General features: G+C 71.9%; 52 protein-coding genes, 2 tRNA genes, 2 pseudogenes and 1 riboswitch (1 of these 57 running past the window's edge). Of the genes and pseudogenes, 25 read left to right on the forward strand and 31 right to left on the reverse strand.

From position 1 onward, the window contains the following. Positions 1 to 146: 146 nt before the first annotated feature. Positions 147 to 1,442, reverse strand: a complete 1,296-nt coding sequence (locus tag ACH4MY_RS34060; protein WP_398008129.1) for an extracellular solute-binding protein — start codon at positions 1,440 to 1,442, stop codon at positions 147 to 149. 284 nt (positions 1,443 to 1,726) lie between these two features. Between ACH4MY_RS34060 and ACH4MY_RS34065 the strand changes: the two genes are divergently transcribed. The 6 genes from ACH4MY_RS34065 to ACH4MY_RS34090 all read left to right on the forward strand — a co-directional run bounded on the left by ACH4MY_RS34065 (position 1,727) and on the right by ACH4MY_RS34090 (position 8,951). Then, positions 1,727 to 2,491 carry a GntR family transcriptional regulator gene (locus ACH4MY_RS34065; protein WP_383800744.1) on the forward strand — a complete coding sequence of 255 codons (765 nt, stop codon included), beginning with the start codon at positions 1,727 to 1,729 and terminating at the stop codon, positions 2,489 to 2,491. A 191-nt stretch (positions 2,492 to 2,682) separates the two neighbouring features. Then, complete coding sequence (locus ACH4MY_RS34070; protein WP_398008329.1) at positions 2,683 to 2,946, forward strand: DUF3311 domain-containing protein; 264 nt, start codon at positions 2,683 to 2,685, stop codon at positions 2,944 to 2,946. After that, on the forward strand, positions 2,943 to 4,568 hold the full coding sequence (mctP, locus tag ACH4MY_RS34075) for a monocarboxylate uptake permease MctP (protein ID WP_398008131.1): 1,626 nt from the start codon (positions 2,943 to 2,945) through the stop codon (positions 4,566 to 4,568). Before ACH4MY_RS34070 ends, mctP begins: the two co-directional genes overlap by 4 nt. A gap of 168 nt (positions 4,569 to 4,736) precedes the next feature. After that, a complete protein-coding gene (locus ACH4MY_RS34080) occupies positions 4,737 to 5,237 on the forward strand; it encodes a GNAT family N-acetyltransferase (RefSeq protein WP_398008133.1) in 501 nt (166 codons plus the stop codon). A 37-nt stretch (positions 5,238 to 5,274) separates the two neighbouring features. Continuing rightward, positions 5,275 to 5,424, forward strand: a riboswitch (cobalamin riboswitch). 132 nt (positions 5,425 to 5,556) lie between these two features. After that, entirely contained in the window at positions 5,557 to 7,935 is a 2,379-nt protein-coding gene (locus tag ACH4MY_RS34085; protein ID WP_398008135.1) for a ribonucleoside-diphosphate reductase subunit alpha, read from the forward strand. Then, positions 7,935 to 8,951 carry a ribonucleotide-diphosphate reductase subunit beta gene (locus ACH4MY_RS34090; protein WP_398008136.1) on the forward strand — a complete coding sequence of 339 codons (1,017 nt, stop codon included), beginning with the start codon at positions 7,935 to 7,937 and terminating at the stop codon, positions 8,949 to 8,951. The genes ACH4MY_RS34085 and ACH4MY_RS34090 overlap by 1 nt, the downstream gene beginning before the upstream one ends. A 69-nt stretch (positions 8,952 to 9,020) precedes the next feature. Here the strand turns inward: ACH4MY_RS34090 and def are convergent, their stop codons facing one another. From def to ACH4MY_RS34130, 8 genes are all read right to left on the reverse strand, one after another. Beyond that, positions 9,021 to 9,653, reverse strand: a complete 633-nt coding sequence (gene def, locus ACH4MY_RS34095) for a peptide deformylase (RefSeq protein WP_398008137.1) — start codon at positions 9,651 to 9,653, stop codon at positions 9,021 to 9,023. A gap of 67 nt (positions 9,654 to 9,720) precedes the next feature. After that, positions 9,721 to 10,701 carry a tetratricopeptide repeat protein gene (locus ACH4MY_RS34100; protein WP_384896718.1) on the reverse strand — a complete coding sequence of 327 codons (981 nt, stop codon included), beginning with the start codon at positions 10,699 to 10,701 and terminating at the stop codon, positions 9,721 to 9,723. A gap of 79 nt (positions 10,702 to 10,780) precedes the next feature. Further along, entirely contained in the window at positions 10,781 to 12,040 is a 1,260-nt protein-coding gene (locus ACH4MY_RS34105; RefSeq protein ID WP_398008138.1) for an HD-GYP domain-containing protein, read from the reverse strand. Then, positions 12,037 to 13,464 (reverse strand): HD-GYP domain-containing protein, encoded by a 1,428-nt coding sequence (locus ACH4MY_RS34110; RefSeq protein ID WP_398008331.1) that lies wholly within the window; start codon positions 13,462 to 13,464, stop codon positions 12,037 to 12,039. The genes ACH4MY_RS34105 and ACH4MY_RS34110 overlap by 4 nt, the downstream gene beginning before the upstream one ends. Before the next feature lie 149 nt (positions 13,465 to 13,613). Further along, a complete protein-coding gene (gene rsrA, locus ACH4MY_RS34115) occupies positions 13,614 to 13,931 on the reverse strand; it encodes a mycothiol system anti-sigma-R factor (RefSeq protein ID WP_398008139.1) in 318 nt (105 codons plus the stop codon). Continuing rightward, positions 13,928 to 14,584: a sigma-70 family RNA polymerase sigma factor gene (locus ACH4MY_RS34120; RefSeq protein ID WP_030207302.1), complete on the reverse strand. Its 657-nt coding sequence runs from the start codon at positions 14,582 to 14,584 to the stop codon at positions 13,928 to 13,930. Before ACH4MY_RS34120 ends, rsrA begins: the two co-directional genes overlap by 4 nt. A 241-nt stretch (positions 14,585 to 14,825) precedes the next feature. Continuing rightward, a complete protein-coding gene (locus tag ACH4MY_RS34125) occupies positions 14,826 to 15,458 on the reverse strand; it encodes an alpha/beta family hydrolase (RefSeq protein WP_398008333.1) in 633 nt (210 codons plus the stop codon). Positions 15,459 to 15,504: 46 nt separating this feature from the next. Beyond that, positions 15,505 to 16,320: an SOS response-associated peptidase gene (locus ACH4MY_RS34130; protein ID WP_398008140.1), complete on the reverse strand. Its 816-nt coding sequence runs from the start codon at positions 16,318 to 16,320 to the stop codon at positions 15,505 to 15,507. A 50-nt stretch (positions 16,321 to 16,370) separates the two neighbouring features. Here ACH4MY_RS34130 and ACH4MY_RS34135 point away from each other — a divergent pair, with 50 nt between their 5' ends. From ACH4MY_RS34135 to ACH4MY_RS34150, 4 genes are all read left to right on the forward strand, one after another. Beyond that, positions 16,371 to 17,057 (forward strand): M50 family metallopeptidase, encoded by a 687-nt coding sequence (locus tag ACH4MY_RS34135; RefSeq protein ID WP_398008141.1) that lies wholly within the window; start codon positions 16,371 to 16,373, stop codon positions 17,055 to 17,057. A 21-nt stretch (positions 17,058 to 17,078) separates the two neighbouring features. Further along, positions 17,079 to 18,410, forward strand: coding sequence for a 3-phosphoshikimate 1-carboxyvinyltransferase (aroA, locus tag ACH4MY_RS34140; RefSeq protein ID WP_398008142.1), 1,332 nt, complete (start codon positions 17,079 to 17,081; stop codon positions 18,408 to 18,410). A 3-nt stretch (positions 18,411 to 18,413) separates the two neighbouring features. Beyond that, positions 18,414 to 19,427, forward strand: a complete 1,014-nt coding sequence (gene rsgA, locus ACH4MY_RS34145; protein WP_398008143.1) for a ribosome small subunit-dependent GTPase A — start codon at positions 18,414 to 18,416, stop codon at positions 19,425 to 19,427. A 92-nt stretch (positions 19,428 to 19,519) separates the two neighbouring features. Further along, positions 19,520 to 19,843: a DMT family transporter gene (locus ACH4MY_RS34150; RefSeq protein WP_398008144.1), complete on the forward strand. Its 324-nt coding sequence runs from the start codon at positions 19,520 to 19,522 to the stop codon at positions 19,841 to 19,843. On the opposite strand, the gene ACH4MY_RS34155 is transcribed toward ACH4MY_RS34150, so the two are convergent. After that, entirely contained in the window at positions 19,735 to 20,388 is a 654-nt protein-coding gene (locus tag ACH4MY_RS34155) for a TetR/AcrR family transcriptional regulator (protein WP_398008146.1), read from the reverse strand. The two genes, ACH4MY_RS34150 and ACH4MY_RS34155, sit on opposite strands and share 109 nt — an antisense overlap. A gap of 121 nt (positions 20,389 to 20,509) precedes the next feature. Between ACH4MY_RS34155 and hisN the strand changes: the two genes are divergently transcribed. Then, positions 20,510 to 21,319: a histidinol-phosphatase gene (gene hisN / locus ACH4MY_RS34160; RefSeq protein WP_398008147.1), complete on the forward strand. Its 810-nt coding sequence runs from the start codon at positions 20,510 to 20,512 to the stop codon at positions 21,317 to 21,319. 176 nt (positions 21,320 to 21,495) lie between these two features. After that, entirely contained in the window at positions 21,496 to 21,882 is a 387-nt protein-coding gene (locus tag ACH4MY_RS34165; RefSeq protein ID WP_398008148.1) for a cyclic nucleotide-binding/CBS domain-containing protein, read from the forward strand. A 60-nt stretch (positions 21,883 to 21,942) separates the two neighbouring features. On the opposite strand, the gene ACH4MY_RS34170 is transcribed toward ACH4MY_RS34165, so the two are convergent. After that, on the reverse strand, positions 21,943 to 23,394 hold the full coding sequence (locus tag ACH4MY_RS34170) for a catalase (RefSeq protein WP_398008335.1): 1,452 nt from the start codon (positions 23,392 to 23,394) through the stop codon (positions 21,943 to 21,945). A gap of 125 nt (positions 23,395 to 23,519) precedes the next feature. On the opposite strand from ACH4MY_RS34170, the gene ACH4MY_RS34175 reads away from it, so the two are divergent. Next, positions 23,520 to 23,939 carry a Fur family transcriptional regulator gene (locus tag ACH4MY_RS34175; RefSeq protein ID WP_398008150.1) on the forward strand — a complete coding sequence of 140 codons (420 nt, stop codon included), beginning with the start codon at positions 23,520 to 23,522 and terminating at the stop codon, positions 23,937 to 23,939. A gap of 142 nt (positions 23,940 to 24,081) precedes the next feature. Here the strand turns inward: ACH4MY_RS34175 and ACH4MY_RS34180 are convergent. The 4 genes from ACH4MY_RS34180 to ACH4MY_RS34195 form a co-directional block, all read right to left on the reverse strand. Next, positions 24,082 to 24,155: transfer RNA gene (locus tag ACH4MY_RS34180), tRNA-Met, on the reverse strand. Positions 24,156 to 24,214: 59 nt separating this feature from the next. Then, positions 24,215 to 26,197 carry a tetratricopeptide repeat protein gene (locus ACH4MY_RS34185; RefSeq protein WP_398008151.1) on the reverse strand — a complete coding sequence of 661 codons (1,983 nt, stop codon included), beginning with the start codon at positions 26,195 to 26,197 and terminating at the stop codon, positions 24,215 to 24,217. 204 nt (positions 26,198 to 26,401) lie between these two features. Continuing rightward, positions 26,402 to 26,475, reverse strand: a tRNA-Met gene (locus tag ACH4MY_RS34190). 45 nt (positions 26,476 to 26,520) lie between these two features. Further along, positions 26,521 to 29,424: a UPF0182 family protein gene (locus ACH4MY_RS34195; protein ID WP_398008337.1), complete on the reverse strand. Its 2,904-nt coding sequence runs from the start codon at positions 29,422 to 29,424 to the stop codon at positions 26,521 to 26,523. Between the two features lie 135 nt (positions 29,425 to 29,559). On the opposite strand from ACH4MY_RS34195, the gene ACH4MY_RS34200 reads away from it, so the two are divergent. Beyond that, positions 29,560 to 30,111 carry a PPA1309 family protein gene (locus tag ACH4MY_RS34200; RefSeq protein ID WP_209496718.1) on the forward strand — a complete coding sequence of 184 codons (552 nt, stop codon included), beginning with the start codon at positions 29,560 to 29,562 and terminating at the stop codon, positions 30,109 to 30,111. Positions 30,112 to 30,237: 126 nt separating this feature from the next. On the opposite strand, the gene ACH4MY_RS34205 is transcribed toward ACH4MY_RS34200, so the two are convergent. From ACH4MY_RS34205 to ACH4MY_RS34220, 4 genes are all read right to left on the reverse strand, one after another. Next, positions 30,238 to 31,326, reverse strand: coding sequence for a PDZ domain-containing protein (locus ACH4MY_RS34205; protein WP_398008153.1), 1,089 nt, complete (start codon positions 31,324 to 31,326; stop codon positions 30,238 to 30,240). A gap of 65 nt (positions 31,327 to 31,391) precedes the next feature. Next, positions 31,392 to 31,622: a hypothetical protein gene (locus ACH4MY_RS34210; protein WP_398008348.1), complete on the reverse strand. Its 231-nt coding sequence runs from the start codon at positions 31,620 to 31,622 to the stop codon at positions 31,392 to 31,394. A 150-nt stretch (positions 31,623 to 31,772) separates the two neighbouring features. Beyond that, a complete protein-coding gene (locus ACH4MY_RS34215; RefSeq protein ID WP_189836164.1) occupies positions 31,773 to 32,234 on the reverse strand; it encodes a molybdenum cofactor biosynthesis protein MoaE in 462 nt (153 codons plus the stop codon). A gap of 126 nt (positions 32,235 to 32,360) precedes the next feature. Then, complete coding sequence (locus ACH4MY_RS34220) at positions 32,361 to 33,470, reverse strand: SDR family oxidoreductase (RefSeq protein WP_398008154.1); 1,110 nt, start codon at positions 33,468 to 33,470, stop codon at positions 32,361 to 32,363. Positions 33,471 to 33,684: 214 nt separating this feature from the next. On the opposite strand from ACH4MY_RS34220, the gene ACH4MY_RS34225 reads away from it, so the two are divergent. The 3 genes from ACH4MY_RS34225 (at position 33,685) to ACH4MY_RS34235 (ending at position 36,652) form a co-directional block, all read left to right on the forward strand. Beyond that, entirely contained in the window at positions 33,685 to 35,118 is a 1,434-nt protein-coding gene (locus tag ACH4MY_RS34225) for a zinc-dependent metalloprotease (protein WP_398008155.1), read from the forward strand. Then, positions 35,115 to 35,636 (forward strand): NUDIX hydrolase, encoded by a 522-nt coding sequence (locus tag ACH4MY_RS34230; protein ID WP_398008157.1) that lies wholly within the window; start codon positions 35,115 to 35,117, stop codon positions 35,634 to 35,636. The genes ACH4MY_RS34225 and ACH4MY_RS34230 overlap by 4 nt, the downstream gene beginning before the upstream one ends. A 245-nt stretch (positions 35,637 to 35,881) precedes the next feature. Next, entirely contained in the window at positions 35,882 to 36,652 is a 771-nt protein-coding gene (locus tag ACH4MY_RS34235) for an SDR family NAD(P)-dependent oxidoreductase (RefSeq protein WP_398008159.1), read from the forward strand. Positions 36,653 to 36,743: 91 nt separating this feature from the next. Here ACH4MY_RS34235 and ACH4MY_RS34240 read toward each other — a convergent pair whose 3' ends face one another. Continuing rightward, on the reverse strand, positions 36,744 to 37,640 hold the full coding sequence (locus ACH4MY_RS34240) for a ScbA/BarX family gamma-butyrolactone biosynthesis protein (RefSeq protein ID WP_398008161.1): 897 nt from the start codon (positions 37,638 to 37,640) through the stop codon (positions 36,744 to 36,746). 124 nt (positions 37,641 to 37,764) lie between these two features. On the opposite strand from ACH4MY_RS34240, the gene ACH4MY_RS34245 reads away from it, so the two are divergent. Beyond that, positions 37,765 to 38,442: a ScbR family autoregulator-binding transcription factor gene (locus ACH4MY_RS34245; RefSeq protein WP_398008163.1), complete on the forward strand. Its 678-nt coding sequence runs from the start codon at positions 37,765 to 37,767 to the stop codon at positions 38,440 to 38,442. Between the two features lie 50 nt (positions 38,443 to 38,492). Here ACH4MY_RS34245 and ACH4MY_RS34250 read toward each other — a convergent pair whose 3' ends face one another. Together ACH4MY_RS34250 and ACH4MY_RS34255 are read right to left on the reverse strand one after the other, a co-directional pair. After that, complete coding sequence (locus ACH4MY_RS34250) at positions 38,493 to 39,326, reverse strand: BTAD domain-containing putative transcriptional regulator (protein ID WP_398008165.1); 834 nt, start codon at positions 39,324 to 39,326, stop codon at positions 38,493 to 38,495. Between the two features lie 167 nt (positions 39,327 to 39,493). Next, a complete protein-coding gene (locus tag ACH4MY_RS34255; protein ID WP_398008167.1) occupies positions 39,494 to 40,669 on the reverse strand; it encodes an IS701 family transposase in 1,176 nt (391 codons plus the stop codon). 449 nt (positions 40,670 to 41,118) lie between these two features. Here ACH4MY_RS34255 and tap point away from each other — a divergent pair, with 449 nt between their 5' ends. Further along, entirely contained in the window at positions 41,119 to 43,314 is a 2,196-nt protein-coding gene (gene tap / locus ACH4MY_RS34260; protein ID WP_398008169.1) for a telomere-associated protein Tap, read from the forward strand. Between the two features lie 66 nt (positions 43,315 to 43,380). Here tap and ACH4MY_RS34265 read toward each other — a convergent pair whose 3' ends face one another. Further along, positions 43,381 to 44,148, reverse strand: a complete 768-nt coding sequence (locus tag ACH4MY_RS34265) for a class E sortase (RefSeq protein ID WP_398008339.1) — start codon at positions 44,146 to 44,148, stop codon at positions 43,381 to 43,383. 476 nt (positions 44,149 to 44,624) lie between these two features. On the opposite strand from ACH4MY_RS34265, the gene ACH4MY_RS34270 reads away from it, so the two are divergent. Then, positions 44,625 to 45,362: a DUF4232 domain-containing protein gene (locus ACH4MY_RS34270; protein WP_398008171.1), complete on the forward strand. Its 738-nt coding sequence runs from the start codon at positions 44,625 to 44,627 to the stop codon at positions 45,360 to 45,362. A 153-nt stretch (positions 45,363 to 45,515) separates the two neighbouring features. Here the strand turns inward: ACH4MY_RS34270 and ACH4MY_RS34275 are convergent, their stop codons facing one another. Beyond that, on the reverse strand, positions 45,516 to 46,040 hold the full coding sequence (locus ACH4MY_RS34275) for an AAA family ATPase (protein ID WP_398008172.1): 525 nt from the start codon (positions 46,038 to 46,040) through the stop codon (positions 45,516 to 45,518). A gap of 247 nt (positions 46,041 to 46,287) precedes the next feature. Between ACH4MY_RS34275 and ACH4MY_RS34280 the strand changes: the two genes are divergently transcribed. Both ACH4MY_RS34280 and ACH4MY_RS34285 read left to right on the forward strand, forming a co-directional pair. Continuing rightward, complete coding sequence (locus ACH4MY_RS34280) at positions 46,288 to 47,988, forward strand: protein kinase (RefSeq protein ID WP_398008174.1); 1,701 nt, start codon at positions 46,288 to 46,290, stop codon at positions 47,986 to 47,988. A 324-nt stretch (positions 47,989 to 48,312) separates the two neighbouring features. Further along, the gene (locus ACH4MY_RS34285) at positions 48,313 to 48,477 is read left to right on the forward strand and encodes a hypothetical protein (protein WP_398008176.1); all 165 of its coding nucleotides are present in this window, start codon (positions 48,313 to 48,315) and stop codon (positions 48,475 to 48,477) included. Positions 48,478 to 48,526: 49 nt separating this feature from the next. Here the strand turns inward: ACH4MY_RS34285 and ACH4MY_RS34290 are convergent. Next, positions 48,527 to 48,733, reverse strand: a pseudogene (locus ACH4MY_RS34290) (ATP-binding protein); the annotation flags it as partial. A 160-nt stretch (positions 48,734 to 48,893) separates the two neighbouring features. After that, entirely contained in the window at positions 48,894 to 49,487 is a 594-nt protein-coding gene (locus ACH4MY_RS34295; protein WP_398008178.1) for a HutD family protein, read from the reverse strand. A 228-nt stretch (positions 49,488 to 49,715) separates the two neighbouring features. Here ACH4MY_RS34295 and ACH4MY_RS34300 point away from each other — a divergent pair, with 228 nt between their 5' ends. Next, a complete protein-coding gene (locus ACH4MY_RS34300) occupies positions 49,716 to 50,027 on the forward strand; it encodes a hypothetical protein (RefSeq protein ID WP_398008180.1) in 312 nt (103 codons plus the stop codon). Between the two features lie 108 nt (positions 50,028 to 50,135). Here ACH4MY_RS34300 and ACH4MY_RS34305 read toward each other — a convergent pair whose 3' ends face one another. From ACH4MY_RS34305 to ACH4MY_RS34315, 3 genes and pseudogenes are all read right to left on the reverse strand, one after another. Further along, positions 50,136 to 50,474 carry a thioredoxin family protein gene (locus ACH4MY_RS34305; RefSeq protein ID WP_398008181.1) on the reverse strand — a complete coding sequence of 113 codons (339 nt, stop codon included), beginning with the start codon at positions 50,472 to 50,474 and terminating at the stop codon, positions 50,136 to 50,138. Between the two features lie 206 nt (positions 50,475 to 50,680). Beyond that, positions 50,681 to 51,874: pseudogene (locus ACH4MY_RS34310) on the reverse strand (SMI1/KNR4 family protein); the annotation flags it as partial. A gap of 62 nt (positions 51,875 to 51,936) precedes the next feature. Next, on the reverse strand, positions 51,937 to 52,443 hold the full coding sequence (locus tag ACH4MY_RS34315) for a carboxymuconolactone decarboxylase family protein (RefSeq protein WP_398008183.1): 507 nt from the start codon (positions 52,441 to 52,443) through the stop codon (positions 51,937 to 51,939). Positions 52,444 to 52,749: 306 nt separating this feature from the next. On the opposite strand from ACH4MY_RS34315, the gene ACH4MY_RS34320 reads away from it, so the two are divergent. Continuing rightward, positions 52,750 to 53,421, forward strand: coding sequence for a DUF4097 family beta strand repeat-containing protein (locus tag ACH4MY_RS34320; RefSeq protein WP_398008184.1), 672 nt, complete (start codon positions 52,750 to 52,752; stop codon positions 53,419 to 53,421). Between the two features lie 109 nt (positions 53,422 to 53,530). On the opposite strand, the gene ACH4MY_RS34325 is transcribed toward ACH4MY_RS34320, so the two are convergent. Then, positions 53,531 to 53,920 (reverse strand): VOC family protein, encoded by a 390-nt coding sequence (locus ACH4MY_RS34325; protein WP_398008186.1) that lies wholly within the window; start codon positions 53,918 to 53,920, stop codon positions 53,531 to 53,533. A 232-nt stretch (positions 53,921 to 54,152) separates the two neighbouring features. Between ACH4MY_RS34325 and ACH4MY_RS34330 the strand changes: the two genes are divergently transcribed. Continuing rightward, positions 54,153 to 54,977, forward strand: a complete 825-nt coding sequence (locus ACH4MY_RS34330; RefSeq protein ID WP_398008188.1) for an esterase/lipase family protein — start codon at positions 54,153 to 54,155, stop codon at positions 54,975 to 54,977. On the opposite strand, the gene ACH4MY_RS34335 is transcribed toward ACH4MY_RS34330, so the two are convergent. Beyond that, positions 54,911 to 55,262: the final stretch of an alkene reductase gene (locus ACH4MY_RS34335; protein WP_398008190.1), read on the reverse strand. It continues 794 nt past the right edge of the window; only the last 352 of its 1,146 coding nucleotides appear in the window; the start codon falls outside the window, past its right edge; the stop codon is at positions 54,911 to 54,913. The two genes, ACH4MY_RS34330 and ACH4MY_RS34335, sit on opposite strands and share 67 nt — an antisense overlap.

Here is a 55,262-nt window from a genome sequence, read left to right on the forward strand (position 1 = left end):
GCCCCCCCCCCGTCACGTTCCCCCCCCGCCCCCCCCCCCCCCCCCCAACCGGGCCCCCCCCCCCCCCCCCCCCGCCCCCCCCCACCCCCCCGCCGCGGCGGGGGCCGCCCCCCCCCCCCCCCCCCCCCCCACCACCGGGCTACGGATTACTGCTGGTTGATGCGCTCGTTGATGACCTTGTCGGCCGCCTCGGCGGCCGCCTTGGCGTCCTGACCCTTCAGGACCTTGGTCATGTAGTCCTTGATCGGGTTCGGGGCGGTCTCGACGTTCGCCCAGCCCGGGGTGACCGGCGTGATCTTGCCGGAGACGGAGGAGAGGGCCATGGACTCGGCGAAGGAGCCGGCGGCGGGCTTGAACTGCGCGGCGTCGGTGTTCGGAAGCAGCGCGCCCTCGGTGGCGACGGCGTACTTCGTCATGTACTCCTTGCCGGCGGCGAGGGCCAGCCACTCCTTCGCGAGGTCCTTGTTCTTGGAGCGCTCGGCGATGGCGAGGTTCGAGCCGCCGAAGAAGACGGAGCCCGGCTTGTCGGCGGTCTTGCCCGGGATCGGGAAGTAACCGAAGTCGGCGGTCTTGCCGGCCTTCTTCATGGCGTCGATCGCGCCGCCGGCCTCCCAGCCGAGACCGATCCAGGACGCCACGCCACCCTTGGGGATGATGTCGGTGGACTGCTGGGGGGTGCCCTCGTCCTTGTCCTTCGGAGCGTTGGAGTAGGACGCCAGCTCCTTGTAGAAGTTCATGGCGTTGACGGCCTCGGGGGAGGACAGGTTGCCCTTCCACTTGTCGCCGTCCTTGACCGCGAGGTCGCTGCCCTCGTCCCAGATGAGACCGGCGAGGACGTACCAGGACTGACCCGGCAGGTAGATCGCCTGCGACTTCGGGTCGGAGGCCTTGAGCTTCTTCAGACCGTCGACCCACTCGGCGCGGGTCTTCGGCGGGGTGACACCGGCCTTCTTGAAGGCGGCCTTGTCGTAGACGACGACACGGCTGGCGGCGTACCACGGGGCCGAGTAGAGCTTGCCGTCCAGCTCGCTGGAGGCGAGCATGCCCTTGTTCCAGCCGTCGTAGCCCAGCGTGGCCTTGTCGCCGGTCAGGTCGGCGAGTCCGCCGGTGACGGCGTAGCCCGCGGTCTGCGTGTTGCCGAGCTCCAGGACGTCCGGCGGGGTGTCCTCGGAGAGGGCGGTGGTGACCTTCTCCTGGATGCCGTTCCAGATCTGCTTCTCGACCTTGACCTTGACGCCGGGGTGCTTGGCCTCGAAGGCCTTGTTCACCTCGGTCATCCAGGCGTCCGGCGCGGAACCGTCCATGACCCAGACGGTCAGGGTCTTGTCGCCCCCGGACGACGCCTTGGCGCCGTCCTTACCCTTGTCGCTGTCGGAACCACACGCAGCGATAGAGACCATCATGCCTGCGACGCCGATCGCCGCGATGAGCTTGCGCTTCACGCCACCCTCCTCAGGGATGCTGCAACCCCTGCCCACCGCGCGAAGACATACGTCGGGTAGTGCTAGTGGGGCTGGGACCTGGTCTTTAATGGTTTAGACCAGTACCGGGAGCTTGGCCTAGACCTTTAGGGGTGTCAAGGGTGTATAAGAAGGGCAGTCGCGTCCGTTATCGGACCGACACCTGAGGGAGGGCGACGACCCGTGACCGGTCCGTGCCACCATGTGAGCCGCGACAGACGGAGGAGCCGGTGACGGCAGCAGCACAGGAGTCGGGAAGGCAGGCCATGGCCACGGACGCGGGCAGCACGGAGACGGAGGGTGGGACTCCCACCCGTACCGCGCGCGTGCCCAAGTACTACCGACTGAAGCGGCATCTGCTCGACATGACGGAGACCCTGCCGCCCGGCACACCGGTCCCGCCGGAGCGCACACTCGCCGCCGAGTTCGACACCTCGCGCACCACCGTGCGCCAGGCCCTCCAGGAGCTGGTCGTCGAAGGGCGCCTGGAGCGCATCCAGGGCAAGGGCACCTTCGTGGCCAAGCCCAAGGTCTCCCAGGCCCTGCAACTCACCTCCTACACGGAGGACATGCGCGCCCAGGGCCTCGAACCCACCTCGCAGCTGCTCGACATCGGCTACGTCACCGCCGACGACACCCTCGCCGGGCTGCTCGACATCACGGCCGGCGGGCGGGTGCTCCGCATCGAGCGGCTGCGGCTCGCGAGCGGCGAGCCGATGGCGATCGAGACCACCCATCTGTCGGCGAAGCGCTTCCCCGCCCTGCGGCGCTCCCTGGTGAAGTACACCTCGCTGTACACCGCACTCGCCGAGGTGTACGACGTGCACCTCGCCGAGGCCGAGGAGACCATCGAGACCTCCCTCGCCACCCCGCGCGAGGCCGGCCTGCTCGGCACCGACGTGGGCCTGCCGATGCTGATGCTCTCCCGCCACTCGCTGGACGCCCAGGGCGAGCCGGTCGAATGGGTGCGGTCGGTCTACCGCGGCGACCGGTACAAATTCGTGGCGCGCCTGAAGCGCCCCAACGGCTGACCCCTATTTCCCTTTACCGTACGACTCCGTACGACACGGACGGCCGCACCTCATCGGGTGCGGCCGTTCGGCGTTCCCACCTCGACTGACAAAGTCCCATCCGTTATGCGGACGGGGGTTCCATGGAGCTGAACCGTCCCCTAGATTTCCCCACCATTACCGAGGTGATCAGCGAGGGGACGGGAATCGCCATGTCAGATACGCCAGATGCGACACAAGGGAAACAACCCACCATCACACCCCTGCGGGTGGTGATCGCCCTCTGTCTGTTCGCGCCGTTCGTCGCGATGCTCTGGGTGAGCTCCTACGCGAAGGTCGAACCGCTTCTCGCGGGCATCCCGTTCTTCTACTGGTACCAGATGCTCTGGGTGCTGATCTCCACCGTGCTCACCATGGTGGCGTACAAGCTGTGGCACCTCGACCAGCGCGCCCGCAAGGGAGGTGACGCGCGATGAAGGACGGCGTGAACGGCGTCGCACTCGCCGTCTTCATCTTCTTCTTCCTGGCCGTCACGGTCATGGGATTCCTCGCCTCGCGCTGGCGCAGGGCCGAGAACGAGAACAGCCTCGACGAATGGGGACTGGGCGGCCGGTCGTTCGGCACCTGGGTGACCTGGTTCCTGCTCGGCGGCGACCTCTACACCGCGTACACCTTCGTCGCCGTCCCGGCGGCCATCTACGCGGCGGGCGCGGCCGGCTTCTTCGCCGTGCCGTACACGATCCTGGTCTACCCGCTGATCTTCACCTTCCTGCCGCGCCTCTGGTCGGTCTCGCACAAGCACGGGTACGTCACCACCTCGGACTTCGTGCGCGGCCGCTTCGGCTCCAAGGGCCTCTCCCTCGCGGTGGCGGTCACCGGCATCCTCGCGACCATGCCGTACATCGCGCTCCAGCTCGTCGGCATCCAGGCCGTCCTGGACGTGATGGGCGTCGGCGGCGGCGAGAACACCCACTGGTTCATCAAGGACCTGCCGCTCCTCATCGCCTTCGGTGTCCTCGCGGCGTACACGTACTCCTCGGGTCTGCGCGCCCCCGCGCTCATCGCCTTCGTCAAGGACACCCTGATCTACATCGTCATCGCGGTGGCGATCATCTACATCCCGATCAAGCTGGGCGGCTTCGACGAGATCTTCGCCAAGGCGGGCGAGGCGTACGCGCAGACCAACCCGGCGACCGGAAAGCCGCGCGGCTCGCTCGTGCCCGGCGAGGCCGGTCAGTGGACGTACGCGACGCTGGCGCTCGGCTCGGCGCTCGCGCTCTTCATGTACCCGCACTCCATCACGGCGACGCTGTCGTCCCGGAGCCGTGAGGTCATCCGCCGCAACACCACGATCCTGCCGCTGTACTCGCTGATGCTGGGTCTGCTCGCGCTGCTCGGCTTCATGGCGATCGCCGCCGGGATCCAGGTGAAGAACGGCCAGCTCGCCATCCCGCAGCTCTTCGAGACCATGTTCCCGGACTGGTTCGCGGGCGTCGCCTTCGCCGCGATCGGCATCGGCGCGCTCGTCCCCGCCGCGATCATGTCGATCGCCGCGGCCAACCTCTTCACCCGCAACATCTACAAGGACTTCATCAAGCCGGACGCCACCCCGGCCCAGGAGACCAAGGTCTCCAAGCTGGTGTCGCTCCTGGTGAAGGTCGGCGCGCTCGCCTTCGTCCTCACCATGGACAAGACCGTCGCGATCAACTTCCAGCTGCTCGGCGGCATCTGGATCCTGCAGACCTTCCCGGCCCTGGTCGGCGGTCTCTTCACCCGCTGGTTCCACCGCTGGGCGCTGCTCGCCGGCTGGGCCGTCGGCATGCTCTACGGCACGATCGCCGCGTACGGGGTCGCCAGCCCGACCCAGAAGCACTTCGGCGGCTCCTCTGCCGAGATCCCGGGCATCGGCGAGATCGGCTACATCGGACTCACCGCGTTCGTCCTCAACCTCCTCGTCACGGTCGTCCTCACCTTCGTCCTCAAGGCCGTCAAGGCCCCCGAGGGCATCGACGAGACCTCCCCGGAGGACTACACGGCCGACGCCGGGGACCGCGGCGTCAGCGCCAAGCTCCCGAAGATCGGCGCCGACACGCACTGACCCGGCCGCCGGATCCCACCGGCACCGCTCTCCGGTCCCGGCACCGCCGGACCCGGCGAAGGCCGCCCTGCCTCTTCCGGAGGCACGGCGGCCTTCGCCGTCCCCGGCGGGCGACCGGCATCCGGCACCCGTTGGAGGCCGGGGGCCGACCGGAGGCACACTGCCCTCATGGACTTCACGATCAGGGCGGTACGGCCCGAGGAGTACGAGACGCTCGGTGAGCTCACCGCGGGGACCTATCTGAACGACGGGCTGCTGAAGTACGGGGCCGAGGACTCGTATCTGAACGTGCTCCGGGACACCGCACGGCGGGCGCGCGAGAGCGAGGTGCTCGTCGCCGAGGACGGCGACGGGCGGCTCCTCGGCGGCGTGACCTTCGCCACCGGCAGCACCCCGTGGGCGGACATCGCGGTCGAGGGCGAGGCCGAGTTCCGGATGCTCGCGGTCTCCCGGGAGGCCCGCGGGCGGGGCGTCGGAGAGGCCCTCGTACGGGCCTGTATCGAGCGGGCGAGGGCCCTGCCGGGGTGCCGGCGCATCGTGCTCTCCACGGACGCCTCGATGGTCTCCGCGCACCGGATATACGACCGCCTGGGCTTCGTCCGGACCCCGGACCGGGACTGGGAGCCGATTCCCGACCACCGCCTGCGCACCTACGCCTTGGAGTTCTGAGCCGGGGGACGACACAACATGTGGGGGGTGCCGCACACGGCGCCCCCCACATGTATGCTCGTCCTCGCTGTCGACGCAGGGGAATCCGGCGCGAATCCGGAACTGTCCCGCAACGGTGTGCTTCGTACGGATACGACGAATTCGTACGACGTGAGTCCGAGGACCTGCCGACGGCGCACCCGGTCCGTCCGTTCCGGGTGCCAATGACGTCCGGGCCTCGCGGAGTGGGCCGGTGGAAGCGTCGCGTCCGGTGTTGTGGACGCCCGTCTGCCCGCCTTCCCCCGCCGCGGCCCCGCGCCGAGCGAGGGAGAGCCCCCACGTGACCATCGCGCCCGCCGATCCGGCTTCCGCCGAGGCTTCCGCGGTCGAGAGCGACGGCCCCGGGACCGTACTGCTGCGGACCCTGACCGACCTCACCGCCGATCTCCCCGACACCGACCCCGGCAAGGTCGCCGCCGCCGCGCTCCGCGGCCGCAGCGCCGTGGCGGACGAGGCGGAGCTGCGCGAACTGGCCACCGAGGCGGCCGCGGGTCTCATCGCCGACGACCCGGCGTACTCCCGGCTCGCCGCCCGGCTCCTGACGATCACCATCGCCGACGAGGCGGCCGGGCAGGGCTCGTTCTCCTTCTCCGCCTCCGTCGCCGTGGGTCACCGCGAGGGCCTGATCGCCGACCGCACCGCCGAGTTCGTGGCGCTGCACGCGGACCGGCTGGACGCGACCGTCGACGCGGCCGCCGACGACCGCTTCGGCTACTTCGGCCTGCGCACCCTCTACTCGCGCTACCTGCTGCGCCACCCGATCACCCGCAAGGTGATCGAGACCCCGCAGCACTTCATGCTCCGCGTGGCCTGCGGTCTCGCCGAGGACGACAGCGTCCGCGCGCTCGACGAGGTCGCCGCGCTGTACGGCCTGATGAGCCGGCTCGACTACCTGCCGTCCTCCCCCACGCTCTTCAACTCCGGCACCCGCCACCCGCAGATGTCCTCCTGCTACCTCCTGGACTCCCCCCAGGACGAGCTGGACTCCATCTACGACCGCTACCACCAGGTGGCGCGCCTCTCGAAGCACGCGGGCGGCATCGGCCTCTCCTACTCCCGCATCCGCGCCCGCGGTTCGCTGATCCGCGGCACCAACGGCCACTCCAACGGCATCGTGCCGTTCCTGAAGACGCTCGACGCCTCCGTCGCCGCCGTGAACCAGGGCGGCCGCCGCAAGGGTGCCGCCGCCGTCTACCTGGAGACCTGGCACGCGGACATCGAGGAGTTCCTCGAACTCCGCGACAACACGGGCGAGGACCAGCGCCGTACGCACAACCTGAACCTGGCGCACTGGATCCCCGACGAGTTCATGCGCCGCGTCAACGCCGACGCCGACTGGTCGCTCTTCTCCCCGGCGGACGTGCCCGAGCTCGTCGACCTGTACGGCGCGGAGTTCGACGCCGCCTACCACAAGGCGGAGGCCGCGGGCCTGGCCCGCAAGACGATGCCGGCCCGCGACCTGTACGGCCGGATGATGCGGACCCTGGCCCAGACCGGCAACGGCTGGATGACCTTCAAGGACGCCTCGAACCGGACGGCCAACCAGACCGCCGAGCCCGGCACGGTCGTCCACTCCTCGAATCTGTGCACCGAGATCATCGAGGTCACGAACGACGGCGAGACGGCCGTCTGCAACCTCGGCTCGGTCAACCTGGGTTCGTTCGTCGTCGGTGGCGACATCGACTGGGAGCGGCTGGACTCGACCGTCCGTACGGCCGTCACCTTCCTCGACCGGGTCGTCGACATCAACTTCTACCCGACCGAGCAGGCCGGGCGTTCCAACGCTCGCTGGCGGCCGGTCGGCCTGGGCGCGATGGGCCTCCAGGACGTCTTCTTCCAGCTGAAGCTGCCGTTCGACTCCGCCGAGGCGCGCGCCCTGTCGACGAAGATCTCCGAGCGCATCATGCTCGCCGCGTACGAGGCCTCCGCCGACCTCGCCGAGCGCAGCGGCCCGCTCCCCGCCTGGGAGCAGACCCGCACGGCCCGCGGTGTCCTGCACCCCGACCACTACGACGTGGAGCTGAACTGGCCGGAGCGCTGGACGGCCCTGCGCGAGCGGATCGCGACCGTCGGCATGCGCAACAGCCTCCTCCTCGCCATCGCGCCGACGGCGACCATCGCCTCGATCGCGGGCGTCTACGAGTGCATCGAGCCGCAGGTCTCGAACCTCTTCAAGCGCGAGACGCTCTCCGGCGAGTTCCTCCAGGTCAACTCGTACCTGGTCGCCGAGCTGAAGAGGCTCGGCGTGTGGGACGCGCAGACCCGTGAGGCGCTGCGCGACGCCAACGGCTCGGTGGCCGGCTTCACCTGGGTCCCGGCCGAGGTGCGCGAGCTGTACCGCACGGCGTGGGAGATCCCGCAGCGCGGCCTCATCGACATGGCGGCGGCGAGGACCCCCTTCCTCGACCAGAGCCAGTCCCTGAACCTGTTCCTGGAGACGCCCACCATCGGCAAGCTGTCGTCGATGTACGCGTACGCCTGGAAGCAGGGGCTGAAGACGACGTACTACCTGCGCTCCCGCCCGGCGACCCGGATCGCCCGTGCCGCCCAGGCCGCGGCGCCCACCGCCGCCACCATCCCCGTCCAGCAGGCGACGCCCGACGCGGACGCCCTCGCCTGCTCCCTCGAAAACCCCGAGTCCTGCGAGGCCTGCCAGTAATGAGCTCCACCGAACAGAAGAACCTCCTCGACCCGGGCTTCGAGCTGACCCTCCGTCCGATGCGCTACCCGGACTTCTACGAGCGCTACCGGGACGCGATCAAGAACACCTGGACCGTGGAGGAGGTCGACCTCCACTCGGACGTCGCCGACCTCGCCAAGCTGACTCCGGCGGAGCAGCACATGATCGGCCGGCTGGTCGCGTTCTTCGCGACGGGCGACTCGATCGTCTCGAACAACCTGGTGCTGACGCTCTACAAGCACATCAACTCCCCGGAGGCGCGGCTGTACCTGTCGCGCCAGCTGTTCGAGGAGGCCGTGCACGTCCAGTTCTATCTGACGCTGCTCGACACCTACCTGCCCGACCCGGACGACCGCTCCGCCGCGTTCGACGCGGTCGAGGAGATCCCCTCCATCCGCGAGAAGGCGCAGTTCTGCTTCAAGTGGATGGACTCGGTCGAGAAGATCGACCGGCTGGAGACGGCCGCCGACCGGCGCCGCTTCCTGCTGAACCTGATCTGCTTCGCCGCGTGCATCGAGGGCCTGTTCTTCTACGGCGCCTTCGCGTACGTGTACTGGTTCCGGTCGCGGGGTCTGCTGCACGGCCTGGCCACCGGCACCAACTGGGTCTTCCGCGACGAAAGTTGCCACATGGACGCCGCCTTCGCGTTCGTCGACACCGTGCGGGAGGAAGAGCCGGATCTCTTCGACGACGAACTCGGCCGTCAGATCACCGACATGATCAAGGAAGCCGTCGAGGCGGAGCTGCAGTTCGGCCGCGACCTCTGCGGCGACGGCCTTCCCGGCATGAACACCGAGTCGATGCGCGAGTACCTCCAGTGCGTCGCCGACCAGCGCCTCGTGCGCCTCGGACTCTCGCCGGTGTACGGCTCCGGCAACCCCTTCTCCTTCATGGAGCTCCAGGGCGTCCAGGAGCTCACGAACTTCTTCGAGCGCCGTCCGTCCGCCTACCAGGTGGCGGTCGAGGGCTCGGTGGACCTGGACGAGGACTTCTAGGACCCGGCTGTACGAGGAAGGGCCCCGCACTCCGAGGAGTGCGGGGCCCTTCGCGCACGCGTGAACGGATCAGGCGTTCGGCACCGTCTCGTAGCGCGGGGTGCCCTCTTCCATCTGGCGCAGGGCGTCCTTGCGGTCCCGCTTGGAGAGGCGGTCGATGTACAGGTAGCCGTACAGGTGGTCCGTCTCGTGCTGGAGGCAGCGGGCGAAGTAGCCGGTGCCGCGGACCTTGACCGGGTTGCCCTGGGCGTCCTGGCCGTGGACCTCCGCGTAGTCGGGGCGGGCCAGCTCGGCGTAGGCGGTCGGGACGGAGAGGCAGCCCTCGTTGGACTCGTCGAGGACGCGCAGCTCGGCCGGGAGCTCCTTGAGGACCGGGTTGATCACGACACCGGTGTGCCGGACGCCCTCGTCGTCGGGGCAGTCGTAGACGAAGACCTTGAGGTCCACACCGATCTGGTTCGCGGCCAGGCCCACGCCCTCGGCGGCCTTCTGGCTGGCGAACATGTCGTCGATGAGCGCCGCGAGCGAGTCGTCGAACTCGGTGACGTCCTTGCACTCCTTGTGGAGCACCGGGTTGCCGACCACCGTGATCGGGCGGGCCGTGCCGCGCTCACGGTGGGCGAGCTCGCGCGCCTCGCAGTCCTCCGTGTCCACGACGAAGCCGTCGTTGATCGTCTGCTCGTCCGTCTCCTGCTGCGCCATGTCCGGCCGCGCCTTCCTGAAAACCCGATTCCGTCGAAGGACAGCCTACGGGCCTCGAAGGACACGCTCAGCAGACCTCTTCGAGATCCCGCCACTCACGGCTGTCGGGGCTGTCCGCCACCCAGCCGTCGAGAAGCCCGCGCACCAGACCCGGCGGGGCCGCGATACCGCACTCCCGCTCCGGCACCCACAGCTCGCCCGGCGAACGGTGGCCGAGCGGCCCGGGGTGTCCCGGCTCGCTGTGGTCGTGCGGGTCGGAGTGCTCGCCCTCGCCCTCGGCGCTCGGCATGGTCGACTCGGAGCAGGCACGGCAGAGCAGCCGCACGGAGGACGACCAGTCCTCGGCGGCGAAGCCGGCCTCCGCGGCCAGCTGCTCCAGGGCGTCCCGGTCGGCCTCGGTGGCCGCCTCCAGGAGGACCACCCAGGTGGGGACGGGCGAGGGCGCCCACAGCTCGATCTCGTCGAAGACCGGGTAGGAGGGACCGGCGGTGGTGGTCCGCTCGCCGTTCGGCACTCCGTCGTGGAGGACGACCTCGCCCCAGCGGCGTCCGGAGGACGGCAGCGGGATGGAGAGGACCTCGATACGGGCCGGGTCGAGCCGGCGGCCCCACACGACCTCCGCCTCGCCCTCGGGCGAGAGCCGGACGGCGGCGCTGCCCAGCTCCATGCCGGCGGGCTCGCCGGTGCCGGCGGCGGCGCCGGGGACCTTCAGTCCGTAGGCCTGCCAGGCACGGCGGGCCAGCGGCCAGTCCTGGAGCGCGGTGGCCGCGATCCCCACGTTCCACCAGTCGGGGGCGCCGGTCTCCTTGTCGAGCAGCGCGACGGCGCGGAGCCCGGCGGCCCGCGCCTGCTCCCAGTCGTGCCGGAACTTGTGCAGCAACGCCAGATTGAACCAGGACTCCGAGAGCCATGGCTCAAGATCCGCCGCGCGCGTCAGGAGCGCGCCCGCGTCCTCGTACCGGCCGTCGCCGATCAGCGTGAACGCGCGGTCGGTGGCCTGCCGCCACGAGGCGGAGGGCCGATGCCGTACCTTCCCGAAGATCTTCACGATTCCCGCCTGCCGGTCGCTTCACCCTCTTGTTCGCATCCAACCATGCCCGGTCGGACGCGCGCTCATTACCCATGGGTTACCCAGAGGCGACGGAGGTCACCCCAGCCGCTCCGCCCCGCGCCAGGACTCTGGCCAGGCATTCGACGACATCCGGGTGATAGTCGCGGGCGGTGCCGAGCCTCAGCCGCTCCAGGGCGTCGAGGGCCGCGCCCGCGCTCTCGCCGCCCGCGAGGTCGTCGTAGGCGTTCACGGCGCGGACGATCCGGGCGGCCGTCGGCTGCTCCCGGTACGGGTCGGCCTGGCGCTCCACGACGACGGCGACGGCCTCGTGGACCCCGGTCCTGCGGACGACCTCGCCGCCCAGGAGCGCGATCCGGCGCTGCTCCTCGGCCGGCAGCAGGGCGGTGGCACCTCCCGCGACCGGGTCGACGAGGGAGAGCTGCCCGATGTCGTGCATGAGCGCCGCGTGCTCCAGGACGGTCAGCTCGGCCCCGGAGAGGCCCAGTTCCCGCCCGACGGCCGCGCTGAGGGCGGCGACCCGGCGGGCGTGCCCGGGCGGGGTGCAGCCGGCGATCTCGGTGGCGCGGGCGAGGGAGGCGATGGTCTGCCGGTTGACCGTGCGCACCGCGGCGTACCGCCGGAAGGAGACCTGGGTGAGGAGGAGGGGCACGGCGAGCACGGGCAGCGCCCACAGTCCCGCGGCGGCCACGCCGAGTGCCATGACGGTGCCGGTGGCGCAGACGGCGGAGCCGATGCCGAGGAGGGCGCGCAGTTCGTCGCGGAGGAGGGGGCCGTACGGGAATCCGGTGCGGGCCCGGAGCACGAGGGCGGCGAGCACGGCGTCGCAGAGGGCGGTCAGGACGAGCAGGAGGACGAGGAAGAGGGCGTACGGGGGGCCCTGGCCGAGGTGCTCGACGACGGCCCCGGAGTTGTAGAGGGGCTGGAAGCAGAGCGCGGCGAAGCCGACGGTGAGGACGCGGCGGGCGAGGTGGTCGGGGCCGGGCCCCCGGCCGCGGGCGATGTGGGGGACGATCCCGGCGAGGCCGGCGGCGACGACGACGGCGACGATCTGGAGGACGCCGTGGGTGGTGGCGGTCCCGGCGCTGGCCCCGAGGAGGGCGTAGGCGAGGGCCCCCGCGGCGGAGAGCGGCGCGGGCTCCCGTTCGTCGGGGGCGGCGCCCCAGCGGGCGAACTCGCCGAGGAGGACGAGGGTGCCGAAGGCGAGCGCGTTGCCGGGTTCGTCGACGCCGTACCAGAGGGTGGAGCCGAAGCCGGCGAGGCTCAGCAGCAGCGCCGCCCCGTGGACGGTGCCGACGGTGACGGCCCCCGGTCTCATGCGCGCTCCTTGCGCCGTACGTCGGGATCGTCGGTGAGCGCGTCCGTCGCGCGTTGTTCCGGGGGCGCGTCCACCGGGCGTGGTGGAGGCACGTTTCCGCCGGGCGGAGCGGGCGGTGTGGTCTCGTCGGCGGTGACGGCGGGCTGCCAGCCGTGCCGGTCCAGGGCCCGGACTAGGGCGGCGACCATCCGGGCGTCGAACTGGCCGCCGGCGCACCGCTCCAGTTCGGCGACGGCGGTCGGCACCGGGCGGGCCCGGCTGTAGGAGCGGGTGGAGGTCATGGCGTCGAAGGCGTCGGCGACGGCGACCACCCGGGCGAACTCGGGGATCTCCTCGCCGCGCAGCCCGTAGGGGTAGCCGCTGCCGTCCATGCGTTCGTGGTGGTGGAGGATCGCGGCCCGCGCCTCGCCGAGGAAGCCGATGCCCCGGACCATCTCGTGCCCGTACTCGGGGTGCAGCTCGATGACCCGGCGTTCCTCCGGGGTGAGCGGCCCGTCCTTGCGGAGCACCCGGGTGGGAACGCCGAGCTTGCCGACGTCGTGCAGGATGCCGGCGAACCGTACGACGTCGAGCCGTTCCTCGGCCAGGCCCAGCTCACGGGCGATCAGGACGGAGGCGTGCCCGACCCGTTCGCTGTGGCCCCGGGTGTAGTGGTCCTTGATGTCGACGGCCTGGACGAGGGCGCGGATGGTGGCCTGGTGGGCGGCCCGCTCGCGGTGGTACTGGGCGAAGACCCAGCAGGAGATGTACATCGGCAGGAGCACGAAGAGCGCCGAGACCGGGCCGTACGAGCTGCGCCAGAGCACGGCCATCATCAGTCCGGCGAGGCCGTGCACGCCGTGCGGGGCGAGGGCCCGGCCGAGGAGTCCGCGCCAGGCGGCCCGCGGCGGCAGTCCGTCGGCGGTCGCCCGGATGCCGCCGTCGAGGGCGGTCAGGACGAGACAGAAGGTGAGCGCGGCGGCGCCCGCAGGCAGCAGCGCGTACGGGAAGTCGGGGGCGTCGGGCCCGTGGCCGAGGGCGTCGGCGCAGCTCAGGACGCCGGCGACGCGGGCGGCCGCCCAGACGGCGAGGGCGGTGGCCGCGGCCCGCCAGGCGCGGCGTGGCGCGGCCGGGGGTTCGTCGACACGGGCGAGGAGGCTGCCGGGCAGGGCGGTGAGCGCGGCGGCGGCGGGCGGCAGGAGGAGGGCGGCGGCGAGGAGGACGGGGAAGAAGGAGCCGGTGCCCATGGGGACGGAGCCGCCGAACGCGCGTCCCAGGACGCGGCAGCGGGCGGGGAGTTCGCAGAGCGCGTACAGGGCGGCGAGCAGCGCGACGGTGCCCCAGGGGGTGGCCGCGCCGGGGTTCAGCGCGGGCAGGGCGGAGGCCCCGGCGCCGAGCAGGGCGCAGCCGATGTACACGCGGGCCGCGCGCGGAATGACCTTCACGCCCATCACCCGTGTCACGCTAGCGAGTGGGGCGGCCCGGGACGGCTCGGTGGCGCCGATTAGCACCATCGGGTGATACAAGCTGATATACGAAAGAGGCCGCCGCGATCGTGCCGCGACGGCCTTCCTCACCCGCTACGGGACGGGTGTCACTCCTGGGACGCCGGTGTCGCCGGGACGATCGGCGTGATCTCCTGCTCGGGCACCAGGTGTCCGGAGCGGATCAGGTCGATCCGGCCCATGACCTTGGCCCGCAGATCGGTGGGGACGTCGTCACTGCCGCAGCAGCGCTTGACGAGCTTCTTCACCGCCTGTTCGAGGCCGTACTTCTCCAGGCACGGGGAGCACTCCTCGAAGTGCACCTCGAACTTGGTGCAGTCACTGTCGGGCATCTCGTGGTCGAGGAACTCGTAGAGATGATCCAGGACCTCTGAGCAATCCGTCTCGTGCGGCTCTCCGCAGCTCATGAGCCCGAGCCTTTCAGATCGTTCGACGACTCTCCGGCGCCCGCGGGTACCAGCCCGCGGTCGCGGGCGTAGTCCTCGAGCATGCCGCGCAGCTGGCGGCGACCCCGGTGCAGTCGGGACATCACCGTACCGATGGGTGTCCCCATGATGTCCGCGATCTCCTTGTACGCAAAGCCCTCGACATCCGCGAGATAGACGGCGATGCGGAACTCCTCGGGAATCGCCTGGAGCGCTTCCTTCACGTCGGAGTCGGGCAGGTGGTCGAGCGCCTGCGACTCGGCGGAACGCAGACCGGTCGACATGTGCGACTCGGCGCGGGCGAGCTGCCAGTCCTCGATCTCCTCGGCGGCGCTGCGCTGGGGCTCACGCTGCTTCTTGCGGTACGAGTTGATGAAGGTGTTCGTGAGGATGCGGTACAGCCACGCCTTGAGGTTCGTACCCTCGCGGAACTGGTGGAAGGATCCGTACGCCTTGGCGTACGTCTCCTGCACGAGGTCCTCCGCGTCCGCGGGATTGCGCGTCATACGCAGTGCGGCCGAGTACATCTGGTCGAGGTAGCCGAGGGCGTCCCGCTCGAAGCGCGCGTTGCGCTCCTCGGTCGTCTCCTCGGGGCCGTCGTCGGTCCCTGTGTCGGTCCCAGTGACCGGACCCACCTCCTCCAGCGCCGCGGCGAGCCCGAGGGCGGACCCACTCGTTTCGGAGGATAGACGAGGAACCGCTCCGACCGCCGCCCGAATCTGGGCTCCCTTGGGAGCGGGCAGCACTGTCCAGTCGAGGTCAGCGGCCTGCGCGCGCTCCGGGCAGATGGTCGAACCCATGCGACGGACTCCCTCTTCTTTGCTCTCACACCGACGCCCGGAACAACAGTGGTCCCCCACTCCGCATTCCCGTGCGTCAGCGCAGAGTGGAGATCCACTCGGCGACGCCCTCCACGAGCAGTCCCATGGCCTCGTCCTGGCCGAGCGGCGCGCGCTTGGGCAGGGCGAAGCCGTGGTCCCCGTAGGGAATCTCGACGAGGCCGTACGGGCCTTCCGGGTACTCCCCGGGGCGTCCGAAGGGGTCGTTGCCGCCCTGGACGACGAGCGTCGGCAGCCCGGTGCCGAGCAGTTCCTCCGCACGGGACTTCTCCGGCCTGCCCGGCGGGTGCAGCGGGAAGCTCAGCGCGAGGACGGCGAGCGCGCCCAGCTCCCGCCCGGTGCGGCAGGCGACCCGGGCGCCCGCGCTGCGGCCGCCCGCGATCACCGGGAGCCCCGGCTTCGCGAGGGCGGGCCAGAGGCCGCGCCAGCCGGTGTCCAGGGTCTTCGGGGCGGGTGCGACCTTCTTGCCGGCGACCCGCCAGGGCTGCTCGACGAGGGCGACGGTCACGCCCCCGGCGGGCAGCGCGCCGGCCAGCGCCCGGAGGTCGCGGGCCTCGATGCCCCCGCCGGCCCCGTGGCCGAGGGCGAGGACGGCCCACGGCTCCGTCCCCTCGAACCAGGCGACGCGGGCCTCACCGGCGTCGGTGGAAACGGTCTCGTACTGTGTCACGTCGGTCACTCCCCCATCCTGCCCCCACGGGCCCGGCGGAAGGGGTTCAGAAGAGCGTGCCCTCCTCCGGGCCCTCCAGCTCGGTCAGGAGTTCCGGTCCGTTGTTGCGGACGTTGCTGACCGCGGTCGCCACCGGGTAGGCCCGCATGAGACCCCCGGGCGGCGGGGCGAGCAGCCCGCGCAGCTCCTCCGGGTGGGTGCGCGCCGGGTCGAGCCAGGCGTCCCAGCGGTCCTCCGTGAGCATCAGCGGCATCCGGGGGTGGATGTCGGCGAGCGAGTGCGGGCCCTCCTCGGGGGCCACGCCCAGCGGCCCGGTCTCCGCCTCGGTGGTGATCACCGAGCAGGTCACCCACCAGGCGGAGGGATCGGCGTCGGGCCGGGTCCCGTCGCGCCAGAACTCGTAGAGACCGGCCATCGCGAAGACCGAGCCGTCGGCCGGGGTCACGAAGTACGGCTGCTTCCTGGGCCGCTTCTTCTTCCCCTCGACCTCCAGGTCCCGCTCGCCCGAACCGGTCACCCACTCGTAGTAGCCGTCGGCGGGCAGGATGCACCGGCGGGCGGCGAAGGCGCGCTTGAAGGAGGGCTTCTCGTCCACGGTCTCCGCGCGCGCGTTGATCATCCGGGCGGCGCCCTCGGGGGACTTCGACCAGGACGGCACGAGACCCCATTTCAACGCGCGCAGCTGGCGAACCGGACGCCGGGATCCTGCGTCTTTCAGAGGACGCTCCAGAACGGCCCAGACCTCTTTGGTGGGGGCCACGTTCCAGTCCGGGGCCAGAGTCTCCTCCGGCTCCCACTTCTCGATCCCGAAAAGGCCGACGAGGTCCTCGGGCCGCCGACTCGCTGCATACCGTCCGCACATACGTGCCACACTGCCACGATCCCGAACACGACCGAGGAGCCGTTCGCGAAATGACCGAGATCCTCGGCACCCAGCCGGCTCCGGACGAGTGGATCGTCTACCTCACCGCCGCGTGCGCGCTGGGCCTGGTCCTCTTCCGGACCCTCTGGCTGCCGGCCCGCAACGCGATCACCATCGCCCACGAGGGCGGCCACGGCCTGGTGGCCCTCGCCACCGGCCGCCGCCTCGAAGCGATCCGGCTCCACTCGGACACCAGCGGGCTGACCGTGAGCCGGGGCCGCCCGACCGGCGTCGGAGTGATCCTCACCCTGGCCGCCGGCTACCCCGCCGCCCCGCTGCTCGGCCTCGGCGGCGCCGCCCTGCTCGGCACCCACCGGGTCACCCTGCTGCTGTGGACGGCGACCGCCCTGCTGCTCGCCCTGCTGGTGATGGTCCGCAACGCGTACGGCGTCCTCACCGTCCTCCTCACCGGCGCCGCCTTCCTCCTCGTCTCCCTGCTGACCGGCCCCCAGGTCCAGTCGGCCTTCGCGTACGCCGTGGTCTGGTTCCTGCTGCTCGGCGGTGTGCGCCCGGCCTTCGAACTCCAGGCCAAACGGCGCCACGGCGGCGCCCCCGACTCCGACGCCGACCAGCTCGCGCGGCTCACCCATGTGCCCGCCGGGGTGTGGCTCTTCTTCTTCCACGCGGTCGCGATCTGCGCCCTGATCGGCGGCGGTCGCTGGCTCCTGGGCATCTGACTCCCCCGTACAGTGAGTTCCATGACCGCAGCTGCTTCCGCGCACACCGACCCGTCCACCGACCTCTGGCCCGCCCCGTACGCCCGCGGCGCCGTCGACGCGACCGTCACCGTGCCCGGATCGAAGTCGGTCACCAACCGCGCCCTGGTCCTCGCCGCGCTGGCCTCCGAGCCCGGATGGCTGCGCCGCCCGCTGCGCTCCCGCGACACCCTCCTGATGGCCGAGGCGCTCCGCACCCTCGGCGTCAAGATCGAGGAGGGCGTGGGCCCCGACGGCTCCGGCGAGGCCTGGCGGATCCTGCCCTCCCCGCTGCGCGGCCCCGCGACCGTCGACGTCGGCAACGCCGGTACGGTCATGCGCTTCCTGCCCCCGGTCGCGGCGCTCGCCGACGGCCCGGTGCGCTTCGACGGCGACCCCCGCTCCCACGAGCGCCCGCTGCACGGCGTGATCGACGCGCTGCGCGCGCTCGGCGCCCGCGTCGACGACGAGAGCCGGGGCGCGCTGCCCATGACGGTCCACGGCGCCGGTGGTCTGGACGGCGGCACGGTCGAGATCGACGCCTCCTCGTCCTCCCAGTTCGTGAGCGCGCTGCTGCTGTCCGCGCCCCGCTTCAACCAGGGCGTCGAGGTACGGCACGTGGGCTCGCGACTGCCCTCGCTGCCCCACATCCGGATGACGGTCGACATGCTCCGCGCGGTCGGCGCCCAGGTCGACGAGCCGGAGCACGGCGGCGCCCCGAACGTGTGGCGGGTGGCCCCGTCCGCGCTGCGCGGCCGGGACCTGGTCGTCGAGCCCGACCTGTCGAACGCGCAGCCGTTCCTGGCGGCCGCCCTGGTGACCGGCGGCCGGGTGACGGTCCCGGACTGGCCCGCGCGAACCACCCAGCCCGGTGACGCGCTGCGGGAGATCTTCACCGAGATGGGTGGCTCCTGCGAGCTGACCGAGGCGGGTCTGACCTTCACCGGCACCGGCCGGATCCACGGCATCGACGTGGACCTCGGCGAGGTCGGCGAGCTGACGCCCGGCATCGCGGCGGTCGCCGCCCTCGCCGACTCCCCGTCCACCCTGCGCGGGGTCGCCCATCTGCGGCTGCACGAGACGGATCGGCTGGCTGCGCTCACCAAGGAGATCAACGAGCTGGGCGGCGATGTGACCGAGACCGAGGACGGTCTCCACATCCGCCCGCGCCCGCTGCACGGCGGCGTCTTCCACACGTACCACGACCACCGCATGGCGACGGCGGGCGCGATCATCGGCCTCGCGGTCGAGGGCGTGGAGATCGAGGACGTGGCGACGACGGCGAAGACCTTGCCGGACTTCCCGACGATGTGGACCGAAATGCTCGGGGCCTGAACCATGCGGCGTTACGGCAAGAACACCGACGAGGACGACATCCGCCAGCGGCCCAACCGCAAGGGCACCCGTCCCCGGACCACCATCCGGCCCAAGCACGAGGACGCCGTCGAGGGCATGGTCCTCACCGTCGACCGCGGTCGGCTGACCTGTCTGGTCGACGACCGGATCATCACGGCGATGAAGGCGCGCGAGCTGGGCCGCAAGGCGGCCGTCGTCGGCGACCGGGTCTCGATCGTCGGCGACCTGTCCGGCGAGCGCGACACCCTGGCCCGGATCGTGCGGATCAGCGAGCGCAGCTCGGTGCTGCGCCGCACGGCCGACGACGACGACCCCTACGAGCGGGTGGTCGTCGCCAACGCCGATCAGCTGGCGATCGTCACCGCGCTCGCCGACCCCGAGCCGCGCCCCCGGCTGATCGACCGCTGTCTGGTCGCCGCTTACGACGGCGGCCTCACCCCGCTGCTCGTCCTGACCAAGTCGGACCTGGCGTCGCCGGACGCGCTCCTGGAGATGTACGGCGCGCTCGGTGTGCCGTACGTGGTGACCACCCGCGACGAGTTCGTCGACGGGGTCGCGGCCGAGCGGGTCCACGAGCACCTCAAGGGCCGGACCACGGCGTTCGTCGGGCACTCCGGGGTCGGCAAGACGACGCTGGTGAACGCTCTGGTCCCGGCGGACCGGCGGCGGTCCACGGGTGTCGTCAACGCGGTCACGGGCCGCGGCCGGCACACCACCACCTCGGCCCTCGCTCTGCCGCTCAACGACAAGGAGGGCGGCTGGGTCATCGACACCCCGGGCGTCCGCTCCTTCGGTCTCCACCACGTCGATCCGTCCCGGGTGATCCTCGCCTTCCCCGAGCTCGTGGCGGGTACGGAGAACTGCCCGCGCGCGTGCAGCCACGACGAGCCGGACTGCGCGCTCGACGCGTGGGTGACGGAGGGCCACGCCGATCCGGCGCGGCTGGTCTCGCTGCGGCGACTGCTCTCGACCCGGGAGCGACGCGAGGGCGACTGAGCCGTCCGCGTTTACGGACGACCACGACCGGTAAGTGCATAATCGCACCAAGTGCGACGAAGCAGTCACCGACGGCGTGGGAGGCACTGACGATGGCGTGGCTGCTGGTGGTGGTGGCGGGCTTCCTGGAGACCGGTTTCGCGGTCTGCCTCAAGCTCTCTCACGGTTTCACCCGGCTGTGGCCGACCGTCGCGTTCGCGGCCTTCGCCCTGGGCAGCTTCGGCCTCCTCACGCTCGCGCTGCGGAAGCTCGACGTGGGTCCGGCGTACGCGGTGTGGACCGGGATCGGGGCGGCCGGGACGGCGATCTACGGAATGATCTTCCTCGGCGACGTGGTCTCCACGCTCAAGATCGTCTCGATCAGTCTGGTCGTCGCCGGGGTCATCGGGCTCCAGCTCTCCGGCTCGGCGCACTGACCGTCCGCCCGCCACCCTCCCAGGGAGGGGATCGTGGGCGCCACGACATGACTGAGGGCGAGCCGTACGACGAGCTCGCAGCCGGCCGCCCACCGTTCTCCCGCACAGGCCGCGGTCGCCGCCACCAGTTCGCCCGGCGCGGGCGGTCCCTCGTCGGCACGGCGCTGGGCGGGAACGGCCGCGGGGCGCGCGCCGGGTCTGGCCGGCCGGGGCGCCGGAAGCCGCTCGTCCCAGGCTCCGGTGAGCAGGGCCCGCAGCACGGGCCGGGCGGCGGCCCGGGTCACGATCCACTCCGCGACGGCGACGAGGTTCCGCTCCGGCGGGGCCGGGGCGTCGAGCAGCCGCCGGACGCCCTGGAGATAGGTGTCCGCCTCCCGCCGTACGAGGGCGCGGGCGAGCCCCTCCTTGCTGCCGAACTCGTTGTAGAGGGTCTGCCGGGAGACCCGGGCGGCCACCGCGAGATCGGCCATCCGCACGGCGGACCACGGCCGGTGCGCGAGCGCGGCGAGCGCGGCGTCGAGCAGGGCCTCGCGGGCAGTCAGCATCGGCGCCTCCCGGACCGGGGAATCGTTTCGGTCCTCAGCGTCGACAGACGTCCGGGCACTGTCAAGGGCCGCCGGTGGACGGTTCTCCGCGTGGGGATCACACGGAGATAGAGTGCCGACCATGGCCGATTACCACGATGATCTGCGTCTCGCCCATGTCCTCGCGGATGCCGCCGACGCGGCCACCATGGACCGGTTCCAGGCACTCGACCTCAAGGTCGAGACGAAGCCGGACATGACTCCGGTGAGCGAGGCCGACAAGGCCGCCGAGGAACTGATCCGCGGACAGCTCAAGCGGGCCAGGCCGCGCGACGCGATCCTGGGCGAGGAGTACGGCGTGGAGGGCTCGGGTCCCCGGCGCTGGGTGATCGACCCGATCGACGGCACGAAGAACTACGTGCGGGGTGTACCCGTATGGGCGACCCTGATCTCTCTGATGGAGGCCGGGGAGACCGGTTTCCAGCCGGTGGTGGGCGTGGTGTCGGCCCCCGCGCTCGGCCGGCGCTGGTGGGCGGCGAAGGGCCTCGGCGCGTACAGCGGACGCAGTCTGGCCTCCGCGAGCCGGATCGGGGTCTCCAGGGTCGCCTCCCTGGAGGACGCCTCCTTCGCGTACTCCTCGCTGAGCGGCTGGGAGGAGCAGGGCCGCCTGGACGGTTTCCTCGACCTCACGCGCGCGTGCTGGCGGACCCGGGCGTACGGCGACTTCTGGCCGTACATGATGGTCGCCGAGGGTTCGGTGGACATCTGCGCCGAGCCGGAGCTTTCGCTGTGGGACATGGCGGCGGTGGCGATCGTGGTGCAGGAGGCGGGCGGCACGTACACGGGTCTGGACGGCCGGCACGGTCCGCACAGCGGCAACGCGGCGGCGTCGAACGGCCTGCTCCACGGCGAACTGCTGAGCTATCTGAACCAGGAACCCGCCAGGGACTGACCGTTCCCCGGGCGGACGCCCCTCACCGAGCGCCGCCCGCACCCCCCGGGGGCGCCTCACGCGCCCCCTTGTCGGACCCCTCCCCCGGTGCCACTCTGAGAGTCCCCCCACTTGTGAACTTGTGAATCGGTTCTCGTTGAAGGCGGGAACGTTTCACCAAGGAGGTGGCTCCGCCCATGCTCGTCCGTGACGCCATGAGCACCGTGGTCCTCACCATCGGCCCCGCCCACACCCTCCGACAGGCCGCCCGGCTGATGGCGGCGCGGCGCGTCGGCGCGGCCGTCGTCCTGGACGGGGACGCCGGACTCGGCATCCTCACCGAACGGGACATCCTCAACTCGCTCGCCCTCGACCAGGACCCCGACCACGAGACCGCCGACGCCCACACCACCCACGAGGTCGTCTTCGCCGCCCCCACCTGGACCCTGGAGGAGGCGGCCGAGGCCATGACGCACGGCGGCTTCCGTCATCTCGTCGTCCTCGACGACCGGGGTCCCGTCGGCGTCGTCTCGGTGCGCGACATCATCCGTTGCTGGAGTCCGCTGCACAGCGTCGCGGGGTGACGCGAGAGCGGGCCGGACTCCGTACGGAGATCCGGCCCGCTCTCTCTACGACAAGCGCCCTCAGCCGCGCAGGGCCTGGACCGCGGCCTCCAGCCGCTTGCCGAAGTCGCCATCCGCCCGGCGGAAGTTGTCGATCGCCCGCTCGGCGATGTCGTCGCGCGAGACCTTGGCGATGAAGCCCGCGAGGTTTCCGACCAGACGGCCCTTCTCGCCCTCCGACATCAGGCGGTAGAGGGTGCCCGCCTGCACGAAGTCGTCGTCCTCGGGGTGGACCCGGGCGGCGTGGTTCCCGGTGCCGCCGGTGACCGGGGCGGTCTGCCACAGCGGCCGGTCCGTCTGGAACGGGCCGCCGAAGGAGTTCGGCTCGTAGTTCTTCGCGCCCTTGTGGCGGCCGTCGTACAGGTGGCCGTCGCGGGAGTGGGTGCGCGCCTCGGTGGCGTGCGGACGGTTCACCGGCAGGTGGTCGGCGTTGATGCCGACGCGGTAGCGGTGGGCGTCGCCGTAGGCGAAGAGCCGGCCCTGGAGCATCTTGTCCGGGGACGGGCCGATGCCGGGCACGAAGTGCGCCGGGCTGAAGATCGACTGCTCGACCTCGGCGAAGACGTTCTCCGGGTTGCGGTTGAGCTCCAGGGTGCCGATCTCGACCGGCGGGTAGTCCTCGTGCGGCCACACCTTGGTGAGGTCGAACGGATTGAAGCGGTACTCCGCCGCGTCGGCCGCGGGCATGATCTGGACCTGCACGGTCCAGCTCGGGAAGTCGCCGCGCTCGATGGCCTCGCGCAGGTCGCGCTGGTGCGAGTCGGGGTCCTCGCCGGCGAGCCGGTTGGCCTCGTCCTGGGTCAGGTTCTTGATGCCCTGGTCGGTCTTGAAGTGGTACTTGACCCAGAAGACCTCGCCGGCCTCGTTGTTCCACTGGAACGTGTGCGAGCCGTAGCCGTTCATGTGGCGGTACGAGGCGGGGATGCCGCGGTCACCGAAGAGCCAGGTGACCTGGTGGGTCGACTCCGGGGAGAGGCCCCAGAAGTCCCAGACGTTGTCCGGCTCCTGCGAGCCCGAGTACGGGTCGCGCTTCTGGGTGTGGATGAAGTCGGGGAACTTGATGGCGTCCTTGATGAAGAACACCGGGGTGTTGTTGCCGACGAGGTCGTAGTTGCCCTCCTCGGTGTAGAACTTCAGCGCCCAGCCGCGCGGGTCGCGCACCGCGTCGGCCGCACCGAGGTTGCCCGCGACGGTGGAGAACCGCAGGAACGTCTCGGTCTCCTTGCCGACCTCGGAGAGGAACTTCGCGCGGGTCCACCGCGAGACGTCACGGGTGAGCGTGAAGGTGCCGTAGGCGCCCGCACCGCGCGCGTGGACCACGCGCTCCGGGATGCGCTCACGGTTGAAGTGGGCGAGCTTCTCCAGGAGGAGCTGGTCCTGGACGAGGACGGGACCGCCGATGCCCGCCGTCTCGCTGTTCTGGTTGTCGGCGACCGGCGCGCCGGCCTCCGTGGTGAGCGGTCCCTGCGTCACGTACGCCTCCTGCGTCCTGTCCTGCGCTGCCACGACCGACCCTACAATAGACATTGTCTAAGTCAAGTGAACTTCTAAAGTCACACCCGTTCGGGATCATGGCCCTCGACTGTTAAGCTGCGCCCATGAGTGACCTGTTGGAACGACTGCGCGGACGCGGCTGGCGGATGACCGCGCAGCGCCGCGTCGTGGCCGAAGTCCTCGACGGCGATCACGTACACCTCACCGCCGACGAGGTCCACGCGCGCGCCGTGACGCGGCTCCCCGAGATCTCGCGGGCGACCGTCTACAACACGCTGGGCGAGATGGTCACCCTCGGCGAGGTCATCGAGGTCGCCACCGACGGCCGCGCCAAGCGCTACGACCCCAACGCCCACCGGCCGCACCAGCACCTGGTCTGCGGCCGCTGCGGGGCGATCCGCGACGTCCACCCGGGCGGCGACCCGCTGGCGGACCTGCCGGACACCGAGCGCTTCGGTTTCACGATCTCGAACGTCGAGGTCACGTACCGGGGCATCTGCCCGAGCTGCGCCGGCACCGCCTGACACGCCCGACACGCCTTCACGACGAAGCCCCCGCTCCGGCGGGGGCTTTCTCGTGCGGTCGTACGTCTGGCCGCGCACGCCGCACACACGACGAAGGCCCGGATCCGATCGAAATCGGATCCGGGCCTTCGTTGCCACTGAGTAGCGGGGACAGGATTTGAACCTGCGACCTCTGGGTTATGAGCCCAGCGAGCTACCGAGCTGCTCCACCCCGCGTCGGTAGACACGACTCTACGGGACGGCCCCCGACCAGCGCAAATCCGTTAAGAGGGCCCCTAAGCGGTGAGCTCCTGGTGCAGCGCCTCGCTCAGCCGGGCCGCCCGCTCGGCGACCTCCGCGGGACCCAGCTCCACCGCACGGGCGCACCAGAGCCGCCCCTCGGTCAGCTCACCGCGACGGGCCGCGAGCAGGGCGAGCCGGAGCGCGGCACGGCCGTGACCGGCCCGGGCGGCCCGGGTCCACCAGAGGGCGGCCTCGCGCTCGCTGCCCTCGCGGGCGAGGAGCAGCCCGAGGTTGAAGGCGCCGTTGCGACTGCCCGCCTCCGCCGCCTCGCGGTACCAGCGGTCGGCCTCGGCCAGGTCGCCGCGCCCGGCGGCGAGCATGCCGACCCGCACCTGGGCGCGCCGGTGCCCCTGCTGGGCCGCCCGCTCGTACCACTCCTCGCACTCGGTCTTCTCCTCCCGGGGCGCGCCGAGGACGGCGGGACCGGGGTCGGGCCGGCGCGCGTCGAGCACCGAGGCGAGCCGGAAGGCGGCCTCGGCGCTGCCGCCGCCTGCCGCGCAGCGCAGGTGCCGCTCGGCGGTCCGCTCGTCGCCGTCCCTGAGGGCGGCGATGCCGACCTGGAGGGCGGCCTCGGTGTGCCCGGCGGCCGCGGCCCGCTCGTACCAGACGAGGGCCGTACGGTCGTCGTCACGGCCCGCGTGGAGGATGCCCAGGTTGAAGGCGGCGTCGACGCTGCCCGCCTCGGCGGCCTTGGAGAACCAGGGCTCCGCGCCGTTGGCGTCGCCGGCCTGGAGGAGCAGCACGGCGAGCGCGTTGGCGGCCTCGCGGTGGCCCGCGTAGGCGGCCCTGCGGTACCACTGCTCGGCCTGCGGGATGCGGTCCTGGGCGGCGCAGAGCAGCCCGAGGTTGTAGGCGCCGTTCACGTCGCCGGCGTCCATGGCGGCCCGGTACCAGCGCTCGGCGGTCTGCTGCTCGCCCCGGGCGGCGTGCAGCGCGCCGAGGGCGTTGGCGGCGTTGCCGTCGCCGTCCTGGGCGGCCCGCAGCCACCACACGGCGGCGCTCTCCTCGTCGCCCGCGTCGCGGAGCAGGAAGCCGAGCGCGCAGGCCGCCTTGGCCTCACCCTCCTTGGCGGAGCTGAGGTACCAGCGGCCGGCCTCCTTGAGCTCGCCCCGGTGCTCCAGGATCGCGCCGAGGTGGAGCGCGGCCCGCCGGTGACCGCGCGCGGCGGCCTGGCGGTACCACTGCTCGGCCTCGGTGGGCTCTCCCCCGGGCTCGCCGACGGCGCGTCCGGCGGCCGCCGGGCCGCCCGGCGGCCCGGCGGTGCCGGCCGCACCGGTGGGCACGATCGCGCCGGTGCCGGGCACCCGCAGCCGGGTGCCGGTGTCGTGGGGGCCGCGGGTCGTCTCGGTGCCGCGGCGCTCCAGGGCGAGGGCGAGCCGGTACGCGGCCTCGCGGTGGCCCTGTTCGGCGGCGGCGCGCAGCCAGCGCTCGGCGCCGACGTCGCTGCGGTGCTCCAGGAGGTCGGCCAGGGCGTAGGCGCCGAGGGCGTGGCCCTGTTCGGCGGCCTGGCGCAGCCAGTACTCGGCGGCGGGCTCGTCGCCGCGCTCGCGGTGGTGGCGGCCGAGCGCGTGGGCGGCGGGCGCGGAGCCGGCGACGGCGGCGACCCGCCACCAGCCGGCGGCCTCCTCGGCGTAGCCGCGCTGGTGCAGCAGGACCCCGAGGTTGTTCGCGGCGGCGCGATCGCCCTCGGCGGTGGCTCCCCGCAGATAGGGCTCGGCGCCGTCGAGGTCTCCGCGGCGCAGCAGCAGCGCGCCGAGGGCGCTCATCGAGGCGAGGTCACCGCGCTCGGCGGCCCGTCGGTGGCGGGCCTCGGTCTCGGTCTCGTTCTCGGTGTCGGCATCGGTCTCGGCGGTGGTGTCGACGGCCGCATCGACGGCCCCTACTGCCTCGATGATCTCGTCTGCGGCGTTCCTGGAGTGCCGCTGCACAAACCGCCCTGTCTCCAACAGAGTTGCCCTGTCCCCCATAAATACCATCGTCGCACCACCCGCAACCCGAGCACACCTGGTATACCGCAGCCAGTGAGGTCACTCAGCGTTTTGTCGACATGCCCACAGAGAGACAAGTCAAACACGACTCACGCCAACTCGCCCCTTCCCTACCGCTCTTCGAGCCCCCCGCGCACGCCGACACACGACGAGGGCCCGGATCCTTATGGATCCGGGCCCTCATCCTCTGAGTAGCGGGGACAGGATTTGAACCTGCGACCTCTGGGTTATGAGCCCAGCGAGCTACCGAGCTGCTCCACCCCGCGTCGGTGAACCAACAGTACCACGGTCGCGGGGTGGAAAACCTCAGGTCAGCCGCTTGATCCCGTTGTCTTGAGCTTCGCCCCGGCGTCGGCCGCCCGCTGGAGGGCCGCCTGGAGGTCCTCCTGCGCCTTGCCGTACGCGGTCCAGTCGCCCTTCGCCAGAGCCGCCTCGCCCGCGTCGTACGCCTTCTGGGCGTCGGAGATCGCCTGCTTCAGCGCGGCGTCGTTCGAAGCCGGCGGCGGGTTGGTGGTGCCCGGCGGGGTCGTCGGTGAGGTCGGCGGCGGCGTGGTGGGCGCCTCCACCCCGAAGACCGCGTTGAGCGCCTTGGTGAGGTTGTCCTCGAACACCGTGGTGTCCTTGGTCGTGTCACCTTCCGGCTGGTCCGCGTCCACGTAAGACACCGCGACCTTCTTCAGGAGCGGGTAGAGCGCGTTGCGTCCCTGGGCGTACACCGGCTCCACGTACAGGAACCCGCCGTCGAGCGGGACGGTCAGCAGGTTGCCGTACTGGATGTCGGAGTCGGCGCCCTTCATGTCCCGGACGAAGGTGGCCACGGAGGGCAGACCGTTGAGCTTGCTCTGCACCTGCGCCGGGCCCGGCACGTCCTCGGTGACCCGCAGCAGTCTCAGCCGGCCGTACTCCTTGCTGGTGGCATCGGCGTCGACCGCCATGAAGCCGCCCAGGTTGGGCCGCCCGTTCGGCGTGAACGTCGTCGTCAGCGAGAAGCGCTGCGCCGTGTCCCCGGGCATCTTCATGCTCAGGTAGTACGGCGGGACCGCGTTGCCGTCCTTGTTGGTCGGGTCGTCCGGCACCTGCCAGGCGTCCGAGCCGCTGTAGAACTGCGCGGGGTCGGTGACGTGGTAGCGGGTCAGCAGCTCACGCTGGACCTTGAACATGTCCTGCGGGTAGCGCAGGTGCTTCATCAGGTCGGCGTTGATCTCGGACTTGGCCTTCACCGTGTCCGGGAACGCCTTCATCCAGGTCTTCAGGACCGGGTCCTGGGTGTCCCACTGGTAGAGGTTCACCGTGCCGTCGTAGGCGTCGACGGTGGCCTTCACCGAGTTGCGGATGTAGTTGACCTGGTTCTGCTGGGCGACGACCGCGCGCTGCTGGTTGCCGACGGTCAGCGAGTCGGCCGTGGTGTCGCCGAGCGTGGTGCGCGAGGCGTACGGGTAGCCGTTGGTCGTCGTGTAGGCGTCGATGATCCACTGGATCTTGCCGTTCACGACCGCCGGGTAGGCGTCGCCGTCGATGGTCAGCCACGGGGCGACCGCCTCGACGCGCTCCTTGGGCGTGCGGTTGTAGAGGATCCGCGAGCCCTCGCCGATGGCCCCCGAGTAGAGGATCTGCGGCTCGCTGAAGGCCACCGCGTACGCGGCGCGATTGAAGGTGCTGGAGAGGTTGACCCCGCTCTTGCCCTCGTAGCTGGTGGTCTTCTCGCCGTTCTCCTCGTAGTCCAGCTCCTTCTGCGGGCCGCCCACGATCGAGTACTGGTCGGTCTTCTCGCCGTAGTAGATCCGCTGCTGGTACGGGCCGAGCATCCCCGTGGTCGGCAGGCCGGCCTCGGTGAAGACCGGGGAGCCGTTGGCGTCCGTCTGGGTACCCGAGGCCATGATCGCGCCGTAGCCGTGGGTGTAGGTGAAGTGGTCGTTGATCCAGTTCCGCTTCGGGATGCCCTTGATGTTGAGCTCACGCAGACCGACCACGGTGTCCTTGCCCGCGTAGCGGTCGACGTCCAGGGTCGTCGGGAACTGGTAGTACTTCCGCTTCTGCTCCAGCTGCTGGAACGTCGGCGACACGATGTTCGGGTCGAGGACGCGGTAGCTGGCCGCCGAGTCGGCGTCCGTGCGCAGCTGGTCCTTGGCCTTCACCGTCGACTTGCCCGAGTAGTTCTCCGGCTTCGTCCCGTCGATCGCGTACGCCTTGCGGGTCGCGTCGATGTTCTTCTGGATGTACGGCGCTTCCTTGGCCTGCTCGTTCGGCTGGACCTGGAACTTCTGCACGATGGCCGGGTACAGGCCGCCGATCAGGATCGCGGAGAGCACCATCAGCCCGAAGCCGATCACCGGCAGCTGCCAGGTGCGGCGCCAGAGCGTCGCGAAGAAGAGCACGGCGCAGATCGCGGCGATGCAGAACAGGATGGTCTTCGCCGGCAGGTAGGCGTTGGCGTCGACGTACCGCAGACCCGTCCAGTTGCCGGTGGCCTTGAAGTCGCTGGACTTCACCGCCAGGCCGTACCGGTCGAGCCAGTACGCCACGGCCTTCAGCGACACGAAGACACCGAGCAGCACCGACAGGTGGCCGGTGGCCGCGGCGGTGGCCCGCGCGCCGGGGCTGGTGATCCGCAGCCCGCCGTACAGGTAGTGCGTGAGCGCGGCGGCGATCAGCGACAGGATGGCGGCGGCGAAGCCGAAGGCGAGGAGGAAGCGGTACCAGGGCAGGTCGAAGGCGTAGAACGACACGTCGAGCCCGAACTGCGGGTCCTTCTGGCCGAACTTCACGCCGTTGACCCACATCAGCCAGGTGCGCCACTGGCCGGAGGCCGACGCGCCGGCGATCAGCGCCACCAGGGCGGTGACCGCGAGCAGCACCCACTTCTTGAACGGGGCCAGGCCCATCCGGTACCGGTCGAGGCTCTGCTGCTCCAGCGACATCGCGCTGAGCGGCGGCCGCAGCCGGTACGCCAGCCAGATGTTCAGGCCGACGGCGAGCCCCATCAGCAGACCGAAGACGGCGAAGAGCCCGATCTTGGTCCAGAGCGTGGTGGTGAACACGGACGAGTAATTGACCGAGCGGTACCAGAGCCAGTCCGTCCAGAACCCGGCGAACATCACGAACGCCATGGCCAGGACGGCCAGCACCCCGAGTGTCATGAGCAGGGTTCGGGCCCGCCGGGACGGCCGGCCGACTCTCGTCCTCGGCCCGGACGGGCTACCGCCGCGGTCCGGCATCTGGAAAGCCAACGTGCGCCCCTCGATGTTGATGCGTCTGAAAGCAGGCCCCGCGATCGTAGAGCCCACTGATGCAACTTACTGAGGCTTTACCTAGTTCCCGTGTTCAGGGGAAGAGGAGGCAGGATGTTGGTCATGTCCAACGTTTCCCCCTCCGGCCCGGCAATGGCCGCGAGCCCCCTCACCCGCGCGGTGCTCGAGATCGACGAGTACGCGGCGGGCCTCGGCTGGGACCAGCCGGCCCGCCTCTTCGCCCTGGTCGACACCGCACGGCTGCGCGCCAAGGAACCCGCGCTCGCCTCCCAGCTGGGCCTGGGTGACGACGCCACCGCCTACACCCCGATCGAGCAGGACAAGCTGCCGCGCGGGAAGCCCCTCGACGAATTCCTCGGCACCATCGCCTGGCCCGCCGGCGTGGCCGGCTGCGCCATGACGGTGGAGCGGCTCATGCTGCCCCCCTCGGCCGAGGCCCAGGTCCCGCAGGGCCTGAACGAGAAGCAGCTCGCCAAGTGGGTGGCCGCCCACCCGGACCGCCAGGAGGTGCGGATGACCGTGGCGGTGCTGCGGGGCGGCGCGCGCGAGGCGGCGATCCGGCTGCGCGAGAAGGACACCGCGACCGAGGTCCTGACCGGCCCCGACCTGGTGCCGGGCCTCGCGGAGGCCCTGACGGCGACCTTCGAGTCCTGACACCCGGCTCTCCGCCACCCGGCTCTCATCGAAGAAGGGGCTCCCGGTCGGCCCGACCGGGAGCCCCTCTCATGTCCACGCGCATGTCCACGCGCATGTCCACGCGCATGTCCACGCGCGCGTGGGTCAGCTCTTCGAGCAGCTCGGCAGCGACTTCGTGTCGCCCTTGCGGAGCTTCTCCAGGGACTTCGTGGCGTCCTCGATGGTGTCCACCTTGACGAGGGTGAGCCCGTCGGGGGTGTCCGCGGCGGCGGACTCGCAGTTGTCGGCCGGGGTGAGGAAGTACTCGGCGCCGGCGTTGCGCGCGCCGACCAGCTTCATCTCGATACCGCCGATCGGGCCGACCTCGCCCGCGTCGTCGATGGTGCCGGTGCCGGCGATGAACCGTCCGCCGGTGAGGCTCTCCGGGGTGAGCTTGTCGACGATGCCGAGGGCGAACATCAGGCCGGCGCTGGGGCCGCCGACATCGGCCAGGTTGATGTCGATGGTGAACGGGAAGACGTGGTCGGTGCCGGCCTGGATGCCGACGACGGCGCGGTCGCCCTCCTCGGAGGTGGTGGTCGTGATGACCACCTTCCGGGTGACGGTCGGCTCCTTGCGGGCCTTCTCGGCGGCGGCCGCCTCCTTGGCGGGGACGATCGTGAACTCGACGTCCTGGCCGGGCTTGCGCTTGACGACCTGCTTGGCGACGTCGGCCTGCTCGGCGATCGGCACCCCGTCGACGGCCTTGATCACGTCACCCGCGTGCAGCTTGCCCTCGGAGGGCGAGCCCTTGAGCACAGTGCCGACCACGACGCGGGAGACGAACGGGATCCCCAGCTCGTCGAGGGCGGCCACCTTGGCGCTCTCCTGCGACTGGCTGAACTCCTCGGCGTTCTCCTGGCTCGACTGCTCCTCGGTCTTGCCGTCCGGGTAGAGCGTGTCGTGCGGCACCACCACGTTGTCGTGGGCGAGCCAGCCGTAGACGGCCTCGACGGCGTTCATCTTGTAGTCCGCGCTGGTGACCCGGACCGTCGTCATGTTGAGGTGGCCGTCGGTCGGGTAGGTCTTGCGTCCCGAGATCTGCAGGACGGGCTCTCCCCTGGCGTCGCCGAGGGTGTTGACCGTGGGGCCCGGGCTCATCTCCGCGTACGGCACCGGGATCAGAACGCCCGCGATGAGCAGACAGATCAGGACCAGGGTGGAGGCGAGCATCGTCGCGGTGCGGCGTGGCATGGAACGACAGTACGGGACTCGTCTGTGGGTGCACCCCTGGGGCGGGTCCGTACGAGGGGCCGACGTCAGCTCGACGGCGACGTGGTGACACTCGCGGCCGCGGCGGCCGGTTCGCGCTCCACGTGAGCGGAATCGGGGGTCGTGACGTGGGAGCGTTCCATCGCGTCCCGGAAGCGCGCGTAGCCGGCGAGTTCGGCCACGTCACCTATGGTCTTGTTCCTCGAAGCCCAGCTTCCCCATATCGCCGCGCCGACGACTGCGAAAAGCGGAATCAGCAACCAGGCCAGCGCTGCCATCCCGACCTCCCATCCCCAGTGAGTTGATCAGCAGACTGTGTCATCTGTGAGGTCAACGCTCGCGCTTGGGGGGCGGTTACGCAAATCGGGCGTTCGGCTACGCCCTGTCGGCGCGTCGCCTTGCCGCCCGGGGAGGCGACGGTGGCGGTCTCAGCAGGCTCCGACCCACTCCTCGGTACCGTCCGAGAAGGTCTGGTGCTTCCAGATGGGGACCTCGTGCTTGAGGTCGTCGATGAGCTTGCGGGAGGCCTCGAAGGCCTCGCCTCGGTGGGGGCAGGAGACCGCCACGACGACCGCGATGTCACCCACCCGCAGGTCGCCCACACGGTGCACGGCGGCCAGCGCGCGCACCGGATAGTCGGCGACGACCTTCTCCGCGACCCGGCGCAGCTCCGCCTCGGCGGTGGGGTGGCAGGAGTAGCCCAGCGCGTCGACGTCCGCTCCGCCGTCGTGGTTGCGCACGGTGCCCACGAAGAGCGTCGTGCCGCCGGAGGCGTCGTCCCCGACCGCCCGGAAGACCTCGTCGAGGGAGAGCGGCGTCTCCCGGATCGCGAGGAGCTTGATCGGGTCGGCGGCGGCCTGCTCGCCGGGGTGGTCATGCGTGGGTGCCATACGCCCATCGTGCCCCACGCGCGCGACATCCCGGAATAGCGGTTTCGACCGGCGGTCGGAGCCGTCCGTAGGAGGGTCCTACAGACCGCCGCCCGGCGCGGCACCGGGGCCGCCGGTCGAGCCGGGTCAGATCCCGCGCCGCTTGCGCATCTGGCGGACGAGGGCGGCCGTACCGAGCAGCGCCACCGTCGCTCCGGCCGCGCCCGCCGCCGTCGCGTCCTTGCGGCCCAGGCGGCGGCCGGCGACCGTGTGGCGGCCCTCGACCTCCTCCAGGAGCGCGGCGAGGACCTCCTCGTTCGTCCACTTCGGCCGCCAGCCCGCGTCGTGCAGCCGTCCGACGCTCACCACCCAGGGGTGCATGGTGTAGGCGAGGTCACCGGCCGGGGACGGGGTGAGCCCGATCCGGTGGAGCCGGGCCGCCGCGCCGAGGGCGACGGCGGAGGGCAGCTCCATGCGCCGGATCCCGGAGAGCTCCTCGACCTCCTCCTGCTCCAGCCAGCCCTCGCAGCCCACCGCGAACTCCCCGTCGACCTTCTCGAGGGCCGCGTACTCCAGGGCGCTCACCAGGTCCTCCACATGGCAGAACTGCCAGGTGGGCCGGGAGCCGGCGACGACGAGCAGCCGGGGCGACTCGAAGTAGCGGGTCAGCGCCGTGTCCGTACCCCCGACGAGGACGGCCGGGCGGACGACGGTGACGTTGAGGCCGGGGTGCGCGCGGGGTGCCCGGCGGCCCAGGCGCTCGATCTCCAGCATGTCGCCCACGCCGGTGGCCTCGGCCGTGGCCCTGAGCTCGGCGTCCTCGGAGAGCGGGATGTCGTTGTCGGGCAGGGCGCCGTAGACCATCGAGGAGGTGCACAGCACCACCCGGTGGACGCCGGCCGCCGCCGCGGCGGTCAGCACGGTCTGCGTGCCGCGCACGTTGTAGGCCGTTCGGGCGGCGGGGTCGGTCTCCAGGTCGAGATCGACGGCGAGGTGCACGACGACGTCCGCGCCGCGCAGCTTCTCGGCGATGGCCGGGTCGCGCACGTCGAGGATGTGCCACTGCGCCTCGGCGACCTCGCCCCGGCGCTCGTCGATGGCGACGACCTTCTTGATCTCGTCGGAGGCGGCGAGGCGCCTGGTCAGCAGGTCACCGACGCCGGAAGCGGCGCCGGTGACCGCGACGACGGGGCCGCGCGCGGCGGACCGGGTTGAGTGGTTTCGCGCTCCGCGAACCTGTGGATCTGGGGAACTCACCGGGCGTCTCCAGCGGTTGTCTTCAGTACGTACACGGATGACGCGTACGGACCAGGTGGCGTCCATCCTGCCGCAGGGCACGGCCCGGCGGAGCACCGAGCCCATTTCCGGCCCGGATGTCTACGCTGGTGGTGTGCGGGGCCTGTCTGGACAGGCCCTGGTCGGGCAGTCGCCGTCGGCAGGAGGCCGGCGGCCCTACGAGCCGAGGAAACCTGTGAGTGACACCCCATTCGGATTCGGCCTTCCGCCGGAGGAGCCGGAGAACGGCGACGAGGGCAAGAAGAAGGACCCCGCCGGAGGTGGCCAGGGGTCCGGTGGCCAGGGCGGCGGCAACCCCTTCGGGGCGAACCCGTTCGGCTTCGGCGGGCTGCCCGGCATGGGCGGTCCCGGCGGCGCGGACAACCCGTTCGCGGCGATGTTCGGCTCGCTGAACCCCAACGATCTGGGCGCGGCCTTCCAGCAGCTCGGGCAGATGCTGAGCTACGAGGGCGGTCCCGTGAACTGGGACATGGCCAAGCAGATCGCGCGCCAGGTGGTGGCACAGGGCACCGCGGACGGCACCAAGGACGCCAGCGTGGGCCCGGCGGAGAAGGCGGCGGTCCAGGAGGCCGTGCGGCTCGCCGACCTGTGGCTGGACGGCGTGACCTCGCTGCCCTCGGGGGCGAGCACGGCCGTGGCGTGGAGCCGCGCCGAGTGGGTCGAGGCGACGCTGCCGGCGTGGCAGCAGCTCGTGGACCCGGTCGCCGAGCGGGTCGGCGCGGCGATGGGCGATGTCCTGCCGGAGGAGATGCAGGCCATGGCGGGCCCGCTGATCGGCATGATGCGCTCCATGGGCGGCGCCATGTTCGGCCAGCAGATCGGGCAGGCCGTGGGCGCCCTCGCCGGTGAGGTCGTCGGCTCGACCGATGTCGGTCTGCCGCTCGGACCCGCCGGCCGGGCCGCGCTGCTGCCGCTGAACATCGAGGCCTTCGGCAAGGACCTGGGTGTGCCCTCCGACGAGGTGCGGCTCTACCTGGCCCTGCGCGAGGCCGCCCACCAGCGGCTCTTCGCGCACGTGCCGTGGCTGCGCGCGCATCTGTTCGGCGCGGTCGAGGGGTACGCGCGCGGGATCACCGTCGACACCTCGAAGCTGGAGGAGGCGGTGGGCCAGCTCGACCCGACGCACCCGGAGCAGCTTCAGGAGGCCCTCCAGCAGGGCATGTTCCAGCCGGAGGACACCCCGGCGCAGAAGGCGGCGCTGGCCCGTCTGGAGACGGCGCTCGCGCTGGTCGAGGGCTGGGTGGACGCGGTGGTCCACGAGGCCGCCAAGTCGCGGCTGACCTCGGCGGACGCGCTGCGTGAGACGCTGCGCCGGCGACGGGCCTCGGGCGGTCCCGCGGAGCAGACCTTCGCGACGCTGATCGGTCTGGAGCTGCGTCCGCGGCGGCTGCGGGACGCGGCGCGCCTGTGGGCCTCGCTGACCGACGCGCGCGGCGTGGACGGCCGGGACGGTCTGTGGGAGCACCCGGACATGCTGCCGACGGCGACCGACCTGGACGACCCGGACGGCTTCGTGCACCGCGAGCACCTGGACTTCTCGGAGCTGGACAAGATGCTCGGCGAGGCGGCCAAGGGCGATGCCCCGGAGGACGGGGACGGCAAGGAGTGACTCTGCACGACGACGCGGTCCTCGTGCTCAAGGGGTACGAGGACCAGCCGGAGCTGCGTGATCTGTACCTGGAGCACCTGGCCGCCCACGCGGACGGCATGTACAAGCCCTGCGGGGCCGGGCATCTGACGTCCAGCGCGCTGGTGGTCGACCCCTCGCGCGGGCGCGTGCTGCTGACCCTGCACAAGAAGCTGGGCATGTGGCTGCAGATGGGTGGCCACTGCGAGCCGGGGGACGCGACCGTGGAGGCCGCCGCGCTGCGGGAGGCCACCGAGGAGTCGGGAATCACGGGGCTGACCCTGCTGCCGGGCGGCCCGGTGCGGCTCGACCGGCATCCGATCCCGCCGCCCTGTCACTGGCACCTGGACGTGCAGTACGCGGCGCTGGCCCCGGCCGGTGCGGTGGAGCAGATCAGCGAGGAGTCGCTGGACCTGCGCTGGTTCGCGTACGGGGAGGTGGCTGGCGTGGCGGACACGTCGGTGGTCCGTCTCCTGGAGAACACGCTGGCGCGCCTGTAGCGCGAGATACGGGGAGGGGGGGGGGGGGGGGGGGGGGCGCGGCCCCCCCCCCCCCCCCGCGGGGGGGGGGGGGGGGGGGGGGGGTGGGGGGGGGGGGGGGGGGGGGGCGCCGGGGGCGCCCCCCCCCCCCCCCCCCCCCGCCCCCGCCCCGCCCCGCACTTGACTCACCCTTGACCTGACATACCTTCCCTTTACCTCGGGGGAGAACGGCTCCGCCGGGCCCGCCCGGTGGCAGCATCGGCGACATGAGCGATACGGGTGGGTTACTGAGGGACAAGGTCATTCTGGTCACGGGGGCGAGCAGCGGAATCGGTGCCGCCGCCGCGTACCTCTTCGCCCGCGAGGGCGCGTCGGTGGTCCTCGCCGCACGCCGGCGGGACAGGCTCGACGCCCTCACGGCGGAGCTGAACGCCAAGGGCCTGCGGGCCACTTCGGTGGTGTGCGACGTGACGCGCGCCGAGGACGCCCGGCGCGCGGTCGAGCACGCCGCACAGCACTTCGGCCGCCTCGACGGCGCCTTCAACAACGCCGGCGTCGGCGGGGACCAGACACCCCTGCACGAGATGGCGGACGAGGTCTACGACACCATCCTCGGCACCAACGTGCGGGGACTGTGGAACTGCCTGCGCGCCGAGATCGGCGCGATGCTCGCGAGCGGCGGCGGCGCCATCGTCAACAACAGCAGCGTCGCCGGCCTGGTCGCGATCCCCACCGCCGCCCCCTACGTGGCGTCCAAGCACGCGGTGGTCGGCTTCACCCGCGCCGCGGCCGACGAGTACGCCCGCCAGGGCATCCGCGTCAACGCGCTCGCGCCCGGCTCGACCCGCAGCGAGATCACGGCCGACTGGTACGCCCGCAACCCCGGCCTGGAGGACGCGGTCCACGCGCTCACCCCCCAGGGCCGCACCGCGGCGCCGGAGGAGGTGGCCGAGGCCGCGGCCTGGCTGCTCAGCGACCGCTCCTCCTACGTCACCGGCACCGTGATGCCGGTGGACGGCGGCTACGTCAACCGCTGAGCACCGCCCGGCGTTCCCCGGCGGGAACAGCGGTGAGGGGGCGGCGGCGGTCCGTCACGGACCGCCACCGCCCCCTCGCCGCGTGCCGGAACTACCGGCGGCAGTCCATGGTGACGGAGAACGTGCGCTCACCGTTCTGCGTGCCGGTGACCTCCACACGGACGGTGGACTCGTCCGTCGCCGGGACCAGGACGGTGTCGATCAGACACGGCGCGTCGAACTCCACGTAGGAGTCGAAGGTGCTCATGACCCGCAGGGGCCCGTGCCCCGGTCCGGTCACCGCGTGAGCGGCCTGGTAGGCCGCCTCTATCAGCACGAGACCGGGCACATGGTCGACCCGGTGGTCGTAGAGCGCGGGGTTGGACACGTCCATCCGCAGCTCCCAGCGGTCCGCGACCCCGGTGGGAGCGAGCACCACCTCGTGTTCACGGCCACGCCCCACGGTGTGCGCCGCGACGGGGCGCGGCACGGCCGCCTCGCCCCACGGGACCTCGGCGTGCGCCCCGCGCAGCCGGCGGTAGGCGCCCGGGGCGATCCAGCTGAAGTCGAGGAGGGACTCGGCCACCAGCCGGCCCTCCGAGAGGATCGACAGCTCGACCCGTAAGGACCGGGGGTTGTTCCTTCTGAACGTCAGAAGAATGAACAGGTTGTCCGGTTTGTTTTTTGGATCGTAAAAATCGCTGGAGACCTGGAAGTCCATCCACTCCATCAGCGTCTGGTGCGACAGCGGCACCGAGAGCTCGGCATGCCCGATGAGCAGGCAGCTCTGACGGATCGTCTGGGCGAGCAGCAGCTGCACCGAGTCGCCGAAGATGCCGCCCTGCGGCCAGCGTGCGCTCACCGCGTAGCGACCGGATCCGAGCGTGGACCAGTTCGTGAGAAGGACGGCGTCCGTCCTGTGCAGATGCACGAACTCCTTGGGAAGGCGCTGTGCGGGAGCCGCGATCTCGTGGACGACGTGGCTGTGCCGCTGGCGATCGGAAAGCAAAGTTTTAGGCATGATCCCCCCCTGGGTCAGGCCGAGATGAGGTGCCGGGGTCCGGCGCGAGATAATATACCGCGTAAGCGGTCCTTTTTTCGATAGTTGATTGCACAAGTGCTTAGGGGTGGCTGTGGCGCAGCAGGAACGAGCGATCCGGACCCGGAGGATCATCCTGGAGGCGGCGGCCGCGATCTTCGACGAACGCGGATACGAGTCGACGACCATCGCCGAGATCCTGGAACGGGCCGATGTGACCAAGGGGGCCCTGTACTTCCACTTCCCCTCCAAGGGCGATCTGGCGCGCGGGGTCCTGGCCGCCGCGGTCACCACCGACGGCGTCCGCCCCCAGGCCATCAAGCTGCAGGAGCTCATCGACATCGTGCTCCTGCTGGCCTACCGGCTGCCCCGGGAGCCCATGCTGAGCGCCGCCCTGCGCATGGCGGTCGACCTTCCCTCCCGCCGCCAGTTCGGCACCCGCTGGAACGACTGGGCCGAGCTGCTCACCGAGTTCCTCAAGGAGGCCAAGGAGCGCGGGGAGGTCCGCCCGGAGGTCGACGAGGAGCAGACCGCCCGGATGCTGGTGTGCTGCTGGACCGGCGTCCAGGTGGTGACCGAGGGCCTTCCCGGGAGTTACGACCTGCCGAGCGAGATCGCCTCGCTCTTCCGGCTCATCCTGCCGACCATCGCGGACCCCGACATCCTGCCCTGGCTGGAGGTTTCGGCCGAACGGGCCGCCGATCTCCACAACGACATGCCGGCCTGGCGCGCCGAGACGGGCGACTCCGACTTCGTCGGCCTGGCTCCCTGAACCCTGCGGGCGGTGCGCGGGGGAGAGCGGAGCGCGGTCCAAACGGGTGTTCATCCGGACCGGACCGACTCCCACAGGGGCACCACGACACCGTCGCCGCCGTGCGGTACCAGCGGCGCCGCCGGGGCCCGCAGCGGGCTCAGCACCCGCTCGTGCAGCCACTGGATGTCGGGCGACGGTTCGAGCCCCAGCTCCTCCCGCAGGATGCGCCGGACCTTCTGGTAGGCGTCCAGCGCCTCGGCGCGCCGTCCCGCCTGGTGCAGGGCGGCGATCAGCTGGCCGTGGAACCACTCGTTGAGCGGGTAGTCGTGCACCAGCGTGCGCAGTTCGGGGACGAGTTCACGCAGCCGCCCGAGCAGCCGCATGGCCTCGATCCGTAACTCCAGCGCCCTGATGCGCAGTTCCTCCAGGTGGACGATCCGACCGGCCAGGACGTCGCCGGTCGGCACGTTGGACAGCACGGGCCCGCGCCACAGGTCGAGCGACATGCCCAGCGCGTCGTCGGCGGCCTCGTACCGGCCCGCCCGCAGCTCGTCCTTGCCCCGGGCGACGAGCCGTTCGAAGATCTTGATGTCGATCGCGGAGTCGTCGACGTGCATCGTGTAGCCGCCGAAGCGGGTGGTCAGCAGCGAGTGTTCGGTGTCGGGGCGGGCGTCGTCCGTGAGCAGTCTTCGCGCGTGGTGCACATAGGTCTGCACGGTGTTGAGCGCCGAGCGCGGCGGACTGTGCTGCCACAGCTCCTGGATGAAGGTGTCCGGCGTCACGAGATCGTTGGCATGGGTGAGGAGGACGGCCAGGATCTGGGAGACCTTGGGGGTCCCGACCGGAAGGACCGCGCCGTCGCCGGCGACGATCTGGAACGGTCCGATGAGGTTGAAGCGCATGACGCACTCTCCTTCAGGGCGAACGTCTCGGGTGGTACGGCGGGGGACGGGTGGCTCGCCGCGAGGCGCCACGGGAAAGCCGGAAAGCCGGAAAGCCGGAAAGCCGGAAAGCCGGAAAGCCGGAAAGCCGGAAAGCCGGAAGGCGGGACGGCTGCGAGGGGGCCGGATCAGCCGGCTCCGAGCAGCAGGGGTGGTCTCCTGGCCGCCGTCCGCCGCGGCGCAGCGGTCGCCAGGTCCGCCCGTACGCAGGCGAGGTGGGCCACGGAGGCCAGCGTGATGTGACGGTGCCACCCCCGGAAGGACCGTCCGGCGAAGTCCCGCAGTCCCACGCGCGTGGCCACCAGGGCGTCGTCGCGGTCCACGACCTCGGCCAGCCGGGCCAGCGCCGGCACGTCGGCCTGGCGTATCCGGCCGTCCGCGAGCCACAGCCGCGCGGCGGACGGATCGGATTCGGGCCACTGGGCCACCAGGAGCCGCCGCTCCCCGGCCGGTGCCCCCAGCAGCATGACCGGAACGGCCATGGACAGGCTCCTGCCGCCCGTGGCGAGCGGGGCGCCGGGCCGCCAGAGCCGGCGCATCGAGCCGACGAGCCAGGCCGCGGTGAGGGGCAGGTCGCCGTGGCCGGGTAACGCCAGGGGGTCGACCCGCAGCCGGAGGCGCCGCTCGACGCGCTGGACCAGCGCGATCCCGGCCCGCCCGAAGCGCCGTCCCGTACGCAAGGGGTCGAGCCCCGGCGCGTCCAGCACCACGGGAAGGGGGGTCCCGGCCAGCGAGCGCGCGGCACGCAGGGCGACGTCGCAGGCGTTCTCCTCCGGGCTCAGCGCCCGGCTGGCCGCGGGGATGTGGGCCCGTTGCCGCCGGGAGCGGTCCTCGATCCAGTCGGCCGGCAGGACGAGCTGCCAGTTCACCGGCACGCCCGCGGCCGGCGAGGCCAGCCAGGCGCCGAACGACTGCTGCCCGGTGACGGTCCGCCCCAGCTGCGGCGCGAAGTACTCCGCCACCCCGACCGAATGACCGCCCGCCTTGGGCACCACGGTGGGACGCACCACCCAGGCCCGGGGCCCGAGCAGCTCGTCCGTACGGCGGGCGAGGCCGCGGCGCACCGGCTCCCACTCCCACGAGGACTCGCTGATGAAGTGATGGACGCTCTGCTCGCGCGCCGCCCGCCCGCCCTGCTGGCTCGCCACGTTGCGCAGGGTCTTGCGCCCGTGGGCGCCGAGCAGCCCCGCCACGTACTCCCCGGCCTTGAGCCGCTGGTCGTTCCTCGGCAGGGAGTCGAACAGGTCCAGGGGTATCCGGGCGAGCGTCTCGTGGAACGTCGGACCGATCGAGGGTGAGTGCATGTCCCATATCTCCCTGCGAAACCGTGGTGTCCTGCTGTCCGGTCGTGGCACGCCGAAGGAAAGCCGTGCCGCGCGAGGAGCCGCGTGACGAGCCACAAGTAAATGAAACCACACACCCGGTTTGTTGTGCTGTCTGGTCGATACACCGACCACGGGAACGCGGCCCGCGGTACAGGGGCGGGCCGGGACTCGCGCCACCGCGGCCCGGACCGGCGGCCCGACGCGCCCCGGCGGCACGATCGGCCAGGCCCCGGGCCTGCCGGTGACCTGGAACGCTCCGGCTCCACGGCCCCCCGTACGGCCCGGAAGGGCGCGCCGGGACGGTGGGCCCCCGCGCGCTTCTCCAAGGCGACGTACGCGCTTCACCCCGTCTATGTACGCGATATGTACGCTGAACAAGCGTGATTTACACAGTCCATGGGGTAGGGTGTCGGGCCAGGAGGTGTTGCATGTCCGAGTTGTTCGATGCGGTCGACGCGCTGCTCGCGTCCCGCGCCGCACTGCCGCCGCCGGCGGAGCGCAGGCGACTGCGCAGGGCCCACGGGCTGACGGTCGACGAGGTCGCGACGGCGCTGAGGGTGCGCCGGGCCACGGTCAGCGGCTGGGAGTCCGGCAAGACCGAGCCACGACCGCCGGAGCGTGACGCGTACGCGCGCCTGCTCGACGGCCTGGCGAAGCTCTACCCCGCCGCCGACGCCCCGGTCGCACCCGGGCCACAGGCACCGGCCGCGTCCGCGGCCGCGAAGTCCGGGGCCACCGGGGCCACCGGGGCCACCGGCGCCACCCCCGCTCCCGCTCCCGCCGCCACGGCGGCTCCGGTCACCGGGCCGCGCCAGGACCGGACCACCGCGCCGGCGCCGGCGTCGCGCCGCCCGGCGGCGAGGAAGGCAGCCCCCGCTAACACCCCCCTCCCCACCTCCACCCCCGCTCCCGCCGACACCGACGCCGGCGCCGGCGCCGAGGCGGATGTGGATCCGCGCTTCGCCAACGGGCCGCTGGCCGTCGTCGACGTCACCGGCGACGGCCGGGTCCTGGCGTACTGCACCGGCGGCCGGGTCCTGGACGTACCGGCGAAGTCACTGCCGTCACTGCTGGAGTGGACGCTGGCGGAGGGAAGGCTCGGCGGGCCGGGGCCCGCCGGCCGGGGCAGGGACGCGGACCCGCTGATCGTGCTGACCGGGGCGGCGCTGGAGCGCTTCGGCCTGCCGGTCGCGCTGACCGAGGAGGACAGGCTCGCGGGCCGGATCCCGGAAGGCCACAAGGCCGTCAGGCAGCTGACGCGGCGACAGTGGCAGCCGACGGAGCACGGGTTCGGCCCGTGGGCGCGGATCCACCGACAGGGCCGGGGCGCGGAACGGGCGGCCGTCCAGCTGTGCATCCCGTCGTGGAACGCGCTCGACACCCGCGACTGGGGCACGGCGGCGCAGCTGCCGCCGGCGGAACTCGCCCGGCTCCTGGGCACGTACGCGCACCGGGTGATGACGCCGCGCGGCCCGGCCGCGGTGACGGGCCTGGAGCTGATGACCGCCCTCCGCCCGTCGGCCCGCGACCTGGGCGACCCCGGCTCGCCGGGCGAGGACCCGGTCGACCCGGCGCCGTGCGAGGCACCCGACGGCCACCCCGTACTCAAGGACACCGGCTTCCACGCCCGGGGCCCGGCGGAGAAGCTGTTCGAGGAGACCTACGACTGGGCGCGGCCGATGACACCGGCCGAGCGCGCCAGGCGGAACCTGGTCGGCATGGAGGTGAACATGGCCCTCGCCGCCGGCGCCGACGGCCTGCTCGTCGGCCTCGGCGCGCCCGCACACGTCGAGCGGCCGGTGTTCGACCCGGCACTGCCCGGCTCGTGGCTGGTCGACCTCTCCCACGTCGACCTCTCCCGGGTGACGATCGCCAAGGACAAGTGGGTGCGGCTCGACGGCGGCCTGCTGCCGAGCCCGTTCACACCGAAGGGCGACCACCCCGAGGGCCCGGCCTGGTACACGACGCCGACCGTCGCCTACGCGGTGGAACTCGGCTACGACGTCACGCCGGCCGAGGCGTACGTCCGGCGGGAGAACGGCCGTTACCTGGAGGACTGGTCCGGCCGCCTCGCCGACGCCTATCTCGCCACGATGGCCGACCTCGGCGTCGAGGCGGACCTGGCTCCGGAGGACTTCCTGACCGCGACGGACGGCCACACCGGCCGCGACCCGCAGCTGGCGACCGTCCTCTCGGCGATCAGGGCGACGGCCGAGGGCGCCGTGGACAAGCTGCGCGAGGGCCCGGGCGGAGAGGACCGGCGGCCGGGCGAGCCGTGGCGGGCGCTGTCCCGCCCGACCTGGCGCCCCGACATCCGCGCGGCGGTCGTCTCCCGCACGCGGATCGACCTGCACCGCAAGATCGTCAAGCACGCGGCGTTCACCGGCGAGTACCCCGTCGCGATCCTCGCCGACCGCGTCGTGTACGCGACCGACGGCGAGAACCCGCTGGACTTCCTGCCCTACCGGAAGGGCAAGCCGCTGCCGGGCGGCTTCAAACTCGGAGTGAACCCCGGCCTGGTGACATGGGAGGGCACACGGACCGTGCGCTGGGGCGAAGACATCCGGGAACAGTCCAGGACCCCGGACCTCAACCTCGCCGGACACATCCCTGCCCGGGCGTGAGGGCTCTCGCCCGCCTCCCGTGCCCGGCGGCCCCGCCTGCCGCGTGAACCACCGGGCACGGAGTCCCTACACCGGCCGCGTCGAGGTCAGGACGCCGACCTTGTCGATGCGGTGCTCGGGGTTGTGCTGGGCGTCGCGCCAGAAGTTGCCCGCCGCGTTGTCCTCCGGCGTCGCACAGGTGGAGAGCGTGATCATGGCCCGGGTGGGCTTCTCGCCCGGCTCGCCCGGCACCGCCGCCCGCTGCTCGGCGAGCGAGCGGGCCGAGCGGAAGGACGTGGTCCGGGTCTCGACGATCTCGTAGGTGTAGACGGTGCCCTCCGCGGTGACACGCACCCGGTCTCCCACCTCGACCGAGGGCAGCTCACGCAGGGGCCCGCCGGCGGAGAGCCGGTGGGCGGTCACCAGATAGTTGCCGATCTCGCCGGGCCCCACGCCACCACGCTCACCGTAGGGACTCGCCGCCACACCACGGTCCTGGATGCGGGTGCCCGCACGGTCGTCGGTCGTCCCCTCGTACGGCACGACGTCCAGGTCCTCGACACCGATCGACGGTATGGACATCTCCGCGAGGACAGGCCCCCGAGGCGAGGGAGCCAGAGACACGGCCGCAGTGACCGAGGGGGCGACGGGGGCGACCGAGGGGGTGACGGGAGAGGCCTTGGCCGAGGGGGCCGACGACGGGACCGAGGCGGCCGATGACGCGGGGACCAGCGACGTCGGGCCGTGCACGCCCGTGGACGTACCGCTCCCGCCGCCGCCCGCGCAGCCGGCCGCCGCGGCGACGACCGCGACGACCGTGGCGACCACGGAGACCAGAGCCCGGCGGGAGCCCAGGCCCCTGCGCACGCCCTCCCGGAAGGACCCGCGCTCGGCACTCATACTCCAAGAATGGCCCACCGGCCACGCCCCGGCACCCACGGAGGGCGCCCCCGCGCAGACCGGGCCGGACAGGGGACGAGCGCCTTCGCCTCCGCCGGAACGGGACCGGAACCGGCGCGGCGGCCTTGATCTGCCAGGTGCAGGCGCCGGGGCCGCGCGGCCGGGGTCAAGGCACACAGGGTCACGGGTCTGTCCCAGAGGGCGACGGGCGGGAGAAGGCGCGGGAACGGCGGAAGCAAGCGCTGTTCCCGGCCCGCCGGCGGCGGGCCGGACGGTGGTGCGTGCCGCGCACGGCCGAGCGCGTGTAACAGGGCTGTACTACGGCGCGGTTGGGCGGAACGGCCGACCGGTCCGGGCGGGTCTTGGTGATCGGAAACGCTCGCTCCCGCCGAGCGGCCGGCGCCCCCCCCACCGATACCGAGGAAGACATCATGCGCGTTCACAAGCTCACCCTCACCGCGGCCCTGGCCGTTGCCGCGAGTCTCTCGCTGACGGCCTGCAACAACGACGACGGCGCGGACCGCAGCGCACCGCCGTCGGCGCCCACCGCGCCTTCCTCGACCGGCGGTGCGGACGCGGGCAGTTCGGGCCAGGGCGACGGGAAGGACTCCGCAGGCCAGGACTCCGCAGGCCAGGACTCCACGGGAGGGGCCTCCACCGGAGGGGATTCCGCCGGGAAGGGCTCCGGCGGCCAGGGCACGGCCGGGCAGGGCACGGCCGCCGGGACCGGCTCCGACGAGAGCGCCAAGGCGGGCAGGTGCCGCAGCGACGACCTGCAGATCACGGCGACGGACAACACCATCGAGGGCGACCCCGACGGCACCGTCGTCGTGCAGCTGAAGAACAGCGGAGCCCGGGACTGCGTGGTGTCCGGCTACGCGGGCGTCGACCTCAAGACCAATGCGGGCCCGCTGTCCGCGAAGCGCACGGGCGAGGCGGCCACCCCGATCACCCTCAAGAGCGGGAAGTCGACGGCCTTCGGCATCACCTACCCGGTCAACACGACGGGCGGCTCCGGCGTCCGCATCACGGGACTCCTGGTGACCCCGCCGAACGAGACGAAGACGGTCACCCTCACCTGGCCGGGCGCCGCCACCCTGCCCGTCACCGAAGGCCCCGGCTCCCCGGTGAAGGTCGGCCCGGTCGGAAACGCGGGCCAGGGCGGCTGACCCGCCGGTCCCAGGCCTGTCCGGCGGACCTTCCGGACCGCCACGCCCGGCACACCCGCCACGCCCGGCACGACCTCGCGGCAGACGCCCAAGGCTCCCCGACAAAACTTCCGCTCCCGGTTCCCGGTGCTGTGGGGCCCGCCGAGAGGGGGTTCACGCGAGCGACGGCCACCGATCGGCAGCCCACTCCGGCCATCCCGGCCATCCAGGAGGCGGACCGCCGATCTCGAGCCCGTCGAGCTCGGCGGCGCCGGGTTCCTCGAAGAGCGCCCTCCCGTGCACCAGGTCCGCTTCGCCGATCGGGAAGGTCTGATCCGGGGTGTCCGACTGGCGACGGGCGATTCGAGCACGCTGGGTCTCATGGTCCACCGGCAGGTACACAAGCCGGCAGTCCGCCCCCGCGGACCGCACCAACCAGCGGATCGCGGACCGCTCGTCACGCGACCAGCAGCCGAAATCCAGGACCACGTCGGTTCCGAGCCGGAGCGCCTCAAGACCGAGCCACAGCAGCCGGCCTTCCAGCACGTCGCGCTTCCCGTCCGCGTCCGAGGTGCCGAACAGCGGAATCATCCACTCGTCCGGTGTCAGCCGCAGAGCGCCGTACTCCTGGGCGAGTTGCCGAGCCCTCGTGGTCTTTCCGGCCCCGGGCAGACCGATCATCAGGAACAACGTGGTCACCTCCGGATCGTAGCCAGGGGACTCACCGAGCGAAACGGCGTTCTACGGGAGGCGCCGGCCCCGCGCCCACCCGGCCTCGCACGCCCGCGTGACGACCGGCCCGCCCCGCTCCCTCAGCCTCCGGGCCTCGGCACGCAAGGCACGCAGCGCCGCGACGTCCGGGTGAATCCGCCCGGCGCCGTACGGGCCGGGGGTGGTGTCTAATGGCGCACACAAAAGGGGCCGTGCGGGAGCCAGGGGGAGCCTGATGGAGGGGCTGAAGCCGACCGATCCGCGGCAGGTGGGCCGGTACCGCCTCGCGGGGTTGCTGGGAGCCGGCGGGATGGGCCGCGTATACCTGGGGCGTTCACCCAGCGGACGCCTGGTCGCGGTCAAGGTGGTGCGGCCGGAACTGGCCGACGACCCCGGCTTCCGCCGCAGGTTCGCCCGGGAGGTGGCGGCTGCCCGCAAGGTCACCGGATTCTTCACGGCCGCGGTGGTGGACGCCGATCCCGAGGGGTCACCCCCGTGGCTGGCCACCGCCTACGTGCCGGGGATGGCGCTCGACAGGGCGGTCGCCGCGCACGGCCCGTGGCCCGCAGCCTCGGTGCGGGCGCTCGGAGCCGGACTGGCCGAAGCCCTCGAAGCCATCCACGAAGCCGGTCTGATCCACCGGGATCTCAAGCCGTCGAACGTGCTCATCGCGCCCGACGGACCCCGGGTCGTCGACTTCGGGATCTCCGTGGCGGCCGAGGCCACGGTCCTCACCTCCGCGGGGACCACCGTGGGCACGCCGGGATTCATGGCTCCCGAGCAGCTCACGGGCGACCCCGTGACACCGGCCACCGACATCTTCGCGCTTGGCGCGGTGCTGACGTACGCGGCGACGGGCACCGGCCCGTTCGGTATGGGTTCCGCACAGTCGCTCAACTTCCGTATCGCGTACGAGGCGCCGCGCCTGGACGGGCTGCCGGACCAAGGCCTGCAGATCGTGGCCCGCTGTCTGGCCAAGGACCCGCGCCGGCGCCCCGACGTGAACACCCTCATCAGGGAACTCGTCGACACAGCGGGCGACGTGGGATACACCCCTACCGAGCTGGTCACCGACACCGTTGCGTGGCTGCCCGATCAGGTCGCCGCCGCCGTGTCGGCCACGGTCACGGCAGCCGTCGTACCGGCACCGGCCGCACCGGGCCCGCCCAAGAAGGCACCCGCGCGCGTATCCCCTCGCAAGCCCGCCCGTCCCAAGCCGGCAGCCGTCACTCCGGTGCCCGCGCCCCCGACGGCCGCCGACGAGCCATCGCGACGACGCCGCCCCGCGGCAGATGTATCCCCGGCCCGACCGCCGAAGGCGACAAGGATCCCGCCGAAGGCCACAAAGGCCCCCGCCACGCGTCCTGCGCCGCCCGCACCCGCCGTGCGCTCCGCGCCGCCCGCCCCCGCCACACGTCCCGCACCGCCCGCAGCGGCGGCCGCCCCGGCCGCGCCCGTCACACCGCCCACCTCGCCCCATCCCTATCCCTGGGCGGTGCGGCGCGTCCTCTTCCACTCGGTCAGCTGTATCGCCTTCGCGCTGGCTCTGTTTCTTCCCTTCAGCGGCCCCGCATCCATATGCGCGTTGTTCCTCGACGACGGGTGGCCGTGGTGGTCCTCCAGCTGGCCGTTCGGCGGGACCTGGCCGTTCGTGCTCACCGACGTGCTCGCCATCGCCGGCTGCGTCGCCGTCCTGACGACGCTGCGCCGTTCTCCCGCGAGTCCGGTTCCGAGTTCCGTCCGGCGCCTGCACCACCTGGCGACCACGCTGTCCGGCGGGCTTCTCGTCTCCTATGTCACCTGGGGTCTCCTAGCGCGGGGGGACCTGTCCTTCCTCCAGTCCGGCTCGTGGTTCTTCGTCCTGGGGTGTGCGGCGATGGCGGCCGGCACGGTCCGGCTGTCGGGCCCGAAACCCGCGCCCGCGTCCACTTCCTGAGGAACGGGGGCGGGTAGCTCTCCCCGCGCGCCAAGGTCGGGCAACTGCCGTTCGACGAGGCCCGTCATGGACGGTCCGATAAATCGGTGGGGTGGTGCAGGGGGATCTGTCACGATCGCCGGATGGGTGCATGGGACGCAGTGGCGGGCAGGGTCGCCGGCGGGGCCACCGTGACTTTCCGGCCCAGCGGCTCCTCGATGGTCCCGCTGATCCGCAGCCGGCAGCAGGTGGTCGTTGCTCCGGTCGACTCCTCGAAGGTGGAGGTCGGCGAACATCGTCCTCGCCCGTGTCGCCGGGACGGTGTACTTGCACAGGGTGTCGTCCGTGGATCCCGCCAGGAAACGCGTGCAGATCAGCGACAACCGGGGTCGCGTCAACGGCTGGACCAGCCACGACCGCGTCTTCGGCATCTGCGTGGCCGTCGACGGCGTCCCCCGGCCGGGAGCCGGGGGAAAGACGCTCACGGCCGACGCTGACGCCCCCTCCTGAACCCGACACCCCAGCGGTATCGGTCCGCCACGCCGTGCGGTTCAGCCCTCACCCTTCGACGGCCTGGGCGATCCGCCGGGCGGCCCGGGCGGGCGTGAGACGCGTCGTGTCGACGACCTCGGCCCCGGCGTGCAGCCATGAGCGTCTCGCCGACCTTCTTGGCGTCGAACACCGGTGAATCGGGGATCAGTTGCTGAACGAGCGCACTGGTCGTCGTCTTGCCCGCGCCGTGGGTGCCGTTGAGCCATACGATCATGCGGCCGAGGCTAGCGGAGGAGGCGAAGGCGTCCGCTGCGGCCGAGGCGACAGAGCCGTACGGAGTGTCCTGCCCGCACCCGCGAAACGCCCTCGCCGCACGGCCTCGTAGGCCGGGGCCCGGCCGGGCGGGGGAGCGGCCGGGCGGGGGAGCGGCGCGCCTACACCCGGCCGGTGACGCGGCCGAGGGCCGCGACATCCGCCCACAAGGCCACCGCGTCGGGGGAGAGCGGCGCGACCCCTTCACCCGACACCTTGTCGTCCTCTTCGTCCCACCACACACCCTGGCCGGACTCCAGGACACGCCCGTCGTCCTCGCCCGCCTGCCAACGGCCGCGCAGGACGTAGAACACCCCGGCATGCCCGACCGGCGGCACGACCCGCCCGGCGACCCGCTCCACCCGAGCCGTCCAGCGGCCGCGCCGCACCATGATGTTGAGCACCCGGCAGGCCCCCTCGGGGAGTTCGGCGGAGAGCGCGAGGTCGCCGGAGAACGCGAACGGCTCGCCCACGCGTACCGGCAGCCGCTCGAACGCCCCGGAGGAGGTCAACTGGACGCCGTTGCCCGCCAGCAGGGTGAGGGTCCGGTCGACCCCGGGAAACACGGAGAACGGCCCGTCCCGGTCGATATCGGCGACGCTCGCACGCCACCCGAACTCCTCGGTGCCGACCGGCTGGGAGACGATCTCCCTGGTCGCGCCGCCTCCGTTGCGCCACCGGCCCGGCGTCAGCGTCTCGACATCGAAGTGGCGCATGGGCGGGCTCCTGAGCTGAGTGCGGTACGGGTGCAGTGTATGCGGCACTCCCGGCCCTCCCGGCCCTCCCCGCTCTGTCCGCCCCCGGCCCTCCCCTCCCCTCGCGGCCCTCCCCGCCCTCCTCGTACCGGCGTCGGCGTCGGAGCCGGCTGCCCTGCCCTCAGGACGACCTGGCAGTTCCTTACGGATCACCGCACAGTTTCGTGCCGTCGGTGATGGGATGGCGTCATGCGACCTGAGCATTGTGTGACCGGGAACCACATCGAGGTGTGGCACGAACGTGTGATGCCGGCGGGACCGGAACGGATCAGGTTCCGGACGGTGCTGCGCGGCTCGCTCCTGCCGGCCCTCGTCTGGACGGCCATCGCGTGCTTCGCGTACTTCGTCTACGACCCGCTCGCGGCGATGGCCCTCGGCGGGCTCTTCGCGTTGTCGATCACCGTGGGGTTCGGGCTCCGCCGCAGGGCGAGGCACTCGGTTCGCTGCAGCGCCTACGGCGCGCTGGGCGGCGTGTTGGACAAATCCATGGCCGGCTTCTGAGACCCAACGGCAAAGCGCCGGCGGACCGCACCGTCGGCCGGCACGGCCTGCCCACACGCCGGACATCCTCACCGGCGTGCTCGCCGCCGGGCACCTCGGTGCCGGGTCTCAGAGGTGGGTGTCCAGGAATTCCCGGACCTCGACGGTGCTCGAAGGCCCCGCGCCGTGCGCCACCGCCTCCCCGTCCTTCACCAGGACGTAGGACGCGGCTCCGGTGATCCCGTACCGCTCGGTGGCCGCCGGACAGCGCGTGATGTCGGTCCGGACGGCCGTCAGACGGCCCGCGTACTCGTCGGCGATGCCACCCACGACGAGGTCCATCGCCCGGCAGGGCTCGATCGCCTTGGGCCATGTACCGGTGAAGTACGCGAGGACCGGGACGTCGCTCATCCTGAGGATGAAGTCGAACTCCGCGTCCTCACGGGGCTGGTGAACCGGCTTCGCCATGGAAGTTCCTGACCTCGTGTTCCGTCGTTCCGCCCCCATCATCTCCCGCGCGCCGCAGCGGGCCGGCCAGGACACCGGGCGGCCCTCCACCCGCGCCGGACGACCAGGGGCGGGCGCGTCCGGCGGACGGCGGCGCGACGGCCACGGACAGGCCGGGGCCGTGCGGCGACCGCACCCCCCATGGAGAGGGGCGTGCCCGATCGGACTCAGGTCCGGTGCCGCACGATCATGGCGTAGGCGAACCCCTCGCCCTCGCGCGGCGGCCGGGTCCAGGACCGGGTGGTGAAGGTGTGGAGCCTGCCGCGGGTCAGCGCGAAGCGGGGGAGCGAGAGCCCGAGCACGGTGTGAAGGGCCTGCAGCACACGCCGCTCGCCCTCCGCTTCGCCGTCCTGCGCACCGCCCTCCCCTTCGCCGCCCCGCGGACGGAACAGCCGCGCCGGGTCCAGGGCCTCGGGTATCGCGCCGGAGCGCTGGATCTGCCTACCCCGCACGGTGAAGGCGTAGAGCTCCTTGCCGTGTTCGGCCACCGACAGGTGGAACGCGACCGGTCGGCCGTCCGGGAGCGCGCGCCCGGGGTCGCGCCACACCACCACCGCGCGCCCGGCGGAGGAGGCGGCCGATGCGGGGGACAGGAACAGGTGGTTCAGATGACGGTGGGAGTGGCCGTCGAAGGCGAAGGCCCACGTGCCGCCGGTACGGCCGACGGCGACGACGGCCCGGTCCTCCCAGAGTTCCACCCCTTCTCGCTCGTGGGGCCGGCCGGCTTGCCGGGAGGCCCTGTACGGATCGGTGGGCGTGCTCAGTTCTGCGCCTTCCTCGCCGATCAGGCCGGGCAGGCGGGCGGGGTCGGCCCCTTCGACCCAGACGCAGCGGTATCCGTCGAACGACTGCTGGTACGGGTCCGGCTCCGTCAGCCACGCCAGGCCCGGCGGGTCGAGATCGGGCACCGGCTCGGCAGCGGCCCCCGTCTCGCCGTCCCGCGGTGTCGCGAGGATCTCCCGCCCGCGCTCCGGGGTGATCAGCAGGCCGAGGACCGGATCGGCGAGCAGTCCGATCGGGGCGATCAGCAGGGGGCCCGGCGCCTCCCACAGCGGCAGCGCGTCCCGCAGTGTCCGCCACGCGGCGTCGTTCGCCCCCCAGCGGGCGGACTCCCGGGCCTCGGCGACAGCCCGGCCCCAGGGTCCCGCAGGCGTATAGCGGTGGGTGCCGTCCCGTACCGCGCCCAGTACGGCTTCGACCGCCTCCCGGCCGGCCCCGCGGGCGGTCATCATCCCCGTCCAGTGGTCGTCCCCGCCCAGCCGCCGTGCGCCGTGCGCCGGTGCCATGGCCTGTACGGGGAGAACGTCCGGCAGATAGCGCGGGTCGGCCACCAGGGCGCCGTACTCCCAGGAGCCGTTCGGAGGACTTCCCCTCCCCGTGTCTCGCCGGCGGGGTGGAGAAGGAGCCTCCTGCCCGCAGCGGGTCAGTCCCACTGCTGGTCGGCGAGGGAGTCGACGGGCTGGGGCTTGCCGATGACGGCAAGGGCGATGAAGAAGTTGATCTGGCCGATCGCGATGGTGAGGGTGGCCAGCGCCTTCTCGTCGTAGTGCTCGGCCACCTCGGCGTACAGCTCGTCGGTGACACGCTCCCTGCCGTGCGGGGCGGGCTGGAGTGTGGCCTCCACCAGGGCGAGGGCGGCACGCTCGGCGCCGGTGAAGTACGGGGCGTCCTGCCAGGAGGAGACGGCCGTGATGCGCTCCTCGGACTCCCCGGCCTTGCGCAGGAAACCGGTGTTCAGGACGGTCAGGTAGGTGTTGCCGACGATCTGCCCGGCGCGCAGGTGCACGAGGCTCGTCGTGGTGCGCGGGACCGAGCGGTTACCGGTGGCCCGGAACAGCGCGGCGCTGATGTCCTTCAGCTCGGGCACGAACTCGGAGGGGTCGGGCATCCGGGAGACGGAGGAGGCGGGGGAGGCGGAGGGGTTCGTCATGGCGGGTGCTCCTTCGTGGCGGCCTGGTCGGCGTCTTCACAGCACTGACGGAGCGGCGCACGAAGATGTGACCGGAGCCGGGCCGATCCGCCCGGCCAGGCCGCCACCCACAGCGTTCATTCACAATCCATTGCAACGTACGAGCGTCTGACGTTGCGTTACCCGGCAGGGTTGTTGCAACAACTTTGCGGCACTGACCTGCACTTACGTTCTTCTCGTACGGTGAAGTTGTTGCCAACTCTGCGAACGCAACGTAGCTTTTCCTTCATCAGAAAGAACGCAGCGAACGAAACGAAGGAACACGTCATGCAGAAGTACGACACCCCCGCCGCCATCACCACCGTCCTCGACATCCCCGCCGGCCGGATCCGCCTCGTCGCCGCCGACCGCACCGACACCACCGTCGAGGTCCTGCCCGCGAACGCCGCCAAGAGCCGCGACGTCAAGGCGGCCGAGAGGATCACCGTCACCTACACCGACGGCACCCTGCGCATCGAGGCCCCGGCCGCCGACAACCAGCTCCTGGGCTCCTCCGGCTCCGTCGAGATCACCGTCCAGCTGCCCGCGGGCTCCCACGTCCGGGCCAAGGCCGCCGCCGCCGGCCTCCGCGGCGTCGGACGCCTGGGCGACATCACCTACGACGTCGCCCAGGGCGCCGTCGAGCTCGACGAGACCGCCGGCGCCCAGCTCACCGCCCTCGACGGCGACATCCGGATCGGCCGTCTGAACGGCCCCGCCCGGATCACCACCGCCAAGGGCGACCTCCACATCGCCGAAGCCGTCCGCGGCACCGTCGAACTGCGCACCGAGCACGGCGAGATCTCCGTCGGCGCCGCCCGCGGAGTCTCCGCCTCCCTCGACGCCGGCACCACCTACGGCCGTATCCGCAACAGCCTGAAGAACGACGACGGCGCCGACGCCGCCCTCGCCATCCACGCCACCACCGCCTACGGCGACATCACCGCCCGCAGCCTCTGACCGCGGAGGCCGGCGACAGTGACCCGAGGGCGCCGACCGCGACCCCTTCACCCGAAGGACAACGGCCGAGGGCCGCACCCCGACGCGGGGTGCGGCCCTCGGCGCGCGGTTACGAAGGCCGGCCGCCGTACGGCACGGTGATGAGTTCCATGGCGTGGCCGACCGGGTCCATGAAGTACACGCCGCGTCCGCCGTCGTGGTGGTTGATGGCGCCGGGGTGCTGCCGGTGCGGGTCGGCGTAGCGCTCGATGCCGCGCTGGGTGATCCGCGCGTAGGCGGCGTCGAACTCCGCCTCGGAAACCAGGAAGGCGTAGTGCTGCGGGGTGATCCTCTCCGCGGGGATCGTGGCGAAGTCCAGCGTGACGCCGTTGCTCAGCTCGACCGCGATGAACGGTCCCCACTCCGCGGCGATCTCAAGATCCAGCAGCTCCGCGAAGAACTCGGCGGACTCCCGGTTGTCCCGGGCATGAACGATCGTGTGGTTCAACTCGACTGGCAAGGAATGCCTCCGAAGGCATCTCCTGACACCTCCATGCCTCACCCGGCCGGTGACCGGCACGCGATGTCGCCATCAATCCTCATAGCCCTACCGGCACGGCGGTAGGGCGGCCATGCGCGGCCCGCGACCAGGGCCCGGGCGGGCCAAACCGGGAGCCCGGGGCTGTTCATCCACGCCCCCATGCCCCACCATGCCCCTGACTACTCGTGCGTAACACGTCGTAGGGGGAAGTGTGTGGAAGCGCGCCGCCAGGACCGCTGCCGGGATCACGGGCAGGACCGCTGCGGGGACCGCCGCCAGAACCGCCGTTCCGCTGCTCGCCGCCGTCGCGTCCCTGCTCGTGCCGGCCGCGCCGGCGGGCGCCCAGGGATCCGCGCGAAGCGCCGCCGTCCGCACCCCGGTGGTCTTCGTCCACGGCTACAACGCCGACCCGGGCGTATGGGGCGGCCTGCGGGACGACTTCACGGCCGACGGGTACACGGACGCCGAGCTGTTCTCCTTCGGCTACGACACCCACCGGTCCGTGAACGAGGTCCTGTCCGGCGAACTCGCCGCGTACGTCGAGGAGGTGAAGCGCCGGACCGGTGCGAGCCGCGTCGATCTCGTCGCCCACTCCTTCGGCAGCCTCGTCACCCGCTGGTACGTGAAGTACGACCCCGCGGGCCGGGTCTCGGTCGCCCACTGGGCATCCCTCGCCGGCCCCAACCACGGCACCGCCACCGCGTGGGCCTGCGCCCTGTGGGACCAGGCGTGCCGCGACATGACCCCCGGCTCCTACGTCCAGAAAGGCCTCGCGTCGGGCGACGAGACCCCCGGGACCGTGCGCTACGCCACCTGGTGGTCGAACTGCGACGAGGTCATCAACCCCGACAGCAGCGTCCCTCTGACCGGCGCGGCCAACAACCCGGCAGGCTGCCTCGCCCACAACGACCTCCTCGGCGACGACACCGTCTCCCGGGGCGTCCGCGCCTTCCTGAACTCCGGCCCCGACTACGGGCGGCCGGCGAGCGCGGGAGTCCCGGAGACGGCGCTCGTGACGGGCGGAAGCGCCGGGTAGTCGGTGTAGCCGTTCTCGCCGCCCGTGTACATCAGGCCCTCTTCGCGGACGGGGTTGAGGGGTGCGCCGGTCCGCAGGCGCTCCACGAGGTCGGGGTTGGCCAGGAAGGGCCGGCCCAGGGAGATGAGATCGGCTCCGGCGGCGAGGAGACGTTCGGCGGCGTGGCGGCCGCCGTCGGCGGGCAGCGGCCCGCCCCAGCCGAGTACCGGGTTGGCGATCAGGGTGCGCGGCCAGGCCGTGCGGACGGCGTGGAAGAGGGGCTGCTCAGGGTCGGCGAACACGATG

Origin of the sequence: Streptomyces sp. NPDC017246, from assembly GCF_044331325.1 — a bacterium.
Lineage (GTDB): Bacteria > Actinomycetota > Actinomycetes > Streptomycetales > Streptomycetaceae > Streptomyces.

Excerpts from the sequence above, each read along its gene's own strand:
- ACH4MY_RS34065 (WP_383800744.1), top strand. The coding sequence starts at position 1,727 with ATGGCCACGGACGCGGGCAGCACGGAGACGGAGGGTGGGACTCCCACC.
- ACH4MY_RS34070 (WP_398008329.1), top strand. The coding sequence starts at position 2,683 with ATGTCAGATACGCCAGATGCGACACAAGGGAAACAACCCACCATCACA.
- mctP (WP_398008131.1), top strand. The coding sequence starts at position 2,943 with ATGAAGGACGGCGTGAACGGCGTCGCACTCGCCGTCTTCATCTTCTTC.
- ACH4MY_RS34080 (WP_398008133.1), top strand. The coding sequence starts at position 4,737 with ATGGACTTCACGATCAGGGCGGTACGGCCCGAGGAGTACGAGACGCTC.
- ACH4MY_RS34090 (WP_398008136.1), top strand. The coding sequence starts at position 7,935 with ATGAGCTCCACCGAACAGAAGAACCTCCTCGACCCGGGCTTCGAGCTG.
- def (WP_398008137.1), bottom strand. The coding sequence starts at position 9,653 with ATGGCGCAGCAGGAGACGGACGAGCAGACGATCAACGACGGCTTCGTC.
- ACH4MY_RS34105 (WP_398008138.1), bottom strand. The coding sequence starts at position 12,040 with ATGAGACCGGGGGCCGTCACCGTCGGCACCGTCCACGGGGCGGCGCTG.
- rsrA (WP_398008139.1), bottom strand. The coding sequence starts at position 13,931 with ATGAGCTGCGGAGAGCCGCACGAGACGGATTGCTCAGAGGTCCTGGAT.
- ACH4MY_RS34130 (WP_398008140.1), bottom strand. The coding sequence starts at position 16,320 with ATGTGCGGACGGTATGCAGCGAGTCGGCGGCCCGAGGACCTCGTCGGC.
- ACH4MY_RS34135 (WP_398008141.1), top strand. The coding sequence starts at position 16,371 with ATGACCGAGATCCTCGGCACCCAGCCGGCTCCGGACGAGTGGATCGTC.
- aroA (WP_398008142.1), top strand. The coding sequence starts at position 17,079 with ATGACCGCAGCTGCTTCCGCGCACACCGACCCGTCCACCGACCTCTGG.
- rsgA (WP_398008143.1), top strand. The coding sequence starts at position 18,414 with ATGCGGCGTTACGGCAAGAACACCGACGAGGACGACATCCGCCAGCGG.
- ACH4MY_RS34150 (WP_398008144.1), top strand. The coding sequence starts at position 19,520 with ATGGCGTGGCTGCTGGTGGTGGTGGCGGGCTTCCTGGAGACCGGTTTC.
- ACH4MY_RS34155 (WP_398008146.1), bottom strand. The coding sequence starts at position 20,388 with ATGCTGACTGCCCGCGAGGCCCTGCTCGACGCCGCGCTCGCCGCGCTC.
- hisN (WP_398008147.1), top strand. The coding sequence starts at position 20,510 with ATGGCCGATTACCACGATGATCTGCGTCTCGCCCATGTCCTCGCGGAT.
- ACH4MY_RS34165 (WP_398008148.1), top strand. The coding sequence starts at position 21,496 with ATGCTCGTCCGTGACGCCATGAGCACCGTGGTCCTCACCATCGGCCCC.
- ACH4MY_RS34175 (WP_398008150.1), top strand. The coding sequence starts at position 23,520 with ATGAGTGACCTGTTGGAACGACTGCGCGGACGCGGCTGGCGGATGACC.
- ACH4MY_RS34185 (WP_398008151.1), bottom strand. The coding sequence starts at position 26,197 with ATGGTATTTATGGGGGACAGGGCAACTCTGTTGGAGACAGGGCGGTTT.
- ACH4MY_RS34195 (WP_398008337.1), bottom strand. The coding sequence starts at position 29,424 with ATGCCGGACCGCGGCGGTAGCCCGTCCGGGCCGAGGACGAGAGTCGGC.
- ACH4MY_RS34200 (WP_209496718.1), top strand. The coding sequence starts at position 29,560 with ATGTCCAACGTTTCCCCCTCCGGCCCGGCAATGGCCGCGAGCCCCCTC.
- ACH4MY_RS34205 (WP_398008153.1), bottom strand. The coding sequence starts at position 31,326 with ATGCCACGCCGCACCGCGACGATGCTCGCCTCCACCCTGGTCCTGATC.
- ACH4MY_RS34210 (WP_398008348.1), bottom strand. The coding sequence starts at position 31,622 with ATGGCAGCGCTGGCCTGGTTGCTGATTCCGCTTTTCGCAGTCGTCGGC.
- ACH4MY_RS34215 (WP_189836164.1), bottom strand. The coding sequence starts at position 32,234 with ATGGCACCCACGCATGACCACCCCGGCGAGCAGGCCGCCGCCGACCCG.
- ACH4MY_RS34235 (WP_398008159.1), top strand. The coding sequence starts at position 35,882 with ATGAGCGATACGGGTGGGTTACTGAGGGACAAGGTCATTCTGGTCACG.
- ACH4MY_RS34250 (WP_398008165.1), bottom strand. The coding sequence starts at position 39,326 with ATGCGCTTCAACCTCATCGGACCGTTCCAGATCGTCGCCGGCGACGGC.
- ACH4MY_RS34255 (WP_398008167.1), bottom strand. The coding sequence starts at position 40,669 with ATGCACTCACCCTCGATCGGTCCGACGTTCCACGAGACGCTCGCCCGG.
- tap (WP_398008169.1), top strand. The coding sequence starts at position 41,119 with ATGTCCGAGTTGTTCGATGCGGTCGACGCGCTGCTCGCGTCCCGCGCC.
- ACH4MY_RS34270 (WP_398008171.1), top strand. The coding sequence starts at position 44,625 with ATGCGCGTTCACAAGCTCACCCTCACCGCGGCCCTGGCCGTTGCCGCG.
- ACH4MY_RS34280 (WP_398008174.1), top strand. The coding sequence starts at position 46,288 with ATGGAGGGGCTGAAGCCGACCGATCCGCGGCAGGTGGGCCGGTACCGC.
- ACH4MY_RS34295 (WP_398008178.1), bottom strand. The coding sequence starts at position 49,487 with ATGCGCCACTTCGATGTCGAGACGCTGACGCCGGGCCGGTGGCGCAAC.
- ACH4MY_RS34300 (WP_398008180.1), top strand. The coding sequence starts at position 49,716 with ATGCGACCTGAGCATTGTGTGACCGGGAACCACATCGAGGTGTGGCAC.
- ACH4MY_RS34305 (WP_398008181.1), bottom strand. The coding sequence starts at position 50,474 with ATGGCGAAGCCGGTTCACCAGCCCCGTGAGGACGCGGAGTTCGACTTC.
- ACH4MY_RS34315 (WP_398008183.1), bottom strand. The coding sequence starts at position 52,443 with ATGACGAACCCCTCCGCCTCCCCCGCCTCCTCCGTCTCCCGGATGCCC.
- ACH4MY_RS34320 (WP_398008184.1), top strand. The coding sequence starts at position 52,750 with ATGCAGAAGTACGACACCCCCGCCGCCATCACCACCGTCCTCGACATC.